This window comes from Xanthomonas hortorum (genome assembly GCF_040279205.1).
GTDB lineage: Bacteria > Pseudomonadota > Gammaproteobacteria > Xanthomonadales > Xanthomonadaceae > Xanthomonas > Xanthomonas hortorum_F.
Window position 1 is genome coordinate 1 of sequence record NZ_JBEOLS010000014.1, and the last position, 57,671, is coordinate 57,671.

General features: G+C 64.8%; 45 protein-coding genes (1 of these 45 running past the window's edge). 6 read left to right on the top strand and 39 right to left on the bottom strand.

Features of this window, described 5'->3' with window-relative positions:
• Positions 1-473 precede the first annotated feature (473 nt).
• Positions 474-887, bottom strand: coding sequence for a VanZ family protein (locus ABS769_RS08055; protein ID WP_317061225.1), 414 nt, complete (start codon positions 885-887; stop codon positions 474-476).
• Positions 875-2,128, bottom strand: coding sequence for a class I SAM-dependent methyltransferase (locus ABS769_RS08060; protein WP_023905133.1), 1,254 nt, complete (start codon positions 2,126-2,128; stop codon positions 875-877). Before ABS769_RS08060 ends, ABS769_RS08055 begins: the two co-directional genes overlap by 13 nt.
• On the opposite strand from ABS769_RS08060, the gene ABS769_RS08065 reads away from it, so the two are divergent.
• Entirely contained in the window at positions 2,127-2,864 is a 738-nt protein-coding gene (locus tag ABS769_RS08065; RefSeq protein ID WP_104549607.1) for a pteridine reductase, read from the top strand. The genes ABS769_RS08060 and ABS769_RS08065 overlap by 2 nt on opposite strands.
• A gap of 172 nt (positions 2,865-3,036) precedes the next feature.
• Here ABS769_RS08065 and folK read toward each other — a convergent pair whose 3' ends face one another.
• The 5 genes from folK to ABS769_RS08090 form a co-directional block, all read right to left on the bottom strand.
• Complete coding sequence (gene folK / locus ABS769_RS08070) at positions 3,037-3,552, bottom strand: 2-amino-4-hydroxy-6-hydroxymethyldihydropteridine diphosphokinase (protein WP_317061226.1); 516 nt, start codon at positions 3,550-3,552, stop codon at positions 3,037-3,039.
• Positions 3,553-3,645: 93 nt separating this feature from the next.
• Positions 3,646-5,148: an ATP-binding response regulator gene (locus tag ABS769_RS08075; RefSeq protein ID WP_317061227.1), complete on the bottom strand. Its 1,503-nt coding sequence runs from the start codon at positions 5,146-5,148 to the stop codon at positions 3,646-3,648.
• 3 nt (positions 5,149-5,151) lie between these two features.
• Entirely contained in the window at positions 5,152-5,592 is a 441-nt protein-coding gene (locus ABS769_RS08080) for a response regulator (RefSeq protein ID WP_006452631.1), read from the bottom strand.
• Positions 5,589-7,400, bottom strand: a complete 1,812-nt coding sequence (locus ABS769_RS08085) for a sensor histidine kinase (protein WP_350498137.1) — start codon at positions 7,398-7,400, stop codon at positions 5,589-5,591. Before ABS769_RS08085 ends, ABS769_RS08080 begins: the two co-directional genes overlap by 4 nt.
• A 277-nt stretch (positions 7,401-7,677) precedes the next feature.
• On the bottom strand, positions 7,678-8,049 hold the full coding sequence (locus ABS769_RS08090) for a BON domain-containing protein (protein ID WP_023905139.1): 372 nt from the start codon (positions 8,047-8,049) through the stop codon (positions 7,678-7,680).
• 150 nt (positions 8,050-8,199) lie between these two features.
• Here ABS769_RS08090 and ABS769_RS08095 point away from each other — a divergent pair, with 150 nt between their 5' ends.
• The gene (locus ABS769_RS08095; RefSeq protein ID WP_350498138.1) at positions 8,200-9,270 is read left to right on the top strand and encodes an oxidoreductase; all 1,071 of its coding nucleotides are present in this window, start codon (positions 8,200-8,202) and stop codon (positions 9,268-9,270) included.
• A 55-nt stretch (positions 9,271-9,325) separates the two neighbouring features.
• Here the strand turns inward: ABS769_RS08095 and gnd are convergent, their stop codons facing one another.
• From gnd to ABS769_RS08135, 8 genes are all read right to left on the bottom strand, one after another.
• The gene (gnd, locus tag ABS769_RS08100; protein WP_006452627.1) at positions 9,326-10,267 is read right to left on the bottom strand and encodes a phosphogluconate dehydrogenase (NAD(+)-dependent, decarboxylating); all 942 of its coding nucleotides are present in this window, start codon (positions 10,265-10,267) and stop codon (positions 9,326-9,328) included.
• Between the two features lie 20 nt (positions 10,268-10,287).
• Positions 10,288-11,661, bottom strand: a complete 1,374-nt coding sequence (locus tag ABS769_RS08105) for a hypothetical protein (protein WP_317061229.1) — start codon at positions 11,659-11,661, stop codon at positions 10,288-10,290.
• Positions 11,662-11,832: 171 nt separating this feature from the next.
• The gene (locus tag ABS769_RS08110) at positions 11,833-12,213 is read right to left on the bottom strand and encodes a glycine zipper 2TM domain-containing protein (protein WP_317061230.1); all 381 of its coding nucleotides are present in this window, start codon (positions 12,211-12,213) and stop codon (positions 11,833-11,835) included.
• Positions 12,214-12,337: 124 nt separating this feature from the next.
• Positions 12,338-13,138 (bottom strand): DUF2242 domain-containing protein, encoded by an 801-nt coding sequence (locus tag ABS769_RS08115; protein WP_317061231.1) that lies wholly within the window; start codon positions 13,136-13,138, stop codon positions 12,338-12,340.
• A 73-nt stretch (positions 13,139-13,211) separates the two neighbouring features.
• The gene (locus ABS769_RS08120) at positions 13,212-14,276 is read right to left on the bottom strand and encodes a DNA methyltransferase (protein ID WP_317061232.1); all 1,065 of its coding nucleotides are present in this window, start codon (positions 14,274-14,276) and stop codon (positions 13,212-13,214) included.
• Entirely contained in the window at positions 14,269-15,369 is a 1,101-nt protein-coding gene (locus ABS769_RS08125; protein WP_317061233.1) for a hypothetical protein, read from the bottom strand. Before ABS769_RS08125 ends, ABS769_RS08120 begins: the two co-directional genes overlap by 8 nt.
• Positions 15,370-15,391: 22 nt before the next feature.
• Positions 15,392-16,795 carry a nicotinate phosphoribosyltransferase gene (locus ABS769_RS08130; RefSeq protein WP_317061234.1) on the bottom strand — a complete coding sequence of 468 codons (1,404 nt, stop codon included), beginning with the start codon at positions 16,793-16,795 and terminating at the stop codon, positions 15,392-15,394.
• Positions 16,796-16,923: 128 nt separating this feature from the next.
• Positions 16,924-17,979 (bottom strand): bifunctional nicotinamide-nucleotide adenylyltransferase/Nudix hydroxylase, encoded by a 1,056-nt coding sequence (locus ABS769_RS08135; RefSeq protein WP_317061235.1) that lies wholly within the window; start codon positions 17,977-17,979, stop codon positions 16,924-16,926.
• Positions 17,980-18,149: 170 nt separating this feature from the next.
• On the opposite strand from ABS769_RS08135, the gene ABS769_RS08140 reads away from it, so the two are divergent.
• Positions 18,150-19,025, top strand: a complete 876-nt coding sequence (locus ABS769_RS08140) for an endonuclease/exonuclease/phosphatase family protein (protein ID WP_317061236.1) — start codon at positions 18,150-18,152, stop codon at positions 19,023-19,025.
• 541 nt (positions 19,026-19,566) lie between these two features.
• Here the strand turns inward: ABS769_RS08140 and ABS769_RS08145 are convergent.
• The 4 genes from ABS769_RS08145 to ABS769_RS08160 all read right to left on the bottom strand — a co-directional run bounded on the left by ABS769_RS08145 (position 19,567) and on the right by ABS769_RS08160 (position 23,976).
• Positions 19,567-21,726 (bottom strand): carboxy terminal-processing peptidase, encoded by a 2,160-nt coding sequence (locus ABS769_RS08145; protein WP_174556036.1) that lies wholly within the window; start codon positions 21,724-21,726, stop codon positions 19,567-19,569.
• Between the two features lie 256 nt (positions 21,727-21,982).
• Entirely contained in the window at positions 21,983-22,996 is a 1,014-nt protein-coding gene (gene lipA / locus ABS769_RS08150) for a lipoyl synthase (RefSeq protein ID WP_023905152.1), read from the bottom strand.
• 15 nt (positions 22,997-23,011) lie between these two features.
• On the bottom strand, positions 23,012-23,710 hold the full coding sequence (gene lipB / locus ABS769_RS08155; RefSeq protein ID WP_317061237.1) for a lipoyl(octanoyl) transferase LipB: 699 nt from the start codon (positions 23,708-23,710) through the stop codon (positions 23,012-23,014).
• Positions 23,698-23,976, bottom strand: coding sequence for a YbeD family protein (locus ABS769_RS08160; protein ID WP_006449336.1), 279 nt, complete (start codon positions 23,974-23,976; stop codon positions 23,698-23,700). The genes lipB and ABS769_RS08160 overlap by 13 nt, the downstream gene beginning before the upstream one ends.
• 273 nt (positions 23,977-24,249) lie before the next feature.
• Here ABS769_RS08160 and ABS769_RS08165 point away from each other — a divergent pair, with 273 nt between their 5' ends.
• Positions 24,250-25,311 (top strand): lipid A deacylase LpxR family protein, encoded by a 1,062-nt coding sequence (locus ABS769_RS08165; RefSeq protein WP_317061238.1) that lies wholly within the window; start codon positions 24,250-24,252, stop codon positions 25,309-25,311.
• Between the two features lie 123 nt (positions 25,312-25,434).
• Here the strand turns inward: ABS769_RS08165 and ABS769_RS08170 are convergent, their stop codons facing one another.
• From ABS769_RS08170 to ABS769_RS08210, 9 genes are all read right to left on the bottom strand, one after another.
• A complete protein-coding gene (locus tag ABS769_RS08170) occupies positions 25,435-26,640 on the bottom strand; it encodes a D-alanyl-D-alanine carboxypeptidase family protein (protein ID WP_317061239.1) in 1,206 nt (401 codons plus the stop codon).
• 286 nt (positions 26,641-26,926) lie between these two features.
• Entirely contained in the window at positions 26,927-28,327 is a 1,401-nt protein-coding gene (locus tag ABS769_RS08175) for a septal ring lytic transglycosylase RlpA family protein (RefSeq protein ID WP_317061240.1), read from the bottom strand.
• On the bottom strand, positions 28,324-29,463 hold the full coding sequence (mltB, locus tag ABS769_RS08180; RefSeq protein WP_317061241.1) for a lytic murein transglycosylase B: 1,140 nt from the start codon (positions 29,461-29,463) through the stop codon (positions 28,324-28,326). Before mltB ends, ABS769_RS08175 begins: the two co-directional genes overlap by 4 nt.
• Positions 29,464-29,755: 292 nt before the next feature.
• Positions 29,756-31,162: a glycoside hydrolase family 28 protein gene (locus ABS769_RS08185; RefSeq protein ID WP_350498139.1), complete on the bottom strand. Its 1,407-nt coding sequence runs from the start codon at positions 31,160-31,162 to the stop codon at positions 29,756-29,758.
• Between the two features lie 812 nt (positions 31,163-31,974).
• Positions 31,975-33,093, bottom strand: a complete 1,119-nt coding sequence (gene rodA / locus ABS769_RS08190; protein ID WP_023905164.1) for a rod shape-determining protein RodA — start codon at positions 33,091-33,093, stop codon at positions 31,975-31,977.
• Complete coding sequence (gene mrdA / locus ABS769_RS08195) at positions 33,090-35,150, bottom strand: penicillin-binding protein 2 (RefSeq protein ID WP_006451889.1); 2,061 nt, start codon at positions 35,148-35,150, stop codon at positions 33,090-33,092. The genes rodA and mrdA overlap by 4 nt, the downstream gene beginning before the upstream one ends.
• 3 nt (positions 35,151-35,153) lie before the next feature.
• Complete coding sequence (mreD, locus tag ABS769_RS08200) at positions 35,154-35,639, bottom strand: rod shape-determining protein MreD (protein ID WP_006451888.1); 486 nt, start codon at positions 35,637-35,639, stop codon at positions 35,154-35,156.
• Positions 35,636-36,931, bottom strand: coding sequence for a rod shape-determining protein MreC (gene mreC, locus ABS769_RS08205; RefSeq protein ID WP_317061243.1), 1,296 nt, complete (start codon positions 36,929-36,931; stop codon positions 35,636-35,638). The genes mreD and mreC overlap by 4 nt, the downstream gene beginning before the upstream one ends.
• A 165-nt stretch (positions 36,932-37,096) precedes the next feature.
• Entirely contained in the window at positions 37,097-38,143 is a 1,047-nt protein-coding gene (locus ABS769_RS08210; protein WP_006452025.1) for a rod shape-determining protein, read from the bottom strand.
• 276 nt (positions 38,144-38,419) lie between these two features.
• Between ABS769_RS08210 and ABS769_RS08215 the strand changes: the two genes are divergently transcribed.
• Positions 38,420-39,352: a carbohydrate kinase family protein gene (locus tag ABS769_RS08215; RefSeq protein ID WP_006452026.1), complete on the top strand. Its 933-nt coding sequence runs from the start codon at positions 38,420-38,422 to the stop codon at positions 39,350-39,352.
• Positions 39,353-39,713: 361 nt separating this feature from the next.
• Positions 39,714-41,687: a sigma-54-dependent Fis family transcriptional regulator gene (locus ABS769_RS08220; RefSeq protein WP_023905170.1), complete on the top strand. Its 1,974-nt coding sequence runs from the start codon at positions 39,714-39,716 to the stop codon at positions 41,685-41,687.
• Between the two features lie 637 nt (positions 41,688-42,324).
• Here ABS769_RS08220 and ABS769_RS08225 read toward each other — a convergent pair.
• From ABS769_RS08225 to ubiE, 11 genes are all read right to left on the bottom strand, one after another.
• Positions 42,325-44,616 (bottom strand): TonB-dependent receptor, encoded by a 2,292-nt coding sequence (locus ABS769_RS08225; protein ID WP_317061267.1) that lies wholly within the window; start codon positions 44,614-44,616, stop codon positions 42,325-42,327.
• Between the two features lie 151 nt (positions 44,617-44,767).
• Positions 44,768-45,874, bottom strand: coding sequence for an S-(hydroxymethyl)glutathione dehydrogenase/class III alcohol dehydrogenase (locus ABS769_RS08230; RefSeq protein ID WP_317061244.1), 1,107 nt, complete (start codon positions 45,872-45,874; stop codon positions 44,768-44,770).
• 35 nt (positions 45,875-45,909) lie between these two features.
• Positions 45,910-46,992 (bottom strand): beta-propeller fold lactonase family protein, encoded by a 1,083-nt coding sequence (locus ABS769_RS08235; protein ID WP_317061245.1) that lies wholly within the window; start codon positions 46,990-46,992, stop codon positions 45,910-45,912.
• Positions 46,989-47,642 carry a c-type cytochrome gene (locus ABS769_RS08240; protein WP_317061246.1) on the bottom strand — a complete coding sequence of 218 codons (654 nt, stop codon included), beginning with the start codon at positions 47,640-47,642 and terminating at the stop codon, positions 46,989-46,991. Before ABS769_RS08240 ends, ABS769_RS08235 begins: the two co-directional genes overlap by 4 nt.
• A gap of 37 nt (positions 47,643-47,679) precedes the next feature.
• Positions 47,680-49,455, bottom strand: a complete 1,776-nt coding sequence (locus ABS769_RS08245) for a quinoprotein dehydrogenase-associated putative ABC transporter substrate-binding protein (RefSeq protein ID WP_317061247.1) — start codon at positions 49,453-49,455, stop codon at positions 47,680-47,682.
• On the bottom strand, positions 49,452-51,470 hold the full coding sequence (locus tag ABS769_RS08250; protein WP_350498140.1) for a methanol/ethanol family PQQ-dependent dehydrogenase: 2,019 nt from the start codon (positions 51,468-51,470) through the stop codon (positions 49,452-49,454). Before ABS769_RS08250 ends, ABS769_RS08245 begins: the two co-directional genes overlap by 4 nt.
• A 642-nt stretch (positions 51,471-52,112) precedes the next feature.
• A complete protein-coding gene (locus ABS769_RS08255; protein ID WP_350498141.1) occupies positions 52,113-52,736 on the bottom strand; it encodes an HAD family hydrolase in 624 nt (207 codons plus the stop codon).
• 158 nt (positions 52,737-52,894) lie between these two features.
• The gene (locus ABS769_RS08260; RefSeq protein ID WP_023905179.1) at positions 52,895-53,614 is read right to left on the bottom strand and encodes a hypothetical protein; all 720 of its coding nucleotides are present in this window, start codon (positions 53,612-53,614) and stop codon (positions 52,895-52,897) included.
• A 255-nt stretch (positions 53,615-53,869) separates the two neighbouring features.
• Positions 53,870-55,819: a M1 family metallopeptidase gene (locus ABS769_RS08265; protein ID WP_317061250.1), complete on the bottom strand. Its 1,950-nt coding sequence runs from the start codon at positions 55,817-55,819 to the stop codon at positions 53,870-53,872.
• A 75-nt stretch (positions 55,820-55,894) separates the two neighbouring features.
• Positions 55,895-56,785: a GGDEF domain-containing protein gene (locus ABS769_RS08270; RefSeq protein ID WP_317061251.1), complete on the bottom strand. Its 891-nt coding sequence runs from the start codon at positions 56,783-56,785 to the stop codon at positions 55,895-55,897.
• A 216-nt stretch (positions 56,786-57,001) separates the two neighbouring features.
• On the bottom strand, positions 57,002-57,671 hold the 3' portion of the coding sequence (ubiE, locus tag ABS769_RS08275) for a bifunctional demethylmenaquinone methyltransferase/2-methoxy-6-polyprenyl-1,4-benzoquinol methylase UbiE (protein WP_317061252.1). 92 nt of this gene lie beyond the right edge of the window; only the last 670 of its 762 coding nucleotides appear in the window; the start codon falls outside the window, past its right edge; the stop codon is at positions 57,002-57,004.

Sequence of the window (57,671 nt, forward strand, 5' to 3'; positions counted from 1 at the left end):
TTTTGTTAGTCGCCCTTTTTAGATGCAGTCAAAAGCCTGGTTAGTCGAGGGCGCGGTGCCCTCACCGCTCGGGGGACACGCCGCAAGTACGTCCTTGTAGGCTCGGTGGCGGCATCCATGCCGCCACACGGTCCCGCAATCGGTGAGGGCACCGCGCCAGACAGTTGGTCGGTAGTCTGATGAAAGCCTGCCTGTTGATCGCGTTGCGCTTTGCGTTGCGAAGCTGATCGGCCGCAGCGTTATCCAAACAACACACCATGCCTTGCTTGCAACCATGCACACCGACCACCTCAACTGGTCCTTGCCCGCCCACCGGCGCGGGACCTTACGCGGCATGGATGCCGCGTAAGAGCCTACACGGACGTACTTGCGGCGTGTCCCGCGATGGTGGGCGAGCAAGGGCCCTGCAGCCAGACCGCAGCCCTGAGCACTACGTTTTGCCAGTCATTCCAAAACCGCAAAACACAGAAAAATCAGCGCGACCCAAACACCCGATGATCCACCCGCAACATCACCAATCGCAGCCGCGTCCACGCAAGACACAACCCGGCAAGGATGCCCAAGGTATCGGCCAGCGCATCGTAGGGATCAGCACTGCGATTGGTCGTCAACGCACCTTGCGCAATTTCGATACCGATCCCCAGCAACACCAACCCGAACGCCGCAAACAACAACGCCCGACGTGTGGCGAACAACTGCACCGCACCCCAGCACAACAACGCGAACGTCAAAAAGTGCTCGGCCTTGTCGCTGTTGGAGGGTAGCTCCGGAAACTCCGGCGGTGGCCCCAGGCACACCGCAATCACCACGAAAATTGCCGCGACCCACAAACCCACCCACAACCACGGCCGATGAAACGGACGCAGCGCAGACGTTACAGCCGCCATGTGAGATCGCCTGCCAGAAATGCAGGCGCAAAATCGACATCGCGCGCAAAGCCCATCACCTGGAATCGCTCGCCCATTTCGCTGGGCAAGGTCAAGCGTTTGATCTGCTCGCGCAAGCGCATGCGCCCCACTTCATCGGTGCGCGTATCGGCCTGCGCCAGCAACGCATCCAGACCGTTGCCGAGCAGAAAGCTCGATTGCGTGCAATAACCGGCCAACTCGAAACCGGCCCCGGTGCCGGCCTCGGCCAATGCCGTGAAGTCTACCGACGCGGTCAGATCCTGCAGACCCGGCCAGCGATACAGATCCTCATGCATGCGATGCCGGTAGAACGCACGCAAGGTGCCGTCTTCGCGTTGTGCACGATAGAACTCGCCACGCGGGTAACCGTAGTCGACAAACAACATCGCCCCGCGCTTCAGACCACCGGCCACCGCCTGAATCCAGTACGGCAACTGCGGCAGCAACTCCGAGCGATAGCCATCGGCAAACGGCTGCTGCAGATAGCGCTCCAGATGACGCACCGCTGCACCCAGCAACGCATCGGCCGGCTGCTCGCCACGTGCAAACTGCTGCTGCGCATCCAGCACCACGGTTTCCTCATACACCTCGCCATCGCGCAGCGCGAAGCGCGGCGTGGGCAATGCATCGATCACTTCGTTGGCGAACAGCACCCCGTCCCAATCGTCCGGAAACGGTGCATCCAGCCACTCGACCAGATCGAACACCGGCGGTATCAGCGTGCGCCCCAACCGCTCGCGCTGACGTTCGCGCAAGTCTGCACTGGGCTCCAGAATCGCGTAACGCTCGGGCAGCGCATCGAGCTCGAGCAGGCGCTTGAGCGTGACTTCGGCAAATGCGCCGCTGCCACCGCCTACTTCGAGCACACGGGCACTTGGGCCGAGCTGCTGCAACACCGGCGCCAACGCACCGGACACGGTCGCTGCGAACAACGGCCCAAGCTCGGGCGCGGTGACGAAATCGCCGGCCTCGCCAAATTTGCTGGAGCCGGCGCTGTAATAGCCAAGACCCGGCGCATACAGCGCCAGCTCCATGAAACGCGAGAACGGGATCGCACCGCCGGCAGCGGCGATTTCGGCGCGCACATGCGCAGCCAGGCGGTCGCTGTGCGCCAAGGCGTCCGAATCGGGAGTGGGAAGGTCGGCGTGCATGCGGGCACCGGTTGCGGGGACAATGCACAGGATAGCCGAGCCCTTCGCAACGCCGAGCGAGTACGCCATGACAGACAGTTCCAAGGTGGTCTTGATCACCGGCGCAGGCCGCCGTATCGGCGCGCAGATCGCCACCACCCTGCATGCGGCTGGCTACCGCGTGGCCTTGCATGCGCACCGCTCCGGTGAGGCGCTCAGCGCGCGCGTGGCCGCGTTGTGCGCGCAACGCGCAGGCAGCGCGCTGGCCTTGCACGCCGATCTACGCTTGCCGGAGGCACCAGCGCAACTGGTCGCCGACTGCATCGCCGCGTTCGGCCGCCTGGATGGCGTGGTCAACAACGCCTCGGCGTTCTATCCCACCGCGCTGGGCGAAGCGACCGCAGCGCAATGGGACGAGTTGTTTGCAGTCAACGCGCGCGCGCCGTTCTTCATCGCCCAGGCTGCGGCCGCACAACTGCGCCAGCACCACGGTGCCATCGTCAACCTCACCGACCTGCATGCCCAGCAGCCAATGCGCAATCACCCGCTGTACGGCGCGTCCAAGAGCGCGCTGGAAATGCTGACCCGCTCGCTCGCACTGGAACTGGCACCGCAAGTGCGCGTCAATGCGGTGGCCCCCGGCGCGATTCTGTGGCCGGAAGAAGGCAAGTCTTCCGACGCCAAGCAGGCCCTGCTCGCGCGCACGCCACTGGCACGCATCGGCACGCCCGAAGAGATCGCCGAGGCAGTGCGCTGGTTGCTCGATGAAGCCAGCTTCGTCACTGGCCATACCTTGCATGTGGACGGTGGCCGCCAGCTCAGTTGAGCAACTATCCAGCCGCCCAGGCGCGCTGCCGCGCACGCTCGCTCCATGTGCGCTGCGGATGACGCGCTGCCTGCAGACTCGACCATGACGGTTCCGGGCGGCACCTTCCACGCCTGCCTACGACGATCCGCAAGCGTTGTCAGTCACGCCTTGCCCGTACTGCAGCGCTGCGCTACTGCGCCAAAGCCGCCGCGACGGGGGCCGCATCCAGCTCCACCGTCGTAAACGCGGTGCCGTGTTGCGGATGCGCCTGCCATAGCGCCGCCAGCGTCTGCCCGCTCAACGGGTCGATGAAATCGGGTGCGATATCGGCCAGCGGCTTCAACACGAACGCATGCTTGAGCTCCGGCCGCGGAATACGCAGATGCCCGGGCCCTTCAATGATGCAATCACCGAAGAACACCACATCCACATCCAGCGTGCGGTCACTGAAACGCGGGCCGCTGCGGTCGCGGCCGTGCGCGTCTTCCAGCGCATGCAGCCAATGATCGAGCGCGTGCAGATCCAGATCGGTGTCCAGCACCACCGCGTTGTTGACGAAGTCCGGCCCATCGAAGCCCACCGCCGGCGTGCGGTACGCAGGCGACACGTCGAGCTGGCCAAAGCGCGCGCGCAAGGCGTCGACGGCCAAGCGCAGGTAGTGGGTCGGCTGGACATTGCTGCCGAGGCTGAGAAGCACGGTGGTCATGCGTTATTCGCGCATGCGGCCGGCGTGGGCGTCAACTGTTGCAATCGCGGCGCAAATGCACGAGGACGCATGCGGAGCCCGAAAAAGCCTGGATCAGGCCATTTCGAGCGCGTGCGACACCGCACGGAACACCCGGCGCATTTCCAGCGGCTTGCGCAGCACATGCACCGGGATATCCGCCGGAAAGTGCATCCGCTGCAGCGGCGCGCCGACATCTTCCAGCACGATCGCCGGGCCCTGATAGCCGAGCTCCTGCATGCTCAACAGCACGCTCACGGCCGAGAGCAGAATGATGTCGCTGTCGATGATCACCAGGTCGGGCATGGCGTGTGGCTGCACCAGTTGCAGCGCGGCCGCGCCATCGGTGGCCAGCTGCGGCTGATAGCCCTGGCTGGACAGTGCATTACCCAGCAGCGACAAGCGCGTGGCTTCGCCGTCCACCAGCAGGATGCGTTGCCCATGGCCCAGCGGCAGCGGCGGCTCGGTGTCGGCAATCGCCACCGCGTTCGAGCGCATCGGCACCAGCATGTCGAAACGCGTGCCCTCGCCCAGCCGGCTGTCGACCAGGATGCTGCCGCCATAGCTTTCGATGATGCGCTTGCACGAAATCAGCCCCAGCCCGGTGCCATCGGCCTTGGTGGTGAAGAAGGGGCTGAACAGGCGTGCGCGGGTTTCATCGCTCATGCCCACGCCGGTGTCGGCCACGCTCATGCGCACGCGCGCATCGTCATGGCGATCGGCCGACAGAATCAATGTGCCGCCACCCGGCATCGCCTGGATCGCGTTCAAGCCCAGGTTGAGCAGGCATTGCTGCAGTTCGGTGTAATTGGCCTCGATGGTCAGATCCAGGGCGATCGTCTCCATCTGCAGGCGCACGCCATCGGGCAGGCTGCTCCTGAGCAGCATCTGCACGCCCTGGAACAGACTGGCGACGGACACCTGCTCGCGCGGCTTGTTGGAGCCGCGCACGAACGAGAGCATCGACTCGGCCATCTCATGCCCGCGCCGGCCGCACTCGGCCACCACCTTGGCCAACTGACGCAGCTGCGGGTCGTCGGTGCGCCCGGCCAGCAGGTCGGGCACGATCAACAACGGCTGCAGGATATTGCGCAGGTCGTGACTCAACCCGGCCGCCAGCATCGCCAGGCTTTCCAGCCGCTGCGCGCGCATCAGCTCGCTCTCTACGCGCTGACGTTCCAGGTCGGCACGCGCTTCGCGGATCGCGCGGATCACCGCACTCGGCAAGCGGGTCGGGTTGTGCTTGATGATGTAGTCGTTGGCACCGTCCTGCAGCGCCTTGACCGCAGTCTCCTCGCCCATTGTGCCGGAGACGAAGATGAAGGGCGTGGCGCCGTTCTGGCGCACCAGACGCAATGCCTGGTGGCCGGAAAACCCGGGCATGCTCAGATCCGACAGCACGATGTCCGGCTGGAATTCATCCAGCGCGCTGCGCAGCGAGCGTTCGCTGTCCACGCGCTCGAACGCCGCGTCGATGCCGGCATCCAGCAGCTGATCGGACAACAGCTCGGCATCTTCCGGTGAATCTTCCACCAGAAGGATCTTCAGCTGCTCCAGTTTGCCACCCTCTTGCAGCATGGTTCAGTCCAGCTCCGGTGCCTGATTGATGACCGCCCAGAACGTGCCGAGCGTCTTGACTGCATTGAAGAACTGATCGACATCCACCGGCTTGACCACATAGGCATTCACGCCCAGGTCCCAGCTGCGGGCCAGGTCGCTCTCTTCGCGCGAGGACGACAGGATCACAATCGGCAAGCGCTTGAGCGTCTCGTCGCCGCGCACCTGCTTGAGCACTTCCAGGCCATCCAGCCGCGGCATCTTGATGTCCAGCAGCAACACCGCCGGCAAGCCTTCCTCGCGATCGGCGAACGCGCCACGACGCAGCAGGTAGTCCATGGTTTCCACACCGTCTTCGACGTGCACGATGGGGTTGGCCAGGCGGGCTTCGCGCAGGGCGTCAACCGCCATTTCTGCATCGGCCGGGCTGTCTTCTGCCAGAAGAATGGTACGGATGGCACTCATGCATTGAACTCTTGGTTGGGCGCTTCATGCGCAGGGGGAAGCACAAAATGGAACGTGGCGCCTTCGTCGACAACGCCCTCGGCCCAGACCCGGCCGCCGTGGCGCGTCAACACGCGCCTGACACTGGCCAGGCCAATGCCGGTACCGGCGTATTCGCTGGCCTTGTGCAGACGCTGGAACACACCGAACAACTTTGCGCTGTACTCCATATCGAAGCCGGCACCGTTGTCGCGCACGCTGAATTGATGGCCGCCGTCCGGCAACGGCCGGTAGCTGACCTCGATCTTGGCCACTTCGCGCTTGGCGCTGTACTTGACCGCATTGCCCAGCAAGTTCATCCACAGCTGGCGCATCATGTTTTCGTCGGCCACCAGCACCGGCAGCGGGGCGATGTGCCATTCCACACGGTGACCGGTGTTTTCGCTCTGCACGCTGGAATCCAGGATCGCGCGCGTCTCCGACACCAACGACTGCATGTCCACCGCCTGCAGGCGCAGCGCACTGCGACCCAGGCGCGAATACACCAGCAGATCGTCGATCAGCGACGCCATGCGCCGCGCCGAGCTGCTGATCACTTCCATGTAGTGACGCGATTTCTCGTCCGCCGCATCGCCCAGATGACGCGCCAGCTTGTCCGAAAAACCGGCCACATGCCGCAACGGTGCGCGCAGATCGTGCGAGACCGAATAGCTGAAGGCTTCCAGCTCGCGGTTGATCTCGGACACCTGATCGACCTTGCCTTCCATCTGCCGGTTGAGTTCCTGGATGCGCTGCTGCGAGGCTTTCTGCAGGCTGATGTCGCTCACCGTCATCAGCACCACATCTTCGTCGTTGGTATCGGGCAACGGCATGCGTCGCGCGTTGATCAACATGGTGCGCAGCACGCCATCGGCGCCGCGCTGCTCATGTTCGTAATCCCACAACTCGCGGTCGCGCAGCAGCACGTCGGCAAGCCGCTGATGAATCTGCGCATCGCGCCACACGCCCTCGCCCACGTCCTCCAGCGACATCGATTCGTTACCGCGCTCTTCCAGGCCATACAACTCGGCGAAGGCCGGGTTGTGCAGCATGATGCGCTGTTTGTCATCCAGCAGCACGATCGGCTCGCGCACGGTCTGCAGCACCGAACTGGCGCGGCCATTGGCACGCAGATATTCCTGCTCGGCCGCCAGGCGGCGGCGGATCTGCCGCTGCAGCAACCAGATCACCGTGGCCAACAGCAGCAACTGCACCGCCAGCGTCCCCCAGCTCAGTACCGCGTAATGCGTGCGTTCTTTGGTGGCGCGCGTATTGCGCAGTTCCAGCAACTTGCTTTCGGCGCTTTGCAACTCGTCGATCAACAACCGGATCGGGTTGTTCAAGGTCATGTCATCGATCAGCGCACGGATCAGCGTGGGATCGGTCGCCACGGCGATACGCTCGGCCAGCAGCAAGCGGCGCTCGATCGTGCTCTGGATGCGCCCCATCCGCACTTGCTGAGCCGGGTTGTCCTTGGTCAGCACGATGAGCTGATGCACCGCCGCCAGCGCTTCACGCCGGCCACGCCGCATGCGCTCCAGCAAGGCAGGGCGCACCACACCATGCGAGCGCATCAACGCCGCCGATTCGGTATCGCGCATCGCCGCTTCCAAGCGCTGCGCGGTCTCCTGCACGTCCTGGCTATGCGAGACCCACACCGCAGCCTGATTGGCGTTGTGCGCCATCTGCTGCAACAGCAACGAGGGCACCACCACAATCAGGAACACGGCAACTGCCAGCAAAGGCAGGCGCCAGCGATCCCATCTGTCTGCTTGGACCGTTGTCTGCATTACTCGATCTGTATCCGCTCGCTGCAAGGACCCGAAGGCGCGCCGGTATTATCCCCGACCAGACCCAAGGTGAGATTAATAATTCAGATTTGTCACGCCGATCTGTGACATAGCTGAATGGGCATATCATAAGTGCAGCAAACGTGAAAATGGTGAGAGCGGGCGCCACCTGTCGGCTGGCCTGCGACACACCAACAAAAAAGGCGCACTCCGTAGAGTGCGCCTTCGTGCTCAGGCCAACCGCCTCGTCGCGGCGGCCCGGCATCTATGACTGCGATTACTTCTTCGCAGCAACAACCTTCAGACCCACCGACTTGACGCTCTTGACGCCTTCGATGCCCTTGGCCACAGCCACGGCCTTGTCGTGCTCGGCCTTGGTCGCGACCGAACCGGTCAACGTCACGATGCCGTTCTTGGTCTCGACCTTGACGTCGGTACCCGACACGTTGTCGGTGGCCAGCAGATCGGCCTTCACCTTGGTGGTGATCCAGGTGTCGGTCACCGGCTTCTTGGACTCGTCCATGCTGGCAGCGTGGTCCTTGTGATCGGCATGTTCCTGCGGCGCCGCGAATGCCTGCGAGGCACCCAGCGTCAGGCCGAGCGACAGCGACAAAGCCAGCAACTTGCGTGCATGCGTCATGTTCTTCATCCGATACCCCTTCCAGTGAATGTGGCCGCAGTCTGCAGTGGCGCTCGTCGTGCAGGTGTGACTGCCGGATGCAGAGGTTGTGAACCTGGCGCACACGGGTGTGTGCAATACCATGGACGCTTCCTCAGTCGTTGCGATGAACCGTTTTCAATGCCTAAACCGTTCAATCTGGCCGTCGTCGGCTATGGCTATGTCGGCCGCACATTTCATGCCCCGCTGATTGCCAGCACACCGGGTTTGCAGTTGCACAGCGTGGTGTCGTCCAAGCCGCAACAAGCGCAGGCCGACTTCCCCGACGTGGCCGTGCTTGCCGATCTGGAAACCGCGTTGGCCGACCCCGCGCTCGATGCGGTGGTGCTTGCCACGCCCAACCAGACCCATGCGCCGTTCGCCTTGCAGGCACTGGCCGCCGGCAAGCACGTGCTGGTCGACAAACCCTTCGCACTGGATGCCGCGCAGGCGCGCGAGGTGGTGGACGCCGCTGCAGCGGCCGGGCGCATCGTCAGCGTGTTTCAGAACCGCCGCTGGGACGCAGACTTTCTCACCGTGCGCCGGCTGATCGACGAAGGCCAGCTGGGCGAGGTGGTGGAATTCCATTCGCACTTCGACCGTTACCGCCCGCAGGTGCGCGACCGTTGGCGCGAGAGCGACATCCCCGGCGCCGGGCTGTGGTACGACCTGGGGCCGCATCTGCTCGATCAGGCACTGCAATTGTTCGGCACCCCGCAGGCAATCAGCGCGGATCTGCAACGCCAACGCAGCCAGGCACGCAGCGACGATTATTTCCATGTGACCCTGCGTTACCCGCGCCTGCGCGTGATCCTGCATGCCGGCTCGTTGGTGGCCGACAGCAGCCTGCGCTTTGCCGTCCACGGCACTCGCGGCAGTTATCTCAAGCACGGGCTGGATACGCAGGAAGACCAACTACGCGCCGGGCGTCGCCCGGGCACCGCCGGTTGGGGTGTCGACCCGCTGCTCGGCACCGTCACCCGTGTCGATGAAGAAGGCCGCGTGCACACCCATCAACCCGACACCCTGCCCGGCGACTATCGCAACTGCTACGCCGCATTTCGCGATGCATTGGCCGGTACCGGCCCGGCACCGGTCAGTGGTGCAGACGCCGTGCAATTGATGGAGCTGCTGGAGCTGGCGCAACGCAGTGCTGCGTCGGGTCAGGTGCAGTGGTTGGATGGTGCCGGCGCCACGTCTGGGGACCGCTAAAACGACTGCGCGCCCGCAAGGCAGGCGCGCATGAACTGCTTCACTCGCTGACGCGTTACGCGTCCTTGCTGCCGATCGTCGGCGGTGTCGCGGTGGTGGTCATCACCGCATGCCCACCGAACTGGTTGCGCATCGCCGCCAGCAACTTGTCGGTGAACGAATCCTTGTCGCGCGAGCGCAAGCGCTCCATCAGCGACAGCGTGATGATCGGCGCTGACACTTCCAGATCGATTGCCTCGGCCACCGTCCAGCGGCCTTCGCCCGAATCGGCCACGAACGGTGCGATGCCGGCCATGCTCGGGTTGTGCGCCAGCGCATCGGCGGTGAGATCCAGCAACCACGAACGCACCACGCTGCCATCGCGCCAGATCTCGGCGACCTGGTGCAGATCCAGTGCGAAATCGGTCTTGTGCTGCATCAGCGCAAAGCCTTCGGCATAGGCCTGCATCATTCCGTACTCGATCCCGTTATGGACCATCTTGGTGAAGTGGCCGGCACCGCTCGGGCCAACGCGGCCCCAGCCCTTGTCCGCTGCCGGCGCCAACGTGGCCAGCACCGGATGCAGCGTGGTCACTGCCGCCTCGTCGCCGCCCACCATCAGGCTATAGCCTTCCTGCAGACCCCAGACGCCACCGCTGGTGCCGCAGTCGACAAACGAAATGCCGCTGGCCTGCAACAGCGCGGCGCGGCGTTGCGAATCCTTGTAATACGAATTGCCGCCATCGATGACGATGTCGCCGGCCTGCAACAACGGCAGCAGCTGCGCCAGGGTGTCATCGACGATCTTGCCTGCCGGCACCATCAACCACAGCACCCGCGGGCTCGGCAGCGCCGACACCAACGCTGCCAGCGCATCGGCAGTGACAATGCCCTTGGCCTGCGCACTGCTACGCGCGCCCTCGCCCGGATCGTAGCCATGCACGCGATGCCCGCCGTGCACCAGGCGCTCGGCCATGTTGGCGCCCATGCGGCCCAAACCCACCATACCCAGTTCCATAATCGCTCCTCATGATCTGATCAGTGCAGGGTGCCACGCCGGGCGTACGCTGGTGTGGCGGAATTCTCAATGGATCGTTCCGCCGCGGTGCCGGCGCTGCACTGTTGCAGCTGCCAATCGATCCAGCGCCAGTACAAGGTGCTGCGCAAATTGTGCAGGGTCAGGTCGATGGCATACGGCGTGCGCGGATTGCGGTCGAGCAGTCGCGCCACGTGGTAACCGATCGGCTTGACGCCCTTGGGATGCACGTAGACCAGAAAGCCCTGATAGAACGGATCGTCCAGCAACGCCTGTAGCGTTTGCAGCTGCGCGTGTTGTTGCGCATCGAGCGTGGCGCGCAGCTGCGCATCGCGCTCGTACAACAAACGCTCGAAGCGGCGCTTGCCCCGCCCGCGCAAGTCCTTGGCCAGTTCCCAGATCTGTCGATTGAGCGCGTCGTAATGCGCAAAGCCGCCGTGCTGCGCCAACGCCTGCGCCGCCGCATCGCTGACATCCACCACCACGAAGTTTTCGGCCTGGTTATGGATGTCGTCCAGATACGACTTGTCGAACACATGCGCGATAAACCCCGGCGCACCGACAAATCCCTGGCGCCCCAGTTGCGCGGTCTTGACTGCCTTGCCGTCGGCAAAGAATTCGCCGGCATGCGCACCCAGCAAGATGCTGTCGGTGTCGTGCAAGGTCAAAAAGGTACCGATCGACAACTCGCCGGGCGTAAACACCTGATCGAATCCGGCGTCGCCGTACAGCTCGCGCTGCGTGGCCAGCTGCGCCACCTGGCGCCCCACCCCGCATTCGGAGCGCACCTGGCCGCTGTAGAACGCATCCAGCGCCTGCGCATTGCTGCCACGCGGTTGATAGCCGCGCCCGAAACTCTTGAATCCACTCCAGCCCTGCGCAGCGGCGCCACGCCAGCCGAAGCCGATCCAGCCCAGTTGCACGGCCGAAAACCGATAGTGCGGGTTGTCTTGCAGCTGCGTCACCGCACGCCGCGTGGCCGCGCCGACTTCGAACGCGTAGGCGCACTGCGTGGCGGAATCGTCCAGCAAGGCCTTGAGCGATGCCCCGCGTTGCTGCGCATTCCAAGTGACCGGAAGCGTCAGCTGCAGGTCGCCGGCGGCGCGTGCCTGCGCGAGCGAGCCGCGCGTACACGGTTCTCCGCGTTGGATCACCGGCGCACTGACCGCAGCGCTGCGGATGTCCCAGCCCAGGCGCCGCAGCAATGCTTCGACGCAGTCCACCCCTGCGGCGTTTGCTGCCTCACTTGGCGCGGCAACGGCGACCTGCAGCAATTGCGCAGCCACCAGGGCGATTACGCAGACCAGTGCGGTAACGCGGTGCCGCGATGCAGGCGTTGCGGCGGTGGGCACGACGTCTTTACGCACAGATGTCATGGACAGTGCCACTGCACGCTGGGGCCGCGTCACTAACGCACACAGCCCGATGCAACAAGTGCGCAATCAACGCATCGATGCGATGTGGTGTGGATCGACAGCACGGCGCTGCACCCTCATACGTAGAAAAGCCCCGGCATGACCGGGGCTCGTCGATTCAATTCAGCAGATTCAGCGACGCTCGCAAACGCGCTCGACCTGACGATTGCCATTGGCTTGCTGGCGGTTGCCTTGAATCGTGCGACCTGCAGCGCCACCGGCCACTGCACCGAGTACGGTCGCGGCTTTCTTACCGTTACCGCCACCCACCTGATTACCCAACAGGCCACCGACCACGGCGCCGGCAACGGTGCCGCCGATGCGATTCGGGTCGGTTGCGTTCTTCTGCACTTCAACGTTCTTGCAGCGAACGCGCGTGCCGTCGTTAAACCTGCGGCCTTCGTCTGCTTCCGTATAACGGTGCTGGCGCGAATGGGTCTGGGCCTGCGCGAAGGTGCTCGTCGCCATCAGGCCGATCAAGGAAATACCCAGCAGGGAATTGCGCATCTTCATCGTGGTCTCCGTCGTTCTCGCCCACTCGGCGAGCCATGGCTGCACTCTCGCGGCTCGGTCGAGAACGCAACGTGAAGCGCGCAGCCGGCTATTCAGGTTCCGGAGCGGAGCGTGAACTCTGACGTCACGGCTGAGTTGCGGGCTCGGTCTGCGGCACGTTCGTCGGCGTGGGTGCCGGTGCAGGGGGCGGATCCTGGGCCTCGACCGGTAGCGGCGCAACCGGCGGCTGTTCGACTGTTGTGGAAGCAGACGTTGCGGCAGTGGCCGGCACTGCAGTCGCGGGCGTTGCAGCCGCTGCGGTCGGCACAGGTGCCGCCGCCGCAGGTGTGGCCGCTGCCGGATGCGGCGGTGCAACCGGTACGGGGGCCGCGCTCGCCGCGGCAGGCGCGGCCTGGGTCACATTGGGCAGATACGAGTTCAAGCGCTCGAAAAAGCGCTTGTAGAAGGCCGCGTCCTGCACCGTGGTGCTGGACACACGCACCAGCGAATCGCCCGTGCTGCCCACCGGCAGCGACAACGAGCCGAGCACGCCAACACCCACGCTGGCCGAGGTCGAGCTCTTCTTCAGTGCATAACGATCCTGCAGCGCGCTGACGAACACCTGCGCCTTGCCGCCCTCCTGCGTGGCGCAGGAAATGCGCAGATTGAGTTGCTCGCTCTGGTCGGCTTCCTTGAGCTGGAAGTTCTTGCTGCCTTCCACGCCTGCGGCATCGGCGCGCGTGACCGCGTAGCCCTGGCTCAACAACACGCGCCGCGCAGCCTCGCAAGCCTGCATCGAGGTGGCCGCCACACTGCGCGAATAGGTATCGTCGGAGTTGAACGACTCGCGCATCAGCATGCTGTCGCCCTTGCTGCCACCGCAGCCAGCCAGGGTTGCCAACGCGCCAAGCAGCGCGCCGCGCGCGATCAGGGAAGAACAAGACATAGACAACTCCGGCATCCAAAACCGGCCAAGAGCATAGCCGCAACCCATGTGCGCGTGGCGTGGCGTTGCCGGATCAGGGCAACGGCGGTTCATCCGCCGGCAATTGCAGGTCCAGCTGCAGGCGGCTACCGTCTGCGCCGATGCGCTCGGCGCGCAGATAGTGGTGCGCACGCACCGCGGCCAGCGCCACCGGCGCCCGGCACGGCTCGCCCCACAGGCTCAACGCGAATCCCAGTGCCTGCAGCCAACCGGTGAGGCGGTCCCACAGTGGCTGCTCGGCTTGCAGGATCAGGTCCAGATCGGCCGGAACCTGGGGCACCAAGTCCGGCGACTCCAACCAACGCGCGTAGCTCCCGTGCACCACTACCGGCAGGCCTTGTGCCCGCACCGCCTGCAGCAACTGCGCCGCCTGCTGCAGGTCCAGCCGCGGACGGCAATGCTGGAAAATCAGTGCGTATTCGTGGCTGCGATTGCTTTGCGTGCCGGCATGCGTCAGCGCTGCGCCCGGCCGCTGGTAGCACAGCACCCGTTCCTCGCGCAGCGTGAACAGGCTGGCGAGGATCCGCCCAAGATCCCACGCCTGCGGGATCACCCGCCCGCCGACAACGACGTTTTCCACCATCGCCACGCCGAAGCCATCCGGCCGCAGCCGCTTTCGCAATGCATGCAATACCCCGCGCATGCCGAACAGATAGCCCGCGTAGTCGGCACTGGCATACAGCTGCCCAGGCACTGCTTGGCCGCGCCAGTGGCAACCGAAATACGGCACGTTGGTCAGACACAGATCGATCGCCGCAGCAGGCGCGGTGTCGACCAGCGAGCCGACCACGACCGGCGCCTGTACGGCATGCCGTTGCAGGCGCGTGCGCGCCAGTTGCGCACGTGCAGGGTCGATCTCCATGCCATGCGCGTTGCGCCCTTCCAGCGCCGCAGCCAGCAGCGTGCTGCCGAAACCGCAGAACGGATCGAACACCTGCTCCCCCGGCGCACTGAAATGCCGTACGAACGGGCGCATCTGGTTGACCCAGCCACAGTCGCGCCCGCCAAACGGATCGACTGCGCACAGGTCATCGGGCAGTGCCCACGCGGGGTCGTCCGGCGTCGGCGTCCACCAGCTGTGCTGATCGAGTTCATCCATCGGCTGGGTCCCACAGCACATCGGCATCCGGATCCCAACCTGCGCACAAACGGCCGTTGGCGAAGAACACCAGCTTGTAGAGGTCGCCGCTCGCATGCCGCGCGTGCATGGCCGCGTAGTCGGCGCTTTCGAACACCACTTCCAGGCCGTCCTCACTGCGCATGCGCAGATTCCAGAAGTAATAGCCCTCGGTCATGCCGTCCGCTTGCCAACGCGACCACCACGGCTGCTGCATGCACTGCGCCAACAAGGTTTCCATGCCGATGCGATGCTGCGCGATATAATGCCAGGTGCCATTGCTGCGATACGCATCGTCCAGACGCGACAACTCGCGAAAGATCACCTGGCTGGCGCCACAGCTGCGCGCCCACGCGATGTACTGCGCCACGGCATCGGCACTGTCCACACCACCGCGTTGCACGATGCAGACCAGTCGCACCGGCACGCGCGCCGCAATGCCTCGTGCCGTATGCGCGAAAGTGGCCGTATCGGCAATCGGCTCGTCGGGGCGAAAGCGCATGATCGCGTCGTTGCCCGCCTGCAGCGGGTGGTGACGCGACAGCTCGATCCACGACAGGCCGAAGTCCACCAAGGCATCGATCAACTGCGCACCCTGCGCACGCGCAAACCCGGCACCATTGCTGTACAGCACGCGCTGCTCCACACGCGGGCCGTTGGGCGTTGTTGACAAGGTGTGCAGCAAGGCCTGCAACCAAGCCGGATCGTCGGTCATCTCCAACCCGGACAAGGAATACGACAACGGCACCTTGTGCAGCAGCTGCAACGCAGCGCTCAACTGTGCGAAATAGTCCCGCCCCGGACGCAACATAGCTGCGGCCAGGCCGCCGCCGTGCTGGCGCAGGTTTTCCGAACAGAAACCGCAGCGCGCCGAACACGGCCGCACCGACGCATACGGCGTAAAGGTGATCGGCAACGCCACCCGATACGCGCGCTCGCCGATGCGCAGCGCATGCCATCGGCTTGTCTCGCTCTGCTGCGGCACGCGCCGCCGCAGGCTGGGCGCCGCAGCACGCAGCCCGGCCAACAGTGGCGATGCAGACAGCAACGAAGCCTCGTCGATGGAAGCGTCCATGACGCTGCCTGCGCGCCGAACGTCAGCGACGCGCGGCGTCGGCACGCGCGCGCACCTGCTCCAAGGTCCACTCCTGCTGCATCACACCGTTTTCCCACACCGTCACCAACGCATCTTCGCTGTCCGCGCTGGCGGCCACTTCGTCTAGCAAGGCGCTGCGATAACTGCCATCGTCGCGATCGCGCAATAGCGTCAATCGACCACGCTTGCTCTGCTTGCCCTTGTCGGTGATCGGGTCCTTGTAGACATCGATCCATTGCCCGTCCACACGCACCGCCGAGCACTTCAACGCGAACTTCTGCGTGTCGCGGTCCACCTTCTGCAGCAACGCACCGCCCATGCCGAAGGCGACGTTGTCGGCGGCATACCCGGCGGCAGTGATGCGTTCGAGAATGGCGTGCAGCGATTGCGGATTGATGCCATCGCCCTGGATCACCCGCACATGGTTGAGCACCTTGTAGCCCTTGCCGTTGCGCTGATGGCCGAAGGCTTCGTCCAGCAGCAGCAGGCACTGTTCGACCACGTCCACCGGGTCGCCGGAATCGGGGCGGATCACCACCGTCGCGCCCGAGGCAATCACCTCATCGCGCAGCGTGGTCCCCCAATGCTCGCGAATCGCTTGGTAGATGTCGTAGCTGTCCGACACCACTGCGACCAGCGAGCCGGGGCGCGCGAACTGGGTCAGCATATTGCGATACGCATCCACCTCGCGCTCGCGGCCCCAGCTGGTGATGGTGCTGTGCTCGGCGGCGGGAATCGAAAACCCCGCCACCGGCGTGTGGTAATGCGCGCGTGCCAGCAACAACGCCGACAAGGTATCGGTGCCGAGGAAATTCACCAGATGCGCCGCGCCACCGAGGGCGGCCGAGCCAAGACTGGACACGCCACGCGCGCCAAAGTCATGCAGCTTGAAGGGCAGCTGTCCTTCCGGGTCGTCGCTGGTGCGCTCCAGGTAATCGCGCACGATCTGCTTCACCTGCCAGCTCACCGTGGCCACCGTCACCGGGTACCACACGCGCAGCAACAAGGTTTCCAGATACGACGGCACCCAGAACGCCTTGGCGTCGGTGGATTCGATGGTCATCAACACGTTGTGCGTGGGCACCACTACGCCTTCGGGCACGGCGCGGATGCGGATCGGCAACTGGCCGCCAAGACGGTCGACGATATCGCGCCAGCCGGCTTCGTTGAACGGCTCGCCATGCGCGGTCAATAGTTCCTTCGCATCCTCGATATCGGCGTGCGTCACCGGCCGGTTGATGGCTTCTTTCAGGATCGACTGCAGGCCGAAGAACACGGTCTGGTCGTACACGCCACCGCGCGATTCCACATAGAAAAACGCCGCATCGGTGCCGGGCGGGTATTGCAGCCAGTGGCTGGCCTTGTAGCTGTCGGTATTGAGCAGCAGGTTATCGAGGTAGTGCATGACGGAAGCTCCTTCGCGTCGAGTGAACCAGCGGTCTATCCGCCGGCGGGAGGTCATGGTTCAAGCCGACACACGGTGCGAGCGGCTGCTTGATCGTCAGCAGCAGCACGCAGCAGGTGGTGTCGCTCTCAGCCACGGCCCAGGAAAAATTCAAGAATATGCAGATGGTCTTCGTACAAGCGCGGCCCCATCGCCATCACTTCGGCGATCGGAATCCAGCGCGCCTTGTCGGCGTCGTCGCCGCCGCGTACCGCAGGCAACTCGCCGGCCGGAAATTCGAAATGGAACGCATGGGTGATGGTGCGTCCACGCAGGCTGCGCTCGGGATGATCGAACACCTGGCGCCCGCGCAATGACCCCTTGAGCACAGGCACCGGCACCTTGAGCCGGGTTTCCTCGCGCAGCTCGCGCATGCAGCCGTCCAGCAGACCTTCGTCCTGGCCGATGAAACCACCCGGCAACGCCCACAACCCCTTACCCGGCTCGGCGCGACGACGCACCAGCAACACATGGCCCGAATGCACGACCACCGCATCGGTGGTGACGAAGGTCGGCGCATACGGCGCGTCCTTCCACGCGGCGCGGTATTGCTCGATAAAACGGTACTCGGCCACCAACTGCGCATAGCTCGGGGAGTTACGTCGAAACGCTTCCAGCATGTCGTACACCGGCGCCGGCACATTGCCGCGCAACATCAGCAAGCCACCGTGGAAACCGATCTCGCCGGCTTCGAACAGATAACGACGCAACTCGGTGGCCGACAGCGTGGCGGTGTGTTGCACATCTTCCAGCGGCCACTGCGGAAACTCACGCAGGTAATAACTGCTGGCATCCTTGTCCATGCCGATCATACCGATGCGTGCATCGAGCGTGCCGCCATCGGCCTGCACGGCTTCCGCCACATGACGCTGCACGTCGGCGATCCACAGGCTTTCGTTATAGAGATGGTCGCGCAATGGCCGCACTATCAACCGGGCGCTCTCGCCCGGCAACGCGGACTCGATCATCACCGCGCGTTCGGCAACGGTCCACGGATTGCGAATGGTACGGGGCGTGTCGGCAGAGCCGATCAACACAATGAGCTTGTTCGCCTTGCCCAGCGCGTGGCGGGCGACGGCGGCGTGGCCGTTATGAAAGGGCTCGAAACGCCCGATAAACACGAGATAGTCGTACTGCGGTGCCATGAGAATCCCTCACGGTTGAGTGGTCAGCCAGCGGTCTATCCGTTGGCTTGCTGCAAATGCTACGCCGATGTGCGGCGGCGTCAAGCCTGCGATGCAGCGATGCATAGTGATCTATCGGTCATGCCAGCTGACTAGACTTGGCAGTCTGTCCTTATCAGGAATTCGCCTGTATGCCACGCCAATCCACACGCCAATCCCTTCGCGTTGTGCCACGTTGCTTGCTCGCTGCACTCGCAGTGCTGTGCATCGCAGTATCTGCATTGGCCGCGCCTGCGCCTGCACCACTGCGCGTGATGTCGTTCAACGTGCGTGTGCCGGTGGATACCGACGGCGACAAACGTTGGGAGGTACGACGCACGGCGATGGTCGCGCTGATCGAACAGCACCCCGATGTCTTCGGCACGCAAGAGTTGGTCAAAGAACAGGCGCAGTATCTGGCAGCACAATTACCCGATTACCGCTGGTTCGGTAAAGGCCGCCGCGCCGATGGCAGCGACGAACATATGGGGGTGTTCTACGACAGCCGTGTCCTGAGCGTGGTGGAATCAGGCGACTTCTGGCTGTCCGAAACGCCTGAAATTCCCGGCAGCAGCAGCTGGAACACCGACCTGCCGCGCATGGCCACCTGGGCGCTGTTCGAGCGCCGCAGCGACAAGCGCCGCTTCTATCTGTTCAACACCCACTTCGCTCACCGCGACCAGGACGAAGCAGCGCGCGAGCACAGCGCACGCGTGATCCTGTCACGCATCGCAGCGTTGCCTGCCGGCATTCCGGTGGTGGTGACCGGCGACTTCAACAGCGATCCCGACAACGGCACCTACCGCGCGCTCACCGCTGTACTTGGCGATGCACGCGCACATGCGACCAAGCGGCAAGGCCCGGAGAAAACCTTCCAGGATTTCACCACCCACCCGACCCGACGCATCGACTGGATCCTGTTCCGCGGCCTCACACCGACGCGTTTTTCCACATTGGATCAGCGCCCCGGCGGCGTGCTGCCGTCAGACCACTATCCGGTGCTGGCCGAACTTGCCTGGCCTCAGTAACATCGCGACAGCCCGTGTCCCGCGATGCTAGGTGGGCAAGGCCCTGCAGCCAAGCAACAGATCAACAATCAAAGCTCAGGTCGTCGAGGGCTCGGTGCCCTCACCGCTCGCGGGACACGCCGTGAACCCCTCCCTGGGGGCTCGGTGGCGGCATCCATGCCGCCACACGGTCCCGCAAGCAGCGACACCGCACCAGAGAGTTATTCGGCTGCTATGTTGAAAGCCGGCTGGTGATTTCCTTGCGTTGCGAAGCTGATCGGATGCGCAGTTATCCAGACAACGCGTCATGCCTTGCTTGCAACTCTGCACACCGAGCATCTCGACTGGTCCCTGCCCACCCACCGTCGCGGGACCTTACGCGGCATGGATGCCGCGTAAGAGCCTACATGGACGTACTTGCGGCGTGTCCCGCGACGGTGGGCGGGCAAGGGCCCTGCAGCAAAACCACAGGTCATCCGCTCTTAAAGCTGCTCTTAGTCGGCATCAAAAAAAAGCCACCGCATGCGGTGGCTTTTCTTGCACTACAAACAATCCACCAAGATCAATCAGCCCAACGTCCCGGCGCAGTCGACTGCGGCAACACCTGCGCCGATAACGGCTGGTCCTGCGACAGCAGACCCAGCGCGTCGGCAATGATCGCGGCCGATTCATGCAACAACGGATCCGGACGCTTTTCTGCGGCCTTTTCGCGTGCGGTGTCCTTGACGATGTCGCGCTCGTTGCCGGTCAGGCCGTCGTCGCTGTCTTCGGCAAGCGGGTCCAGCGGCAGGCCCAGCTGCTTGCGCACCTGCTGACGATCCTTGCGCTGCTGATCCTGCTTCTGACGCTCGGCAACGCGCTCGGCTTCGTTCAACGAGATGAACTTCTTGGCCTTCTCATCGCGGAACTGCTTGACGTCTTCTTCCCACCACTGGAATTCCTTGTCGGTGGCGATACGCGCGGTATGCAGGCCCTGCAACTTGGGCAACAGCGGCGCGAAGTTGCCGTACTGGGTATGCGGCGCGGCGGCGATGCGTGTCCACGGCAGCGCGTTGTCGTAGGTGCTCTCACCGAACTCGGTAGCATCCACACTGGCCGGGAATGCGATGTCCGGCACCACGCCCTTGTGCTGGGTGCTGGAACCACTGACGCGGAAGAACTGCGCAATCGTCAGCTTGACCTGACCATAGCGCTGACCTTCGGCAGCCGGCCAACGATCAAGATCAACGATGTTCTGCACCGTGCCCTTGCCGAAGCTGGTCTCGCCGATCACCAACCCGCGGCCGTAGTCCTGGATGGCGCCGGCAAAGATCTCCGATGCCGATGCCGAACCGCGATTGATCAACACGCCCAGCGGGCCGTCCCATGCCACCTTGGGATCGCTGTCGCCGTTGACGGTGACGCGGCCGCCGGATTCGCGCACCTGCACCACCGGGCCTTGCTGGATGAATAGGCCGGTGAGCTCGATGGCTTCGTCCAGCGAACCGCCGCCGTTATTGCGCAGGTCCAGCACCACGCCGTCGACCTTGTCGGTCTTGAAGCCGGCCAGCAGCTTGGCCACGTCGCGCGTTGCCGAGGCATAGTCGGCCGCATTACGACGACGGCCTTCGAAATCCTGATAGAAGCCCGGCAACTTGATGATGCCGATACGCCGTTCCGGCTCGCTGCCCTTGGCCGGCAACGTGATGGTCTCGCCCTTGGCGGCCTGCTCGGCCAGACGCACCTTCTGCCGGGTCAGCGTCACGGTGCGGTGCTTGCCGTCGATACCCGACTCGGCCGGGATGTACTCCAGGCGCACCTGGGTGTCCTTGCTGCCGCGGATCTTGGCGACCACATCGTCGATGCGCCAGCCGATCACATCTTCGATCGCGCCATTCTTGGCCTGGCCCACGCCAACGATACGATCGCCCGGCTTGAGCGTGCCATCCACTGCCGCCGGACCACCCGGGATCACCTCGCGGATCACCACCATGTCGTCCTGCTTCTGCAGCTGCGCGCCGATGCCTTCCAGCGACAACGACATCTGCTGATTGAAGGTCTCAGCGGTGCGCGGGGTGAAGTAATCGGTGTGCGGATCGACCGCATTGGTATAGGCGTTGACGAAGAACTGGAACACGTCCTCGCCCTTCAGCTGCTTGACCGAGTCGGCCAGCGAGACGTAACGCTTATCGAGCGTCTTACGAATGTCGTCAGGCTTCTTGCCGGCCAGCTTGAGGCGCAGCCAATCGTTCATCACCGACTGCCGCCACAGCACGTCCAGCTGCTTGTCGTCTGCCGCCCACGGCACGTCCTTGCGGTCGTACTCGAACTTGTCGGTGCCGGAGAAATCGAAGTCCTGCTTGAGCAAATCGCGCGCGTACTTGACGCGCTGATCGACGCGCTTCTTGTAGACCGAAAACACCTGGAACGCCGGTTCCAGATTGCCGCCACGCAGCGCATCGCCAACGCCCGTCTGCAACGGCGCAAAGCTATCGATGTCGGCCTGGGTGAAGAACTGTTTGCTGCCGTCCAGCGTTTCCAGATAGCGCTTGAAGACGTCCTTGGACATCGCCTCGTCCAGCGTGCGCGGACGGTAGGCATAGCGGCTGTCGGAGAGCAGACCGTAGACCAGCTTGGTCGCGGTGGCCTGGTCGGGCGTGGCTGCCGCCGGCAACGCCGTATCGGCGCGTGCGAGCAAGGCCATCGGAGTGGTCAACACCAGCGCCAGCAGGCCGGCCTTCATGGACGTAGAAACGTTGTAGGTCATCGAATGGCTCTCGGCACGGGGCCGATGAAAGGAAGGCGGTGAACGGATCAGACAGCATGACAGTGCCGAAAGTTGCTGGCCTTGTCATCCGCTGCTGAATCAGCCTAGCGCCGGGCCTGTAGCGGATTGTGAACGCGACCGTACCCTGCGCGCGCAGACGCATGGCCCGGATACGACACGGCCCCGCGCTGAGCGCAGGGCCGTGTGGCTTGCTCGACTGCCAGTGCTGACCTCAGGCCGCAACGCCAGCCCCGGCTGCCTGCCGGTCGGCGTGATACGATGAACGCACCATCGGCCCGGAGGCGACATGGCTGAAGCCCAGCGCATTGCCGTAGTCCTCCAGCGCCTTGTACTCCTCCGGCGTCCAGTAACGCATCACCGGGTGATGGTGCGGCGTCGGCTGCAGATACTGGCCGATGGTGATCATGTCCACATCGTGCGCACGCAGGTCGCGCAAGGTGGCCTGCACCTGCTCCATCGTCTCGCCCAGGCCAAGCATGATGCCGGACTTGGTGGCGATGGACGGGTGCTGCGCTTTGAAGCGCTGCAGCAAGGTCAGCGACCACTGGTAGTCAGCACCCGGACGCACGTTCGGATACAGGTCCGGCACGGTTTCGATGTTGTGGTTGAACACGTCCGGCGGGCTCAACGCCAGGATCTCCAGCGCGCGGTCCATGCGGCCCTTGCCACGGAAATCCGGGGTCAGGATCTCGATGCGGGTCTTGGGTGAGCTGACCCGGATGGCCGAAATGCAGTCGACGAAATGCTGGGCACCGCCGTCGCGCAGGTCATCGCGATCCACGCTTGTCACCACCACATACTTCAGGCCCATGTCGGCCACGGTGGTCGCCAGGCTGGCCGGCTCGCTGGCGTCCGGCGGCTTGGGCCGGCCGTGCGCCACATCGCAGAACGAGCAGCGCCGCGTGCACACCTCACCCAGAATCATGAAGGTCGCGGTGCCATGGCTGAAGCACTCGTGGATGTTCGGGCAGCTGGCTTCTTCGCAGACCGTGACCAGGCGGTTTTCGCGCAGCTTGGCCTTGAGGTTCTGCACCGCGTTGCCGGACGGAATCCGCACGCGAATCCAAGACGGCTTGCGCAGCACCGGCGCATCGACGAACTGCACCGGCGAGCGATTGATCTTGTCGCCACCGATCTGCTTGACGCCGGTCTGCAGCGGCGCAGGCGCGGCGGTGTCGCCGGAGACGACCTGCAAGGGGATGGAACGGGCGATAGGCTGGGTCATGGCAATAACGGGCGCTCAGGCCGGAAGCGAAAGGTCGGGCAATGCGGAAACAGGCTGCAACACGAGACCGAACTGGCGCGCCAGCTGATCGAGCAGCACCGCCTTGACGGCGTCCATCCCGGAAGGGCCGCCCAAGTCTAGCACCGAGGTCACTTGCAGGCCCTGGTAGCCACACGGGTTGATGCGGTGAAACGGCTCCAGATCCATCGCCACGTTGAACGACAAACCGTGGAAGGTGCAGCCGCGCCGCACCCGGATCCCGAGCGCGGCGATCTTGGCCCCGCCCACGTACACGCCGGGCGCGCCCTCGCGGCGCTCGGCGACGATGTTCCATTCGTCCAGGGTGTCGATCAGCGCCCGCTCGATCTTGCACACGTAATCGCGCACGCCGATCTTGAGCCGGCGCAGGTCCAGCAGCGGATAGACCACCAACTGGCCGGGGCCGTGATAGGTGACCTGGCCACCGCGATCGACCTGCAGCACCGGGATGTCGCCGGCTGCCAACACGTGCTCGGGTTTGCCGGCCTGGCCCAGCGTAAACACCGGCGCATGCTCGACCACCCACACCTCGTCGGCAGTGTGCTCATTGCGCGCATCGGTGAAACGCTGCATCGCACGCCATACCGGCGCGTAGTCCTGGCGGCCGAGATCGCGCAGTTGCGTCGGCAGGACCGGAACCGCTGCCAGCACAGGCTCGGCCGCTACAGCGTCCACTTCACTTCCGGGTGTTCGCGCAGCGCCTGATGGGCGGCATCGAACTGCGCCCGGTCCTCTGCGCGAAAGCCGATCCGGATGGACACGTATTTGCCGGTGGACGAATGCTTCCAGCTGATGCTTTCTTCCAACAACTCGACGCCAGTCGCGGCGAGCAGACGCGGAAGTTCGGTTTCCAGCCCGCGTTCGGCCGCACCCATGGCGGTGAGCTCGAAGGTGCCGGGAAACTGGAAGCCGTGATCGGGGTTGTCGGAGCTGATTTCCATCCGCCCATTATCGGGCCGCTGGCGGGCAAACCCAAGCCTTCAGCTGTCGAGCTGATGAGCTTGTTGCTGCCAACAGCCGGGTGAGGGGCCCCAACGTTTTAGCAAAACACTGCCATTACAGTCCCGGACCAAACACATCTACTTGCTGGTGATAGTTCTCTACAGGACAGCACAAGCAGAGAATGCTCCAGCTCCCGGCACATTCACGCGGCGCAGCAGCGGCCGCAGGCACCTTTGCCGAACACCGTCCTTTCCTACCTTTCCAGGCCCTCCATGCTTCGACCGCGCGCGTTGTCTGCTTCCCTGCTGCTTTCTCTTACCGGGCTGTCGATGCCGGCCCTGGCGGCTGATCAATGCGACTCCAGCAGGCTGGGACGGACCCCGCCGGCGGTGAATTTCCGGGTCGACAACGATTTGTTCGGCGGGGAGGATCAGGACCAGGGCTATTCCAATGGCGCGGTGCTGACGCTGGTGTCGCCCAACCTGGTCGACTACACCGACGACCCCTGCCTGCCGCGTACCGCGCGCTGGGTCAACGGTTATCTGGAACGTTTGCATCCGGGCGAGTTCGACCAGCAGAACATGGTGTTCTCGATTGGCCAGGGGATCTTCACCCCGACCGATTCCACCCGGCGCGATGTGATTCCCGACGATCGCCCGTATGCGGGCATCCTGCTGGCGAGCTTCGGCTACAACGCGCGCAACGATGCGCACCTGCGCACGACCCAGTTGCAGATCGGCGTGGTCGGCCCGTGGGCGTTTGCACAGGAAGCGCAGGATGCGATCCACGATGCGCTGGGCGATGAGAAATTCCAGGGCTGGGACAACCAGCTGCACAACGAGCCGCTGATCAATCTGGTGCACGAGCGCATGCACCGCTGGCCGGGCGATGCGGCGGCCAATGCAGACGGCTTCGGTTGGGATTTCATTTCGCACTGGGGCGGCGCGGTCGGCAACATGGCCACGCATTTGAATGCCGGCGGCGAAGCGCGCTTTGGCTGGAAGCTGCCGGACGATTTCGGCAGCACCCCGACCCGGCCGGCCGGCGAAAACACCGCGCCCAGCCGCCTGGGACGTGCCAGCGGCTGGTCCGGCCATCTGTTCGTGACCACCGATGCGCGCTGGGTGCTGCGCGACATCACCCTGGACGGCAACACCTTCCGCAGCAGCCACAGCGTGGACAAGCGCGCGTTCGTCGGCGACGTGGGTTACGGCCTGGCGGTGATGTACGGCCGCTGGAAATTCGCCATCGCCCGCTATCACCGCACCCGCGAATTCGATACCCAGCGCGAAACGCCGGTGTATGGCAGTTTCACGATCAGCCGGATGCTTTGAGGGCTGGGAATCGAGATTGGGGAATCGGGAATCGCAAGAGCAAACGCTGTGCTCCTGCATCTACCGATTCCCGATTCCCCATTCTCGATTCCAAAAAAAAAGCCGGCTTTCGCCGGCATTTTTTTACTCAGATTCCCACCACATCCAGAACGCATCCCAGAGGCGCTTGAAGAACCCGCCTTCATCGACGGCGTTGATCGCCACCAGCGGGGCCTGGGCGATGATCTTGCCGTCCAGGCTGACCTTGACGGTGCCGATCTGCTGCCCCTTCTTGATCGGGGCCTGCAGATTCTTGGCCACTTCCATGCTGGGCTTAAGGTCGTTGTAGCGACCGCGTTGCAGGCTGACCAGCAGCGGTTGAGCCACGCCCAGCTGCAATTCGTCCTGCTCACCCTTCCACACCTCCTGCTTGGTCACGACCTTGCCGGGTGCGTACAGGCTGTGGGTCTCGAAGAAGCGGAAGCCCCAGTTGAGCAGTGCCAGGCTGTCGTCGGCACGCTGGCGCTCGGACGAATCGCCCATCACCACCGCCACCAGGCGCTGATCGCCGCGCTTGGCCGAGCTCAGCAGGCAATAGCCGGCTTCAGAGGTGTGGCCGGTCTTGATGCCGTCCACCGCCGGGTCGCGCCACAACAGCAGATTGCGGTTGTTCTGCTTGATCGTGCCGACCTGGAATTCCTTGATCTTGTTGTAGGCGTAGGTCTCCGGATAATCGCGCACCATCGCGCGGCCCAGCATGGCCAGATCGTAGGCGGTGGAATGATGGCCTTCAGCGCTCAGACCGTGCGCGTTGACGAAGTACGAATCCTTCATGCCGATCTTGGCGGCGTAGCTGTTCATCAGCGAGGCAAAGGCTTCTTCGCTGCCGGCGACATGCTCGGCCAGGGCGATCGCGGCGTCGTTGCCGGACTGGATCGCCATGCCCTTTTCCATATCTTCCAGACGCGCGGCCTGGTTGACCGGGAAGCCGCTGTAGCTGCCGTCGGTGCCGGCGCCGCCCTCGCGCCAGGCGCGCTCGCTCATCATGACCTGGTCGTCGCGCTTGACCTTGCCGTTCTTGATCTCGGCAGCGACCACGTAGGAGGTCATCACCTTGGTGATGCTGGCCGGCGCCAGCTGCTGGTGGATGTTTTCACCGGCCAGCACCTGCCCGGTGGCGTAATCCATCAGGATCCAGGACTTGGACACCGCCGGCGCGGGTGCGGGCGGAACCGGGACGGCGGCCGGCGCAGCGGCAACGGCAGGCGTCGGCTGCGGCGCAGGGGTCTGCGCGCAGACCAGGCCGAAGGCGAACGTGGCCACGACAGCGGCGGCGAAGCGGAATTTCATTGAAGAACGACTCCTGACGGGCCCGAAGGCTGGGTAATGCGAAATTGTAAGGTGCGATGGCGATCAAGGCGACGCGCCGCAGGGCGTGCACGCTTGCAGAGTTCAGCGTTGTCGTAACCGTGGGGGCCGAGAATGCCTACAGCAGCGCGCGTCGGGATCGAGCGAGGCAGACGACGCTGCATCCAGAGTGAGCGAGTGGGCCAGCCGATTCCGTGCGCCAGCCCTGCCGGCCGCGCCAGTCGACGACTGTGCGGCTGCCTTGATCGCTGCACTTAAGACGCAACGCTTAATTGGCGACGATTTGCGGGCGCCCGAAACCCAGCCCGGCAATGCGCTGGGCGATTTCCGAGGCATTGGCGTGGTCGCGTGCGTTGACGCGCAGGCGCCACAGGGTGCGCCCGCCACTGACGATGTCGCTGACGCTGGCACCGGCGATGCCGGCCGAGGCCAGCTGCGACAGCGCGCGATTGGCGTTTTCGCGACTGGCGAAACTGGCGACCTGCAACAGGATGTCGCCGAGTGCGGTTTCGGCAACGCTGGGTGCCTTGGCAGGCACCGGTTCGGGCCTGGTCACACGTAGCGGCGCGCTGCCTGCAGGCTTGACCACCGCGACCGCAACCGGTGCGGCAGGCGCAGGCGTCGATACCGTGGCCGATGCCGGCCGCGGCGCAACCGCTGCCGGCTTGCCGGTCGCAACACGCACGCCCTGCGACTTCATCCACGCATCGAAATTGTCCGGATTGCCGGGCTGGCGCGAATCGGCCACGTGATAGCGCCAACGCTCACCTGCCGCAGTAACCGGCGCGGCGGCGATCGATGTGGCCACCGGCACGGCAGCCGAACTTGCAGCCACCGCGCGCGGAGCAACCGTGCCGTTGGGCAGACGCTGCACCAGACCATCGATCTGGCTGCCGCCCGAGGCCGGCCGCGCTGCGGCAACGCCGGTAGCGAAAGGTGCTACGCCATTGCGGCGCTTGGCCAGCAGATTGCCGTTGTCGGCTTCGGTCAGGCCGCGCACTTCGACATTGCCGGTGCCCTTGCCGGTGATGCCCAGCTTCACCGCAGCGGCGTAGCTCAGATCGATCACGCGGCCATCGTGGAACGGACCGCGGTCGTTGACGCGCACCACCACCGAGTCGCCGGTGTCGGTATTGGTCACCAGCGCGAAGCTGGGCAGCGGCAAGGTCTTGTGCGCGGCGGTGAAGGCGTACATGTCGTAGACCTCCTTGTTGGAGGTCAGCCGGCCGTGGAATTTGCTGCCGTAATACGAGGCGGTGCCGCGTTCGACATAGTCGCCGGGGTTGTCCATCACCACGTAGCGCTTGCCGAGCACTTCGTACGGCGAGCGATTGCCCACCGCCGAGCGCGGCTCGTTGCTGACCAGCGGCTCGGGAATGCAGGCCACGTTGGGCACGTGGTCCGGGGTGGTGTCCTTGACGCCGGGTTTGTACAGGCCGCCGGCGGTGTAATCGCCACGCGTGGACGGATCTTCCTTCGCTGCCGCATACGGCGAGCTCGACGGGCATCCGGTGGCGACATACGCCGGCCCCTTGCCTTCGACCTTGACGCCCTTGATCGCGCCGCTGCCTGCGCTGCCCGAACTCTTCTTCGGTGCACTGCTACAGGCCGCCAGGCCGAGCATCAGCGCCATCGGGATCAGCCACTTGGGGCCTGTCATGCTGTTCATGCCGGGGGTAACTCCTTGCCGGCGATGGCCTCGGACAGCTGGAACACGGCCATCGCGTACATCTTGGAAATGTTGTATCGGGTGATCGCGTAGAAATTCTGGAAGCCCAGCCAGTACTGCTTGCCGTTGGCATCGTCCAGGGTGATCGGGGTCGCCGTGCTGCCCGCCACTACGGGCGCATTCGGGTGGTAGCCACGCGCGGACAGATCGGACAGCGTGTACACCGGCGACCAATCGGTAGGATTGAACTCCTCGCGCCCGGCCGTCAGCGTGGCCGGTACCGCGACCTGACCGCCGCGCACCCAGCCGCCCTTCTTGACGAAGTAATTGGCGACCGAGGCGAACACGTCGTTGTGGTCGGTGAACAGATTGCGCTTGCCGTCGGCATCGCCATCCACCGCGAACTGGCGGTAGCTGGACGGCATGAACTGGCCCATGCCCATCGCGCCGGCATAACTGCCGATCAGCGTGGTGACATCGAGTTGCTCTTCCTTGCCGAGCGCGAACAGCTGGCCGAGTTCATCGCGGAAGAACAGCTCGCGACGCACTTCGCGTTCGAGCTTGGCCGGGTCGCCGCTGCGCGGATAGCGGAATGCCAGCGTGTATAGCGCATCCAGCACGCGGTACTTGCCGGCGTTGCTGCCATAGCTGGTTTCCACCCCGATGATGGCCACGATCACCTGTGCCGGCACGCCGGTGGCCGCTTCGACCTTGCTCAGTTCGGCGCGATGCTCGGCCAGGAACTTGCGGCCGCCATCGATGCGCGCCTGGGTGATGAACATCGGCCGGTATTCGTTCCACGGCTTGACCCGCTCGGCCGGGCGCGACATCGCAGTAACGATCGCGTCCTTGAATTGCGCCTGCGCCAGCACCGCTTCGATCTGGGCGGCGTCGATGCCGTACTTGGCGGCGGTGTCGCGCACGAAATTGGCACGTGCGATCTCGAACGGCACCGGGGTCAGGTCCACCGGCGGCAGCGCGGGCGCTTCGGCGGCGGCACTGGCGGGCGCGACCGGGGCGCTCGGCGGCTTGGCCGGGGGCGCGCTGGCGGCCGGCGGCGGGGTCGGAGGGCTGGGCTGGGTCGCGCAGGCGACAAGGCCGAGGGTGAGCAGGCAGGTCAGGGTGCGTCGAATCATCGGCCGAGAGTAACAGAGACCAGATGAACTTCTGGCAATAAGACCATGAAACGAAAGAGCTTTAGCCGAAGTCAAGGCATGCCGCAGCATTGGCACAAGCTTGCAAGACACCTCACGGGGGCGCAGCACGAAAAAAAACCTCCATGCAGGCCCGGATGTGTCCGCTGCGATGGAATCGGGGATTCCCTCAGTCCCCACGATGAAGCACCTCTCGGCGCTGCATCGTTTTTCGCAAACGGCATTCGAAAAAAATCAGGCGCAGCCGAAACGCCGGCCACGCCCGATCAATCGATCACAGTGCCGGGAAACGCGGTGCCGTCGAGCAGGTCTGGATTGCGCCACTCAGTTGCACGGGGGCGGTAGTGACGCCTGCGCCCAGCTTTTCGGCGGTCAGGTCGCTGTTGACCAGCCCGATCTGCGCATTGCTGGCAGTGACGGCAGTGTTGCCTGTCGCAAGATTGGCCAGCACCAGATCCAGCGGCGTCTGCGCATCGAAGCCCTTCAGGATCCAGCCCTTGCCCTTGAGGCCGACATCGCCAGTGGTACGCAAGCCGTTGACCACGATCTCCTTGAAACTGGGCTTGGTCCCGCTACCACCGGTCGAATAGAACGGGTTGATCACCAGCGGGCTGGTCGCCCCGAACAGGCAGATGTTGCGATAGGTGATCAGGCTGACCGGGCCGCCCTTGACGATGCTGGTCTTGATGCGCAGCCCGTTGTTGTTGGTACTGCGGTTGCCGGCATCGTCGGTGGAGGTGATGGCGTTGTTTTCGATCAGCACATTGTTGACCCCGGACATCACTTCGCTGCCGATCGAGATGCCGTGGGTGCCGTAACAGCGGTTGTCGCGCACGCTGATGTTGCCGGACTTGGAGGCAATGGTCTTGATCGCCACGCAGTCGTCGCCGCCCATCACATCGTTATCGACCAGGCTGGCGTTGACCACGCTGTCCAGGTCCAGACCATCGGTGTTGGGGCTGGTGGCCGGCGACTTCACCCGCACGCCCCAGATGGTCAGGCCATCGACGATATGCGCGAAGAAATGGAAGTACGCCGCATTGATCAGATTAACGTTGTAGAGGGTGAAGGTGTTGGAGTTCTGCACCTTGATCAGGTCCGGGCTGTTCTGCACCTGGCCTGCGTTCTTGGCGTTTTCGCCGAATTCCCACCAGGTGGTGTTCTTGCCGAGCATGGGCAGATCGCCGCGGCCGTCGATGGTGCCCTGGCGCCCGCCGGTACGCACACCCATCACGCCCGACTTGAGGCCCTTGACGCTGATCAACGGCAGACACCCACCGCTCTTGGCACCGGCAGTGCCGCAGCCGCTACCGTAGTCGGCCGGATTGCGCGAGCCGTACAGGGTGACGCCCTGATCGATGACCAAGGTGACGCCGGTGGGAATCGACAGCGGCCCGCTGAGAAACGCAGTGCCGGTGCCGGCCTTGAGCAGCACGCTGCCGTTTTTGCCGGTACAGGCGGTCAATGCGGCCTGGATGGTTTTGGTATCCGGCGGCGCACTTTCCGATGCAGCGTCGAACAGGCGCCCACTCGGCGTGTGGCTGGCACTCACCGGCTGGCAGGTGGCAGGAATCGCCGGCTCGGAGACAGCGCGCGGATCGCCGGTTGCAAGGTTGATGGCGCCGGCTTGTGCGGCGAGCGTAAGACAGACACCGCCGATGGCGGCGGTTAGCAATTTCATGAAGAAGATCACTTGAGAGAGGAATGGCGCGTGCCTGCTGAAGCAACGCGACCCGGCCGCGGCAAACTCAGCGGTGTGACGGACTCTACGGAGCAAGCTCCGCACATGCGCAATGCAAGCGAACCCGGCACCGCACGAACGAAGCGGCACCGCGACGGTGTTTCGTCATTGCAACGCAGCGCGCAGAACGCTGCGCGATTTGCGAAGCGTCAGCTGCATGACATGTGCGTGTCGCATGCGTGTGGCGCATGCAGCGCTCCGTGCTTAATGCGACCAACAAAATCACTCGAACGCTGTAGCGATGGCCGCAACGTGTTGACCACATGCACCTTCGTTGACGCGTGCGACGATGTCGGGACAGCAGTGGCTTGCTCGGATCGAAAGGAGCTGATCAGACCGCACCTCATCGAACAGCCGCGCAACTGCTCGCAACCACGCACCGACCATCTCGACTGGTCCTTGCCCGCTCACCGCCGTGGGACCTTATGCGGCATGGATGCCGCAGAAGAGCCTACATGGACGTACTTGCGGCGTGTCCCGCGGCGGTGGGCGGGCAAGGGCCCTGCAGCAAAGCCGCAGATCACCCGCTTTACAACTGATCCATCCGCACTGTCGAATCACTTCGACACACTGGTTAAGCAGTAGCGGTTTTAGATGCAGCTAGAAGCTCAGGTCAAAAGCTTTAGTCGGTCGAGGCCGCAATGCCCTCACCCACTTGGTTGCGTGCAGGTGGGAACCAGAACGCCAGCCGCACCCATCTGTGGTGAGCGCAGTAGTTTTGCCAGCTGCCGTTAGCCGCACGACACGCCGGCTCAATACCCATGCACAGGACGATGCGCCTTGACCGCCATCACCAGGCCCAATCCGGCCAGCAATGACACGGCCGAGGTGCCGCCGTAACTCATCAGCGGCATCGGCACGCCGACCACCGGCAGCAGGCCGGAAATCATGCCGCCGTTGACCAGCACGTAGACGAAGAACGCCAACCCGGTGGCACCGGCCATCAGCCGCGAATAGGTGTCGCGCGCTTGCGAGGCGATCCACAGGCAGCGGCCGATCACGATCAGATACAAGGTCAGCACGGTGGCCACGCCGATCCAGCCGAATTCTTCGCTAAGCACCGAAAACGCAAAGTCGGTGGTCTGCTCGGGAATGAAGTTCAGATGCGATTGCGAACCCAGTCCCCAGCCCTTGCCGTCGAAACCGCCGGAGCCAATCGCGATCTTGGATTGGATGATGTTCCAGCCCGCGCCGAGCGCATCGTTTTCCGGGTTGAGAAACATCATGATGCGGTCCTTCTGGTATGGCCGCAGCAGCCAGAACCAGGCCACCGGCGCGGCCGCCGAAACACCGCCCACGCCCACCGCCACCCACCACCACGGCAGCCCAGCCAACAGCAGCACGAATACGCCGCTGGCGGCGATCAGCACGCCGGTGCCGAAGTCCGGCTGCAGCATGATCAGGGCAGTGGGCACGCCGATGATCATGCAGGTGACCAACACGGTGGAGATGCGCGGTGGCAGCGGCATGCGATGCAGATACCAGGCCGCCATCATCGGCAGGCTGATCTTGAGCAACTCGGCCGGCTGCAGGTAGAACAGTTTCAGATCCAGCCACTGGCGGCCGTACTTGCCGGTGCCCAGTGCGAATACCGCCAGCAGCGGCAGCATCGACAAGCCGTACACCCACGGCGTCCAGGCGCGCAGGCGCAGCACCGACATCCGCGAAATGCCCCACATCGCGGCCAGCCCGATGACGAAGCGCACTCCTTGCGCCATCACCAGATGGTCGCCGTTGGCGGCGCCGCCGGCGCTCTTGAGCACCGACAGGCCGATCACCATCAGCGCGCCCAGCGCCAGGCACAGCACCCAGTCCAGGCTGCGCGTGAAGCGCGCAACCATGTCCACCAGCCAGCGCAGGATGTCACTCAATGGTCGGTCTCCTGCACCGCATCGGGCACATCCGGCACCACCGGCTGCGCCGGCGTGTTGGGGTCCAATGCCACGGCAGTCTGGCCGATCACCACCGGCAACTCGGCCAGCGTGGCCGCGGCCGCATCGCCGGCCGCACGCGCATCGGTGGCGCCGGCCTCGAACTGGTTGACGCCTACGGCGGTCATGCCGAGCTCGCTGTCCAGCGGCTCCAGGCCGGCGGGCATCTTGCCCAGCAGCCAGGCGTCGAAAATCTTGCGTGCGATCGGCGCCGCCGAGCTGGTACCGAAGCCGCCGCCCTCCACCGCCACCGCCACCGCGATCACCGGGTTGTCGGCCGGTGCGAAACCGACGAACAGGCCGCGGTGACGCAAATGCATCGGCAGGCTGCGCGGGTCCACCGCCGCCACGCCCCTGCGGCTGACCACCTGCGCGGTGCCGGTCTTGCCGGCCATCAGGTAAGGCGCGCCGGGGGTGATGGCATAACCGGTGCCGCCCGGGCGCATGGTGTCCATCATGCCCTCACGCACCACCTGCACATGCGCAGGATTCGGGCTGATCGGCTTGCCCGGCGGCTGGATCATCGGCTGCCACGGATGATCGAAGCCGGTGCGCTCTTCCAGCACCAGATGCGGGCGCTGCAGCAGGCCGCTGGCGATCCCCGAGATGCCGCGCACCAGCTGCAACGGGGTCACTTTCCAGTCGCCCTGACCGATGGCGATATTGACGGTATCGCCGGGGTACCAGCGCTCCTTGCGGGTTTTGTACTTGTAGGCCGGCGACGGCAGGATGCCGCCGATTTCGCCGAGCAAGTCCACCCCGGTGGGCGCACCGAAGCCGTACCCGCCCATGTAGTGGTCGAAGCGCTCGATGCCCATGTCCACCGCCAGGCGGTAGTAATAGGTATTGACCGACTGGGCGATCGACTTGCGCAGATCGGTCCAGCCATGGCCACCGCGGTGCGAGTCGCCCCAGCCGCGGCTGACGCCGGGCAGGTAGAACATGCCGGTGGACAACACCCGGTCTTCCGGCCGACGCAGGCCGCTATCCAGCCCGGCCAGCGCGATCAGCGGCTTGAGCGTGGAGCCCGGCGCCACGCCGCCTAGCACCAGCCGGTTGAACTGCGGCCGCGAGGGGTTGTCGTTGAGCATGCGGAAGTCGGTATGCGAGATGCCGTTGACGAACAGGTTGGGGTCGTAGCTGGGCAGGCTGACCATGCCTAGGATCTCGCCGGTGCGCGGGTCCATGGCGATCGCCGCGCCTTCGTGCTCGCCGAACGCGGCCACCATCGCGCGCTGCAGGTCGGCATCCACCGACAGCCGCAGGTCCGCGCCCGACTGCGGCGCGACCCGGCCGACGGTGCGGATCGCCCGTCCCTGCACATTGGTTTCGACCTGCTCGTAACCGACCTGCCCGCGCAGATCCTGCTCGTAATAGCGCTCCAGCCCGGACTTGCCCATGTGGGTGAGCGCGGCATTGCCCTCGCCCAGTACCGCCAGGTCTTTTTCGTCGATGCGGCCGACGTAGCCGATGATGTGCGCGAACAACGGGCCGAACGGATAGCGCCGTGTCAGATACGGCTCCAGCTCCACGCCGGGGAAGCGCCAGCGCTCCACTGCAAAGCGCGCCATTTCCTCATCGCTCATGCGCAGCTTGAGCGTCACCGGCAGGAAGCTGCGGCGCGCCTTGCGCTCACGATTGAAGCGTTCCAGATCCTCGGGCGCGATCGGGATCACCTTGCCCAGCGCGGCGAGCATGGCGGCCATGTCGGTGACCTTGTCGGGGGTCACATCTAGACGGAAGGCCGGCACGTTTTCGGCCAGCAGCCGGCCGGTGCGGTCGTAGATCATGCCGCGCCCGGGCACCACCGGTTTGGGCTTGATGCGGTTGGCTTCCGAGCGGGTGGCGTAGACCTCGTGGTCGAGCACCTGCAGCTTGAAATACCAGCCGCCCAGGCCGACCAGGCATACCACCACCATCACAAAGCCCAGCACCGCACGCCGGCGGAACTGCTCGGCCTCCGCATGCGGGTTCTTGGGGTGACGACGCCCGTGCATGGCTTACTTCTTGCTCCGCTTGCCCAGCCGCACCGCATCCAGCAACACGAACAGCGGCGGCCACAGCGCCATGCCCAGCAGCGGCGCCCACCAGTAACTCCACGGCAGGGTCGGCTCGCCGACGGCCAGGTGCACCGCCGAGGACACGATGCGGTCGTTCAACAGCAGCCCGCCGATCGCCAGCGCCTGCTGCGAGACCGGGAAGAAGCGCATCCGCGCGCGGAAGCGCTGCAGGATGAAGGTCATGATCACCAGCCGCAGCGCCTGCTCGCCGAGCAGCCCGCCGTACAGCAGATCGGCCAGCACGCCGGCCACGAAGGCGATGCCCAGCCCGACCCGGTCCGGCTCCTCGATCACCCAGTACGCCAGCACCAGCGCCAGCCAGTACGGCCGCAGCGGCTGCACCACGAGCGGCAGCGGCAGCAGGCCAAGCACCAGCGCGATGACGAAGCTCGCCGGCAGGATCCAGGTGTTGCGCATGCGGGTCATTGGTCCGTCTCCGGTGGAGACGGGCGGGATTGGGGATTGGGGATTGGGGATTCGCTAGAAGCGGGTGGCTGAGGGCGGGAGTCGGGCGCGGGGAGTCTGGAATCAGTCGGAGCGGGTTGCTGCGGCCTTGCACGTTGGCTGGCTGGGGCGCGTTGCGTGCCTGGAGCGGATGCTGGCGGCACGGGCGATGTCTGGGTCCGTTGCGCGGCACTGGAAGCCCCAGGCGGCGTGGTGCCTGGTTGGCGTGCAGCAGCACTGGCGCCCGTTGCGTTGGACTGAGCAGCGGCAGACTGGCCAGCGGCCGGAGTGCGCGGCGAAGACGTCACATTGCCACTGGTTGTCGGTGCAGGCGCTATGGCAGTTGCAGGAGCGGATGAAGGTGCCGGCGCGCCGGTCTGTTGTGCGGATCCGGCGGGATCGCTAGCGCTGGTGGATGGATTCAAGCCCACCCGCAGCGGTTTGCCGGCACGCAGCAACAACACGTCGCGGCCGCGATCGAGCTTGGCAGCGGGGGTGAGTTCGCCGACCAGGAAGGCGTGGGTGTCGTCGGGATGCAGCTCGGACACCTTGCCAACCGGGAAACCCGCCGGGAAGCGGCCACCCAGGCCGGAGGTGACGATCTCATCGCCCACCTGCACGCCGGCGCTCAGCGGGATGTCGCGCAGTTCGAGCCGGTCGCCACGGCCGTAGACGATCAGCCGCACGCCGTTGCGCGCGACGCTGACCGGGACTGCGTGGTCGGGGTCGGTGAGCAACAGCACCGTCGAATGCAGCGGCGTCACTTCGATCACCTGGCCCATCAGGCCGCCGGCATCGATCACCGCCTGGCCCATCAGCACGCCATCGCGGCTGCCGGCATCCAGCAACAGGCGCTGCCGGGTCGGGTCCAGGTCGATATCCAGGATCGGCGCCAGCTGCACGTCCAGGCCGCGCCGCTCGGCCACGTTGAGCAGTTCGCGCAGCTGCGCGTTGTCCAGCGCGGCGGTCTGCAGCCGGGTCAGGCGCGCATTGGCCACCAGCAGCTGATTGCGCAGCGAGCGGGTTTCTTCCACCAGCTGCGCGTGGGTGGCGGCGTTATCGCGCACCTGCGAACCGATCCGCCCCGGCAGCCCGGCCACCGCCCAGATTGGCTGGATCAGCAGATTGGCCTGCATGCGCAGCTGACTCAGCCAGCTACCGCGGCTATCGAGCGCGATCAGCACGATCGCCAGCACCAGATAGACCAGCAGGCGCAGCGTGGAGGTGACTTCGCCAGGACGGGAGGCGACGGGAGGACCGGCGTAGGAGGGCACTTTAAGGCCGGGATTTGAGAGTCGGGATTGGGGATTCGAGGAGCGGTCGGCTGCCCCCGATACGACTAAGCGTTAGACAAACAGGGCTGTACCGCAATCGGTCAAGGCCGAAGGCCGGGACACGCGTTGCGAATCCCCAATGCCGACTCCCGAATCCCGAAAGCTTCACTCCGGCGCGAAGAACTCGTTGCCGTGCATGTCCACCAGCTCCAGCGCGCGACCGCCACCGCGGGCCACGCAGGTGAGCGGGTCGTCGGCCACCTGCACGTGCAGGCCGGTTTCTTCGGAGATCAGGCGGTCCAGATCGCGCAACAGCGCGCCGCCACCGGTGAGCACGATGCCGCGCTCGGCGACGTCGGCACACAGTTCCGGCGGGGTCTGTTCCAGCGCCAGCTTGACCGCGGAGATGATGCCCGACAGCGGCTCGTGCAATGCCTCCAGCACTTCGTTGGAGTTGATCTTGATCATCTTCGGCACGCCTTCGGCAAGATTACGGCCGGAGATTTCCATCTCCTGCACCTCGTCCTGCGGGTAGGCGCAGCCGATCTGCAGCTTGATGCGCTCGGCGGTGGCTTCACCGATCAACATGCCGTGGTTGCGGCGCACGTAGTTGGTGATCGACTCATCGAAGCGGTCGCCGCCCACACGCACCGACTGCGAGTACACGATGCCGTTGAGCGAGATGACCGCCACTTCGGTGGTGCCGCCGCCGATGTCGATGACCATCGAACCGCGCGCCTCGGTCACCGGCATGCCGGCACCGATCGCTGCAGCCATGGGTTCTTCGATCAGATACACATCGCGCGCACCGGCCTCTTCCGCCGATTCCTTGATGGCGCGGCGCTCGACCTGGGTGGAGCCGGCCGGTACGCACACCAGCACGCGCGGGCTCGGGCGCAGGAAGCGCGACTTGTGCACCTTCTTGATGAAGTGCTTCAGCATCGCTTCGGTATAGGTGAAGTCGGCGATGACGCCGTCCTTCATCGGGCGGATCGTGGTGATGTGGCCAGGCGTGCGGCCGAGCATCTGCTTGGCTTCTGCGCCGACGGCGGCCACCGAGCGCGTGCCGCCGATCGCGCGGTCCTGACGTACCGCAACCACCGATGGTTCGTTCAGTACGATTCCCTGCCCGCGCACGTAGATCAGCGTATTGGCCGTGCCCAGGTCGATGGACAGGTCGTTGGAGAACATGCCGCGGAGTTTCTTGAACATCGGGGGAGCCGTTCCTGAGGAGTCGCGTGCCCTGCCGCCAGACTGGCGAAAAAATGGGCGAAAAACGAAGTCCACTAGCCTAGCAATCCCCCCCGGTGCGAGCAAGGAAAAATCAGGTATTTCGGCCGGGTTTTCATGTGCCGGTCACGCCGGGCATGGCATGCGGTTGTGGCCCTGATCGGTCGCAGCCGTTACCCTTTGCGCCGCGGCGTTCGCGCCGCCCCGCTGCCATGCCCGGCAACTGGCGGGTATTTCCCTACGCAAAGGCCTGACTCGATGTCCGCACTGATCTGTGGTTCCCTCGCCTACGACACCATCATGGTGTTCCCGGACCAGTTCAAGAATCACATCCTGCCGGACAAGGTGCACATCCTGAATGTGTCGTTCCTGGTACCGCGCATGCGCCGCGAGTTCGGCGGCTGCGCCGGCAACATCGCCTACAACCTACATCTGCTCGGCGGCGCGCCGATTCCGATGGGCACCGTTGGCCAGGACTTCGGCCCCTATCGCGAACACTTCGAAGCGCTGGGCATCGACCTGTCGCGGGTGAAGATCATCGATGATCTGTTCACCCCGCAGGCGTTCATCACCACCGACCACGACAACAACCAGATCACCGCGTTCCATCCGGGCGCGATGATGCGCAGTTACGAAAACCACGTGCGCGACGTGCCCGGCGTGACCCTGGGCCTGGTCGGCCCGGACGGGCGCGAAGGCATGATCCAGAACGCGGAAGAGTTCGCTGCTGCCGGTATCCCCTTCATCTTCGATCCCGGCCAGGCGATGCCGTTGTTCAACGGCCCGGAGCTGCGCCAGTTCATCGAGCAGGCCCAGTACGTGGTGGTCAACGACTACGAGTCCAACCTGTTGCAGGAACGCACCGGCTGGGACGAGAAGGACATCGTCTCGCGCGTGCAGGCCTACATCACCACGCAGGGCCCGAAGGGCGCGTTGGTGCACACACCGGAGAAGACCTACGACATCCCGCCGGCGCACGAGCGCCGCGTGGTCGACCCGACCGGCTGTGGCGACGCCTTCCGCGCCGGGCTGATCTACGGCATCCAGGGCGGCTACGACTGGCTAACGATCGGGCGGATGGGCAATTTGATGGGCGCGCTGAAGGTGGAACATCCGGGCACGCAGAATCAGCGCTTCGATTTCACCGAGTTCAACGACCAGTTCAAGCAGCAGTTTGGTTACGCGCTCTGACGCGCAGCGCCCTGATCAGCGCTTGACCCTTCTCCCATCGGGAGAAGGTGCCCCGCAGGGGCGGATGAGGGTACGAGCGAAGCCTCGCGCAGTTCCAACAGCACAAGGCTTCGCACCGTACCCTCACCCCAACCCCTCTCCCGCAGGAGAGGGGCTCGTTGGCCTCGCTCGGTATTGAGCGGACAACCACCACATCCGGCACCTGCCATCGCTGGCCGTGACATCCGCATCAGCAATGCAGTTGATGCAACGCAATTTGCTGCAATGCAGTTGCTGCAATGCAGTTGCTGCAATGCAGTTTGAGCATCAGCCCGATCTGTGCCTCTACTGACGCTTCGCGCTCACTGAGGAACGCTGGCCCATGTCCGAGCCAAGCGTTGTCGCCGCTACGTCCATCGCCCTGCCTGAGATCGAACCGGATGTGCTCCGGCAGATCCGCCGGCTGCGCGACATCGCCCCGTTGGCCGCGCCACTGTCGCGCTCGTGGCGACGCTGCCTGGACGAGCATTCGCTGTTGCCCGAGGCACCACCCGAAGCGCTGGTGCACGATGCCTTGCACGTGCGTGAGCGCCAGCAGCGCCTGGGCGAGGTGCTGCGCATCGCCAAGGTGGAAATGGAAAACCTCTACGAACAGATCGCCGGCAGCGGTTATGCGGTGATCTTTGCCGATGCCGAAGCGACCGTGCTGCACAGCGTGCACGACCCGACCCTGCTGCGCGAATTTCGCCAGGCCGGCCTGTTCTGCGGCGCCAGCTGGGCCGAATGTCATCAGGGCACCAACGGTCTGGGCACCTGCGCGGTGGAGCGCACGGCGGTGAGCGTGCACCGTGGCGAACACTATCTGACCCGCCATCTGCCATTGTCGTGCTGCGGCGCGCCGATCCTGGACCCGCACGGCGGCCTGCTGGCAGTGCTGGATGCCTCCACGCCCGATGCGCAGGACGGCAAGCAGATCCAGCGGCATACCGTGGCCCTGGTGAGCATGTCGGCGGCGCAGATCTCGCGCTCGCATTTTCTCAATCAGTTCGGCCATGCCTTCATCCTGCGCTTCCATAGCCGGCCGGAATTCGCAGGACTCTTGCACGAGGCATTGATCGCGATCGATACCGACGGCCGTGTGCTGGCGGTCAACGAGGCAGTGCTTGAGCAACTGGGCAAGATCGATCGCAGCCAGCTAGTGGGCCGCAACATCTCGCAGGTGATGCAACTGGATTTCGATACCCTCGAACACCGTGCCGGCAGCGACGCGGGCACCTTGTGGTCGATCCGCTGTGCCTGCCACGGACGGCGTTTCTACGCACTGGTGCGCCCGCCGCGTGCACGTCCTGCGCTGCCGGCGGTAGGCGGGCCGGCACAGCTGGCGCCGGATACCGAGCTGCAACCCGGCGAGCATGTGGGCTCGGATCCGCGCATGCGCCACAACCTGGCCAATGCGTTGAAACTGGCAGCGCACCGCGTGTCGATTTTGCTGCGTGGCGACACCGGTACCGGCAAGGAGGAGTTCGCCAAGGCAGTGCATCGGGGCTCGCCGTGGGCGAATGGTGCGTTCGTGGCGATCAATTGCGCGGCGATTCCAGAAGCGCTCATCGAAAGCGAATTATTTGGCTACGCACGCGGCGCGTTCACCGATGCGGCGCGCGAAGGCCGCCATGGCAAATTACTGCAGGCCAGCGGTGGCACGCTGTTTCTGGATGAAATCGGCGACATGCCGTTGCCGTTGCAGAGCCGCCTGCTGCGGGTGCTGGAAGAACAATCCGTCACGCCGTTAGGCAGCGAGCGCGCGGTGCCGTTGGAGCTGCACGTGATCAGCGCAAGCCACCGCGATCTGGCGCAGCGGGTGGCGGCCGGCGAGTTCCGCGAGGATCTGTATTACCGGCTCAATGGCGTGGTGCTGCACCTGCCGCCACTACGCGAGCGTAGCGACAAGGCCGAGCTGATCCGCACCTTGCTGCGCGAGGAAAACAGCGAGCACAGCGTGCGCATCAGCGAGGAAGCGATGCACAAACTGCTGAGCTACGCCTGGCCGGGCAATCTACGCCAGTTGCGCAATGTGCTGCGCACGGCGGCCGTGCTGTGCAGCGATGGGGTGATCCGGCTGCCGAATCTGCCGCAGGAAATCGTCGATGCCGGCAGCGCGCCGTGTCTGGTCGATGGCCGCGCGGTGGCGGCCGACGACATGCCCGGCCGCGTCGCACTCGATCAGGCCGAGCGCCTGGTGTTGCAACAGCAACTCGAACGCCACCGCTGGAATGTCAGCCGCACCGCCGATGCCTTGGGTATCAGCCGCAATACGCTGTATCGCAAGCTGCGCAAGCATGGGTTGGATACGGGCTGATTGGGGGGGCGCTGATTTGGGATTGGGAATTGGGGATTCGTAAAAGCCAAAGCAGTGTCTTGGTGCTGGTCCTTACAGCGATCAACAGAACTACTTCTTGGCCATCAGGCGGTGGCGAGTTTGCTCGGTGCGGCATGCACCACGTACATGACGTAATTGCGGAGCGGATGATCTGTTGCTTGGCTGCAGGGTCCTTGCCCGCCCACCATCGCGGGACACGCCGCAAGTACCTCCATGTAGGCTCTTACGCGGCATCCATGCCGCGTAAGGTCCCGCGATGGTGGGCGGGCAAGGACTAGTCGAGATGGTCGGTGCGCAGGGTTCCGAGCAGAGGCTGAGGTGTGTTGTTCGGATAGCATCGCTTCCGATCAGCATTCCCGATGCACACGAGCAACAAGCAGCTTTTGACACGACCACCGACTAACTCTCTGGTGCGGTGGCCTCGCCGATTGCGGGACCATGTGGCGGCATGGATGCCGCCACTGAGCCTCCAGGGATGGATTCACGGCGTGTCCCGCGAGCGGCGAGGACACCGCGCCCCCCGACCAGCGCGGCTTGGGATCATCCAGATGACGAGAAGGGCTTACGGCTTACGGCTTACGCCTCACGAATCCCCAATCCCCAATCACGGCCCCACTCATAACGCCCAGCGCACGCCGATCAAATACTGCCGTGGTACGCCCGGTGCGAGGAAACGGGCCGGGCCGGTTTCTACTGGTGCATCCTGCGGGCGCGCGAGTTCGCCGTCGGGGAACACATCTTCGGCCACGGCCGCATACGTCGCGTAGCGGCGGTTGAAGACGTTGTCGACACGCGCAAACAGCGACAGCCGGTCACTGAATTGCCAACGTGCCTGCAGGTCTACCAGCGCATAGCCGGCGGTACCGATATCGATGCGCTCGGGTGCGGGCTCGCCGTCTTCGGCGTTGTCGACCTGGCCATCTTCATTGCCGCTGGCCACGCGGCCGGAGACTGCACGCACACCGGCACCCAAAGTCAACGCATCGCGCTGCCATTCCACACCGAGCTTGAGGTTGTGGCGCGGCAACGCGGCGATACGCAAGCCGGGACGCAAGGTGATTACACGCTCGCCGGAAAGCAATTCGCCATCGCTGCGATAGGTCGCATCCAGAAAGCTGTAGCCGGCTGACCACTGCCAATCGCCGCTGCGCAGGCGTAGCGACAGATCTGCGCCTTGATACCGGGTGCGGCCGACGTTGTCGAAGTACCCCAGCTGCGTGTCCGGTGCGCGCAAGAACAAAATATCGTCGCGATTGTCAGCGCGGTACACCGACAAGCTGGCATTGGTGTTGGCCGACGGCGCCCAGCGTGCGCCGAGTTCATAGGTGCGCGAAATGATTTGCTCCAGGCGCGGGTCGGCCTGCAGGCCGGTCGGCAAGCGGCACGGCTGGGTGGGATCGGCGCAGCCCAGTTCGATCGCCGTTGGGGCGCGGCTGTTTTGTGCGACCGAGCCGTACACCGTCAGCCCCGAATCGAGCCGATGGGTCAGACCCAGGGACGGATTGGCCTTGGCATAGACGAAGCGCTCGCGCGGGCGGTCGCCGTCTTCGGCGGTGGAAAGAATGTTGTCCACCACCACATGGTTCCAGCGCACTGCGGCGGTGAGATGGGTGGCATCGTCCAGCGCCCAGGTGTCGGCGACGAACACGCCCAGCGTTTTGGTGCTGCCGCGCACGCCGGAAAAGAACGCGCGCTCGGCATCCGGATCGGCAGCGACCGAGCGGTCTGGCTGTACCCAACCCTCGCGGGCGAATTGCTGATAACGCACATGACCGCGATCGAAGGTGACGCCGGTGCTGAGCGCATGTGCACCCCATTGCTTGCTCAGGTTGAGCGCAAGCCCCTGCGCCTCCTGGCGCATCTGGGTGGTGTTGAGCGCGCCGGTGGGCAATGCATCGGCATCGGCGCGTGCCACATCGCAATCGGCATCCAGTGCGCTGCCATCGGTGGCATAACCCGATGCGCATTCTTCGACGAATTCTTCGTAGTCCTCGCCGATATCGCCATTAACGGTGTCGCGGCGGCCCACGCGCGAGTAGGCCAGTGCATTCAGTGCGGTGTCCGCATCGAAACGGTGGTCCAGCTGTGCGGTGAACAACGTATTGCGATTGCGCGTGAGATCGGGCGAGGTGTACACCGAGCGGCGGTCGGCGCGATACAAGCCGGGCTCGGGGCCATCGTCGGTGTAGCGCGTATCGGGCAACAAGCCATTGCCGATCAAGCGGCTGCGCCCGTGCAGCACCGACAGGCTCCAATCGGTCTGCTCGCCTTGCTTACCGACCTTGCCGAACAGCGTGCCAAGGCGACCTTCGGAGGCATCGCGCCAGCCGTTCTCGTCGAAGCCGGTGAGCGCGACAAAGCCATGCCACCCGTCCTGACTGGCGAGGCCGTAACTGGCATCCAGCCGCTTGCGTGCGCCGCTGCCGATGCTCACTTCGCCCTGTAATCCAGGTGCGGTCAAACCGGAGGCGGTGGACAGTACCACCGCGCCCCCGAGCGTGTTCGGCCCGAACAAGGGATTGGAGCCGGGCATCAGGGTCACCGCGTTGATTGCCGACTCGGGCAGCATGTCCCAGCTGACGATATCGGCGAACGGTTCGTTGAAGCGCACGCCATCCAGATACACCGATACCCCTTGCGAGGCGCCCGGCAAGGCAGACGCGCGAAAGCCGTGGAAGGTGAGATCGTTCTGGAACGGACTGCCTTGCACATCGTTGCCATCCACACCGACAAAGCGCCGCTGCAGCAGATCGCTGAGGTTGTTGCTGCGCCCGCGCGACAGCTCGCCATTTGTGGCCGATTGCACCATGTACGGCAACTGCGCCGCGTCGATGGTAGTGCCGGGAATCGGTGTGGCGGTGACCTCGATGCGGTCCAGCCAGGTGACCTGCGGCGCGTCTTCGGCCATTGCAGTGCCGATCGTACCAGCGCACAGCAGCGCGGCGCAGGCGCAGGCAAGCCGATGTCGTTGCAATGCATCGCGACCGTGGCGTGCGGCGCGATGCGGCGATGTGCTGCGATACCCCAGTAAGTGATGCGTCGACCTCATGTCGTCTCCCTCAATAAAGCACGATCGATTTGATGCCGCGCGCTGCACGCAGATCCGCCAGCGCCTGATTGATGTCGTCCAACGCCAGGGTGCGCGTGATCAACGGCGCCAGCTGGATGTCGCCTTGCAGATAGCGCTCGACGTAGCCGGGCAGCTCGCTGCGCCCCTTTACTCCGCCGAATGCGCTGCCGCGCCACACCCGCCCGGTTACCAGTTGAAACGGGCGCGTGCTGATTTCCTGCGCGTCGTCGGCCACGCCGAGAATGACGCTCTCGCCCCAGCCCTTGTGGCAGCACTCCAGGGCCGCGCGCATTGCACCGACATCGCCCACGCATTCGAAACTGTGGTCGGCGCCGCCGTCGGTGAGGTCCACAATCACCTGCTGGATCGGTGCGCCGTAATCGCGCGGATCCAGGCAATCGGTGGCGCCCAACGCACGCGCCAGCGCGAACTTGGCCGGATCGATATCCACTGCGATGATGCGCCCGGCCTGCGCCAGTACCGCGCCCTGCACCACCGACAAGCCGATCCCGCCCAGCCCGAACACCGCCACGCAATCGCCGGGCCGCACATGCGCGCTGTTGAGCACCGCGCCAACACCGGTGGTGACCGTGCAGCCGAGCAGGCAGACCTGATCCAGTGGCGCGTCTGGATGGATGCGCGCCACCGCGATCTCGGGCAACACCGTGTATTCGGAAAACGTGCTGGTGCCCATGTGGTGCAGGATCGGCCGCCCATTCAACGAAAACCGGCTGCTGCCATCGGGCATCAGCCCACGCTCCTGGCTGCTGCGAATCGCCTGGCACAGGTTGGTGCGACCGGAGCGACAGAACTTGCACACGCCGCATTCGGGCATGTACAGCGGGATGACGTGATCGCCGGCACGTACGCTGGTGACGCCGATGCCCACGGCTTCGACAATGCCGGCGCCCTCCTGCCCCAGGATCACCGGAAAGCTGCCCGCGTGCCCGTGCGCCAATGCATGCGCATCGCCATGGCAGATACCGGTGGCGACCAGGCGCACCAGCACCTCGCCGGGCCGCGGCGGCTGCAGGTCCACCTCTTCGATGGTCAGCGGCTGGTGCGGACCCCATGCCACCGCAGCGCGTGTCTTCATCCGGCCTCCCTGGCGCGCGTCGGCATGGCCGCCACTCAGCGCGCGATCACCACGCCCCACGGCAATTCGCCGACGGGGATCTGTTTGATCTGTTGCAACGTCGCGGTGTCGATCACGCTCACCGTGTTCGAGCGCCCGTTGGCGACATACAGCTTGTCGCCGGCCGGTGTCAGCGCCGGATTCCACGGCCGCAGCCCCACTGCAATTTCGGCCAGACTGCGTGCGCTTTTGGTGTCGATCACGCTGACCGTGCCGGCACCGCCATTGGATGCGTACAACCGCGAGCCATCGGCCGACAACGCCACCCCCGCCGTGCGCACGCCGGCCGGCAGACTGGCGCGGCGTTGCCGCGTTTTCAGGTCGATCACGTCCACCACGTTGGCGGTTTCCTGCGCGATGTACACGCTGTGCCCATCCGGTGCGAATGCCATGCCGCGCGGATGGCCGCTGGTGGCGACCACACCGCGCGATTGACGAGTGGCCAGCTCAATCATGTCCATGTCGTTGGAGCCCTCGTTGCTGGTGAGCAGCCACTGCCCGTCCGGCGTATAGGCGCAATGCTCCGGCGCCTGCCCGCGCGTGGCGATCACCTGCTGCAGCTTGAACTGCGCGGCATCGATCAACATCACCTGGTTCTGCCCTTCCACACACACCGCGAACTGTTTGCCGTCCGGCGACAACGCGATGCCTTCGGCGTTCTCACCGATCTCCACACTGCGCAGCACCGCATCTTTTTCGGTATCGAGTTCGATCAAGCGATGATGCTCGGCATCGATCAGATACAGATGCCCCTGCGGGCCCGGCAATACCTGCTGCAAGCGCTTGCCGAGCTGGCCTTGCGCACTGAGCGTGCGCACCACCGTATCGGTGTGCGTATCGATCACCGACACCGTCCCGCTACGTTGATTGGACACATACGCAAACACCGGCGGCGTTGATGGCGCCGGTGTTGCTGCAGGGGCTGCCGGATCTGCAGGACTCGCAGCAGCCGTGGCCGCCGCCTGTGCAGCGCGCGACGCAGGCGCGGCAGCGTCGCGCTGGCAGCCCGCCAGTGCCAGGAGTGCGCCCAGCACGCCTGTTGCACAGACGCGCTGCCAACGGATTGCCGCTGACCTCATTGCGCCTTGCCTGCGGTCTTGTTGATCGAATGGATGAAGGCGAGCAATTTTTCGGTGTCGCCCGGCTTGAGCACCGGCGCGAACGGCGGCATCTGCCCGACCACTTTTTCATGCCCGATGCGGGTCTTGCCGTGGGTGATCATCGCTGCGGTGCCTTCGCTGATCAACGCACGCAAGGTGTCGTCGTCGCTGCCATACACCCAGATGTCGTTGGTCAACGGCGGGCACATGCCACCGCCACCGGTGCCGCCGTGACAGGCGTTGCAACCGGCCGAGAAATAGATCTTCTTGCCTTCGGCAATCAGCTCGGGCGTGACCTTGACCTCGGGTCCTTTCGGAATCGGCACGACCGCAGCCGGCGGCGCCGGTGGCGTGGCCGGATCCGGCGCAGGCCCGGCGGCCGGGTTGGGCACCCCGGCGGTTGCCGCTGCAGGCGCAGGCGCGGCGGTACCGGTGGCCGGCGCAGGCGTATTGGCAGCCGGCGGAGCAGCCGCCTCAGATGCGGGAGCTGGCGGTGCTTCCTTGCCGCACGCGGCCAGCACAACGCTGAGCATCACCGCGCACAGCGGTGCGCGCATGGAACGATCGAAACAACCAACAGTGGACTTGCGCATGGACGAACCTTTCTGATCGGAGGGAACACCGCGCACCCCGTGCACGCGGCAGGTGACACAGTCATTGCCGAAGTCATTGCCGAGACGGACGCCTGGCCTGCGTGAGCAGCGTGGCCAGCGCGGTATCGCCGCTCGCCTGCGCCAGTGCGGCGGCGGTCTTGCCATCGCGATTACGTGCGGCAGGATCGGCACCGGCCGCCAACAAACGCTTGGCCACTGATTCGCGCCCAGCAGCGGCAGCCAACATCAATGCAGTGACGCCAGCCTGGTTTGCGTGGCCGACGTCGGCGCCACGTGCCAGCACCGCATCGAGAATCGCCGGGTCGTCACGCGCTACCGCAAACATCACCGGCGTGAACCCGGTGGGATTGGCACGCCGCACGTTCGCACCCGCTGCCAGCAATGCCTGCACCACGCCGACATCGGCGTAGGACACCGCCAGCTCCAGCGCGCTCCAGCCATCGCTGGAGATCGTGTCCACCGGTGCACGCTTGCCCAGCAACTTGGCCACACTGTCGGCATCGTTGGTCCAGGCCGCCTTCATCAATGCGGTCCAGCCGCTGCTATCGCGCGCATCCAGGCGTGCACCGGCATCGAGCAACAGGCTGACCAGATCCGGTTCCTGATTGCGGATCGCCTGATGCAGCGGCGGCTCGCCGAGCAGGTTGGGACGATTGGCATCGGCGCCATGCCGCAACAGCCACGCCGCACGCACGCCATCGCCGGCATCCAGCGCATGCGCCAGTTCCTGGTTCGGATCGGCACCGTCGGCGATGCGCAGTTGCAGCTGCGCCAGTTCCTGCGACGACGCGGCCGGGCTCGGCGCTTTCGACGCTGGCGTCGGCGTCGCATACGGCCCGTGCGATGCCAGATCGCCTGCCACCACGCAGTCGCTACACCGCACCAGCGGCACGTGGTAACTGCGCAGAATTTCGGCGATCTTTGCCGCGCTCTGTTGCATGGCCGTGTTCAAGGCATCGCGCAGGTCCGCGTTCTTGCGCGACACTGCCCACGCCATCGAGTACTCCAATACCGAATCGTCGATAGTGTTGAGCGGCACCACGCCCAGCCCGCTGCGTTGCGCGTAATAACCGGCCACCGGGCCCCAGGATTCGGCCGCATCCAGTTCATTGGCGGCGACGCGTTCAACCAACTTGCCGGGATGTTCTTCCGGCGCGGTGGCAGAGTCGTAAAACAGATACTGCACATCGCCGCTGATGCCGTGCTCGTATAACGCCTGGCGTGCGGGCGAGCTTTGGAACACGCCGAGCCGCAGCTGTTTCAGCCCCGGGTCGTCCAACGATGTCGGTACGAGATTCAAGCCCTTGCGCGTCACCAGCACATAGGCCGAGCGATACAGCGGGCGCGTGGTCAGGCCCTGCTCGAAATCGCTGTTGAGATCCATCAACACATCGCAGCGGCCGGCATTGATGGTGCTGCGTGCCAGCCCGCGTTGGTAGTAGGTGCGCCACTCGTATTCCAGGCGCCGGCCCATGGCATCGGCCACGACCTGCGCGATCTTGTTCTGAAAGCCCTCGCCGGCCTTGTTGGACAACGGCATGTTGCCCGGGTCGGCGCAGACGCGCAGCACCGTGGGATCGGGCGCAGGTGGCGGCGTGTTGGCCGGCGTTTGCGCGGAGGCTGGCGCTGCAGTGGATGCAGGCGCCGCTGTGGGCGCCGCACCGGAATCAGAAGCGCGAGCCGTCGGTGAGGACGGCTCGCGTGTGCAGCCTGCGGCGACGAGTCCGAGGCTGCAAACCACCAGCAGCTGACGCAGCTGCCGGCTCATGCCACGCGTACCGGCAGCCAGCTGCCGGTGCGCGCGTACAACGCCTTGCCTGGATCTCATCGTGCGGTCTTCGCTGCGGCGTTGGCGGTGCCGCCACCTGCGGCCGCAGTGGCGGTGGCACTGGCGGTCACGGTCTTGCCGGCGCCATCAATGCGGAAGGTGTGCACCATGCCGCCGAGCGGGATCTTGTCGAAGCCGGCACCGAATGCCAGACCGGCTGCGCCCAGCGCGCCATACGGATCGGACGGATCCAGACCTGCGGCCACCGGCAAGCCAATCCAGCCACCGATGCCGGAGAACACCGCCACGTACTGGTGCCCATTGGCCTTGTAGGCGATCGGGTTGCCGATGATGCCGGAGGGCAGTTTCATCTCCCACAGCTTCTTGCCGGTGTCCTTGTCCACCGCACGGAACCAGCCATCCAGCGTGCCGTAGAACACCAGCCCGCCATCGGTGACCAAAGTGCCGCTCCACACCGGGAACTTCTCCTTGATCTCCCACTCGGACTTGCCTTCCACCACATCGAACGCCTTGACGATGCCCAGTGCACCCGGCTCGTTGGGCTTCATCATCACGTTGGCGAACACGTAGGGCAGACCCATCATGGTGTTGCCGCGTTCCTGCGGTTCCAGCTCCATATGCCAGTTGTTGGTGCCGCAGAAGAACACCGCTGAATTGGCCGGGTCCACCGAGCACGGCTGCTGGTCCTTGCCACCCATTGCCGAGGGGAACGCCTGCACTTTCTTGCCGCGTTCCAGTGGCGAATGTGCGGCCACTTTGACCGGACGGCCGGTCTTCATGTCGATGCGTTCGGCCCAGTTGGCCGGCACGAACTTGTGCGCGCGCAGCAAGGTGCCGTCGCGACGATCAAGCACGTAGGCAAAGCCGTTGCGATCGAACTGCACCACGGACGGAACTTCCTTGCCGTCGATGGTCAGATCGACCAGGATCGGCTCGTTGATGCCGTCGTAATCCCACTGGTCGAACGGGGTCTTCTGATAGCCCCACACCGCTTCGCCGGTATCGATCTTGCGTGCGAACAAGGTCATCGACCACTTGTTGTCATGCTCGCCGTTGTTGCATTCCTCCTGCGAGGTCTTGCCGCAGCGATACGACGGGCTCCACAGGCCGGGATTGCCGGTGCCGTAATAGAGCAGCTTCAACTTCGGGTCGTAGCTGTACCAGCCCCAGGCCGCACCGCCGCCACGCTTCCATTCGTCGTTGGGAAAGGTCTTGACGCCCAGATCGCCGAGCTGACCATGCTGCGGGTTGGCCTTGTTGAAATCCGCACCCAGGCAGATCGATTTGTCGGTACCGGCCGCATCGCAGGACCACACCTGCTTGCCATCGGCCAGGCTGTAGGCCGCCACGCGCCCGAGCACGCCAAACTCGTTGCCGCTGATGCCGGCGATCACTTTGCCGTCGGCAATGATCGGCGCCATGGTGATGGTTTCGCCCTTGTCCGGATGCCCGAGTTTCTGCTTCCACACTTCCTTGCCGGTCTTGGCATCGAGTGCGATCACATCGCCGCTCAGGCTGCCGAACACCAGCTTGCCATCGGCATACGAAGCGCCGCGGTTGACCGTATCGCAGCACGCCACCGCCACCGAGCGTTCGTCCTGTTGCGGGGTGTATTTCCACAACACCTTGCCGCCGTCGTCCTGCGCCGCCAGGTCGATGGCGAACACGTTGTTCGGATACGCACTAACCATGTACATGATGCTGCCGATCACCAGCGGCTGGCCTTCGTGGCCGCGCGTGGCATCGGTCTTCATCTCCCACGACATTTTCAGATTCTTGACGTTGTCGCGATTGATTTCGGCCAGCGGGCTATGCCGGGTGAGTGCGAAGTCGCGCCCGATGCCGCCCCAGTTATCCGGGTTGCTGGCATTGGTGGTGAATTCGCCATCGGTGTCGACCACGGCGGCGGCCGGCGGCGCAGCGGCGGGCGCAGCGGCCGGTGCGGGCGCTGCAGTTTCAGTGGCGGCGTCCTTTTTACAGCCGGACAGCGCGGCGCTCAGCGCAAGCATGAGCAGCGCACCGCTGCGAATGCTGCGACAGGAAGATTGATGCATATGCGTCTACCCCTTCGATTGAACAACCAGTCGGTTGAAACATCCGCAGCGCAGGCACTGTTGCAGCCAGTTGCGTCGCAGACGTCGGAAACGTCGAGGGAGAAGAGAGCAAACGCCATGCCAGTGCACTGGTGCGATGCACCATGTCGGGGCAGCGGGGCTTTGCTGTGATGGCAGTCGCTTGAGCGAGGTGCACTGTCACGGTTTTGGCACAGTTTGCACCGGGCGTGCTGTTACATCGGTGGTGCAGATGGTTCGGTTTTGCCAGTCAGCAAGTGCCATGGCAATGACTGCGGGGCTTTGCTCGCTGCTGGCTGCATCAGGCCGCGTCCGCAGCTTTTGCTGGCACGCCTTGTTCCAACACACCGCATGTACATCAGGCCCCGTTTTTCCGTCAAACATCGACCGAAATCGGTAGCGCTTGCGCGCGTACCGGCGTGGGACCTTACGCGGCATGGATGCCGCGTAAGAGCCTACACGGACGTACTTGCGGCGTGTCCCACGCCGGTACGCGTGCAAGCGCCCTCCATGAGCCGAAGCATTCGCACAAGACTGACAGACGTTGCGTGTGTGGGTTGGTCTGCGCGCGGCGCCGCATCCGGCGTCGGAATCCGCGTTTCCGCCTACTTGCCGGACAGCGCGCTAGCCTCTCCACCGCGCAAGCAACTGCCTGCAATCCTGCAGACGCCAGTCGGCAAAGCCAGGCCAGGGGTCACCCGGCGTGTTGACCAGCACCGTGCAGGCGCCAACGGCACGACCGCAGGCCAGGTCGTTGTGGTGGTCGCCGACCATCACCAATGCCGCACCGTCGACCGACCAGCGTCGTTCGAAATACTGCAGGCCATCGGGCGCGGGTTTGGGCGCGGCCTCGTCACGGCCGACGATGGAGTCCCAGGCAAATGCATCGTGCAGGCCGATCGCCTGCAACGTCACCTGCGCCAGTTCGCGTGCGTTGCGGGTAAGCATGCCGAGTTGGCATCCGGCCGCCTGCAATGCACGCACCAATTCCACTGCACCGGGCGCGGCGCGTGCGGTCCGTGCGAGCTCACGCTCGTGCTCAAGTAACCAGGCGTGTTTGGCAGCAGCCTGGTCGGCAGGTAGCGATGCCAGGTGATGCAGGATGTCGGCCTCGGGCGGGATGTCCAGCGCGCGTCGAATCAACGCGAAATCATGCACGGCTTCGGTCAGCGTGCCATCCATGTCGAACACCCAGTGGCGGTAGTCGGACAACGCGGGAGATGTCTGTGTGATGGTCATGCAGTCCATACGTGCATACGTGCGAAGACGTGAGAGTGGTGAACGCAACACGGCAGGCCATCGTCAGGCGAAAGCACACCTTGCGCAATCACCAGGATAGACGCGCGGCACACGCCGATGCAGTGCACCGACCGCGCGTCTATGTGCCGCGCGGTCTGCAGTGGCGTCTACTTCCAGCCCGGCATCTGCGTGTTATCCAGCCCACCCACTTCGAACTCGGCGGTGCGCGTGCCGCCGGCTTTCACCGGGAACGCGATGCTGATGCGCTTGGCATTGCGCACCAATTTCCACAGCGCCTTGTCGTCGTCGATGAACATTGCGATCGCTTCGTCGGTGTCGGGGCGATGCGCGGCCATCGGGCGCGCTGCGCCGCCGTCGGCCGAGACCTGCACCTTGCAGCCGCTGTAGCAGTTGAAGTCGCCGGCCTTGAGCACCAGATAGCTGTGGCGCTTCCACTGCGGGTGATCGCGGAACACCAGGCTCACCGGCTTCGGGCCGCTGCCGTCCACATCCACACGGTCCTTGGCATCGATCATCGCCGAGCGTTGCGTGCCGCCCTTGGCTGGCACCTGCGAGTACTGCCATAACGCCTGCATGCGGCGCAGTTCGCGCGCCTGCTCGCCCTTGGCCTTGATGTCGGCGTAACCGGGCTCGATGCGCGTGGCCGCAGCGGTGCCGGCGTAGCCTTCCAGCAACGCGGCGCCATGCGCGCGTGCCATATCCCAGTTTTCAGCCTTCACTGCCTCGTCGTATTGCTTGGCGAGCGCATCGGCTTGCTGTTCCTTGGCTTGTGCCTGCGCGGTCTCTTGCGCCTGACGTTGTGCCTCGCGGTCAGTACAGCCACTCAATGCAGCGACGCACAGGGCCGCGCTCAGCAGATACTTCATCGTCGACTCCGGGGCGAATTCAATGGCAACGATACCAGCCTGCCCCGATGGAATTGATCAACGGCTTACGCAGACAGCCTGCCCACAGTACCCGCTATCAGACGGCCGGACACTGTAGGAGCGCACCTGGGCGCGATGGGGCATTCCTGGTGGAGGCCCATCGCGCCCAGGTGCGCTCCTACAGCGGCGATTGCAGCGCTGCACGATGCAGCAATGGAAGCGGCGGGAGGGCGTCTGCAACGCCCTCCCCTGCCATTACGGCTGCTTGGGCGGTGCTGCCTTGGCCTTGGCGATCATCTCGGCCACCGAGGCGGTGGTGATCGGGTGATAGCTGGGCTTGGCCTTTTCGAAGGCCTGTTCGGCGAAGGCGATGCCGTCCGGGGTCTTCAACAATTCGGTATAGATCGGCAGCACCAGCTTGCGGCGACCGACGCGTTCGATGAACTCGCCGGCTGCGGCCTGTGCGTCGGTGTAGCCGCTGCGGATCGCCAGCGGGTACCAGCGCATGGCGATTTCGCCGTTCGGGGTGCCGGTGAAGTGGTAGGCATCATCCAGTTGCTTGAGCTGTTCCGGCTTCAAGGTCGCGCCCATGCCGCTGAGGAAATGCACCCACTCCTGCGTGCCCCACTCGCCGGTGACCTGCTTGTTGGGCAGCGTGCCGCTGCCGCTCCAGGCGATGCGTGCGGTGTCCACGATCGAGAAGCTGCGCGAGCGGGCCTTGGTGGCGAAGGCCGGGATGCCCGGCTGCTTCAACCACGCATCCACTTCGGCCGCGCTCACGGTATTGGGATGCTTGGCCAGCAGGTTCTTGTTGAGGTAATCGACGAACTGGTCGGTGGTGGCGCTCTGGAACGCATGATCGTCGAACCAGCCACGCAGGAACGGGTCGAACACCTCGCGCCCGAAACGCTGCTCCAGGAACTGCAGGAACCACGCACCCTTGACGTAGGCCACCTGGCTCAAGGCTTCGTCGGGGTCGCGTTCGGCCAATGGCGGCAATGCCAATGCCTGGTCGGCCGGCGCCATGTCCTTCACTTCGGCCAGCAGATCGCCCTGGTCGATCTCGCGCTCCATTTCGGCCATCTCCGCGCCGTACAACGCCTCGGTGATGCGCGCCTGCACGTAGGTGGTGAAGCCTTCGTTGAGCCAGATGTCCTTCCAGCTGGCATTGGTCACCAGGTTGCCCGACCAGCTATGCGCCAGTTCGTGCGCGACCAGCGACACCAGCGACTTGTCGCCGACGATCACGGTGGGCGTGGCGAAGGTCAGGCGCGGATTTTCCATGCCGCCGAACGGGAACGACGGCGGCAGCACCAGCATGTCGTAACGGCCCCAGCGATACGGGCCATAGAGTTTTTCGGCGGCACCGATCATCTTTTCGGTGTCTTCGAATTCCTTGGCAGCCTTGTCGGCCATGGCCGGCTCGGCCCACACGCCCGAGCGCGCCGAAATCGGCTTGAACACCACATCGCCGGCAGCGATCGCCAGCAGATAGGACGGAATCGGCTCGGGCATCTTGAAGCTGTAATCGCCATCGCGCGCGGCCTTGGGGTCGTTGTCGGCGCTCATCAGCACCATCACGTCCGGGCGCGAGGTCACATGCGCGCTATAGGTGAAGCGCACGCTCGGGGTGTCCTGCAACGGCACCCAGCTGCGCGCGTGGATCGCCTGCGACTGGCTGAACATGAAAGGCAGCTGCTTGCCTTCGGTCATCGACGGCTCCAGCCACTGCAGGCCCGAGGCGGTCGGTGCGGTGTGATACGTGATCACGATCTTGGACGGCTGAGTCGGCGTCTCGATGGTGAGCTTGCTGCCGAAGGTCTTGTCGGCCGGCGCCAGCGCGAACTGCAGCGGTGCCAACGCGCCCTTGCCGTCGTCGGCCTGCACCTGCGCGATGCTCAGCTCGCGCGTGTCCAGCACCAGCTGCTTGGCGGCCTTGTCCTTCCAGTCCAGCGTGTAGGTCGCGGTGCCGCCGATCTGCTTGGCGTCGAAATCCAGCTTCAGGTCCAGCGCCAGATCCTTGATGACCACCAGCTGCGGCTGGGCGTAGGAGCTTTCGTCGTGGTTGCGGGCGTCTGCTTTCACGGGGGCCTTGGCGGTGGCGGCCGGTGCCGCGTTGGTCGCGGCCGGCGGTGTGGACTCGTTGGAACAGCCGGCCAGCGCGATGGAGACGGCCAGGGACAGCGACAGGAACGGGAAGCGCATCGACGGCACCGCAGCAAGGGGAATCGGGCATTTTAGCGCTCTGGGCCGTTGCCTGCCCGTGCCATCGCTGGCGGCTCAGGTCACCGGATGACTGCGCGGGGTGTCGTGCCCGTCGCGCACCAGGCGCCGGCCGCCGGAGAACTTGGCGCGGTACATCGCCGCATCGGCGCGCCGATACAACTCGGTGGCATCCAGACCCTGCTCGCAGACCGCGCTGCCGGCGCTGACATGCAGCGGCGCTTCGTCGGCATCGTCGCGTTCGAGCATCGACAGCCATTGATTGAGTTTGAGCGTGGCCTCGTCTTCGCCGGCATGCACGCCGATCAAAAATTCATCACCACCCCAACGCCCGATCCAGTCCTGCGCGCCGAGCCAGCCGTACGCCGATTCCACCAGCCGCACCAACACGCGGTCACCGGCCAGATGGCCGAAACGGTCGTTGATCGTCTTGAGGTTGTCCATGTCCAGCACGAACAATACGAACGGCCAGCCTTCGCGCTGCGCGGCGGTGACCGAATCCAGCATCGCCTGCTCGCACCCGCGCCGGTTCAACGCCTCGGTCAGCGAATCGAACAAGGCGTGCTTCTTGAGATCGCGCATGCCGGCATCGATACCGCGCAGGCTGCGATTGATGCCGCGCAGCAAACGCCCCAACTCGTCGTCGCCATGTTCGGGCAGCGTGGGCAGGCGTTGATCGGCGTAGTACGCATCCAGCGCGTCGGCGGCGATGCGCAGTGGCGCGAGCAGGCGATACAGTGCAGACAGCGTCAGCGCGGTGCCCGCCAGCGTGGCCAGCAATGCCACGATCACCACCGACCACAGCGGGCGTCCACCCAACTCGCTTTGCAATACCAGCCAGACGATCAGCAACAGCAGCGGCAAATGGATGCCGACAAAGGTCACCGCCAGCAGCTTGGCGCTGAAGGAGCGAGGAAACACGCGCGACAGCCCTGCGTACAAGCGCATGCATGTCTCCAGCGAAAGGTGGCCTAGTGTCGCCGACCATTGGTGGAGCCAACGCGACGGGAGTCTCAAAAGTTTGTCGGCAAACGCACCTGCGCACAGTGCAATCGTGCGGCAAGCGAACACGAGCATGGCGTGCTCGTGCGATGCCGACGCGCGATGTCCGGCGCAAGCTGCGCGCCGGACCGGACGCTCAGATCACGCTGCGTCGGATCCGGTTCAGATCTTGTAGCCGGAGTGGATCGCCACGATGCCGCCGGTCAGGTTCTTGTAGTGGCAACGCGCAAATCCGGCCTCGCCCATCATGCCCTTGAGCGATTCCTGCGGCGGGTGCTTGCGGATGCTTTCTGCCAGGTACTGGTAGCTGTCGGCATCGCTTGCGAACAGCTGGCCCAGCCTGGGCAGGATCTTGAACGAGTGGAAGTCGTAGATCGGCTTGAACCAGTCGGCGGTGACTTCGGAAAATTCCAGCACGCGCGCCTGCCCGCCCACCTTCAACACGCGGTACATCTCGCGCAGCGCGGCGTCCTTGTCGGTGACATTGCGCAAGCCGAAGGAAATGGTCACCAGATCGAAGCTCTGATCCGGGAACGGCAGCGCCTCGGCATTGCATTGCACGTAGTCGAAGCCAGCCACCAGGCCACGGTTGGTCAGCCGGTCGCGGCCCACCGAGAGCATGCCGGCGTTGATGTCGCCCAACACCACCGCGCCCTCGTTACCCACACGCTCCTTGAGCAGCACGGCGATATCGCCGGTACCGCCAGCCAGATCCAGCACGCGGTCGCCCGGCTTCACCTGCGCGGTCGCCACGAAGTAGCGTTTCCATGCGCGGTGCACGCCCAGACTCATCAGATCGTTCATCAGGTCGTAGTTGCGCGCGACCGAGGTG

Excerpts from the sequence above, each read along its gene's own strand:
- mrdA (WP_006451889.1), bottom strand. The coding sequence starts at position 35,150 with ATGCACGGGCGTCGTCACCCCAAGAACCCGCATGCGGAGGCCGAGCAG.
- ABS769_RS08260 (WP_023905179.1), bottom strand. The coding sequence starts at position 53,614 with ATGAAGTATCTGCTGAGCGCGGCCCTGTGCGTCGCTGCATTGAGTGGC.
- ABS769_RS08095 (WP_350498138.1), top strand. The coding sequence starts at position 8,200 with ATGCCTAAACCGTTCAATCTGGCCGTCGTCGGCTATGGCTATGTCGGC.
- ABS769_RS08245 (WP_317061247.1), bottom strand. The coding sequence starts at position 49,455 with ATGAGATCCAGGCAAGGCGTTGTACGCGCGCACCGGCAGCTGGCTGCC.
- ABS769_RS08115 (WP_317061231.1), bottom strand. The coding sequence starts at position 13,138 with ATGTCTTGTTCTTCCCTGATCGCGCGCGGCGCGCTGCTTGGCGCGTTG.
- ABS769_RS08085 (WP_350498137.1), bottom strand. The coding sequence starts at position 7,400 with ATGCAGACAACGGTCCAAGCAGACAGATGGGATCGCTGGCGCCTGCCT.
- ABS769_RS08185 (WP_350498139.1), bottom strand. The coding sequence starts at position 31,162 with ATGAAATTGCTAACCGCCGCCATCGGCGGTGTCTGTCTTACGCTCGCC.
- ABS769_RS08225 (WP_317061267.1), bottom strand. The coding sequence starts at position 44,616 with ATGGCCGAAGACGCGCCGCAGGTCACCTGGCTGGACCGCATCGAGGTC.
- ABS769_RS08090 (WP_023905139.1), bottom strand. The coding sequence starts at position 8,049 with ATGAAGAACATGACGCATGCACGCAAGTTGCTGGCTTTGTCGCTGTCG.
- lipA (WP_023905152.1), bottom strand. The coding sequence starts at position 22,996 with ATGACCCAGCCTATCGCCCGTTCCATCCCCTTGCAGGTCGTCTCCGGC.
- ABS769_RS08250 (WP_350498140.1), bottom strand. The coding sequence starts at position 51,470 with ATGCATCAATCTTCCTGTCGCAGCATTCGCAGCGGTGCGCTGCTCATG.
- ABS769_RS08230 (WP_317061244.1), bottom strand. The coding sequence starts at position 45,874 with ATGAAGACACGCGCTGCGGTGGCATGGGGTCCGCACCAGCCGCTGACC.
- ABS769_RS08080 (WP_006452631.1), bottom strand. The coding sequence starts at position 5,592 with ATGAGTGCCATCCGTACCATTCTTCTGGCAGAAGACAGCCCGGCCGAT.
- ABS769_RS08160 (WP_006449336.1), bottom strand. The coding sequence starts at position 23,976 with ATGGAAATCAGCTCCGACAACCCCGATCACGGCTTCCAGTTTCCCGGC.
- ABS769_RS08170 (WP_317061239.1), bottom strand. The coding sequence starts at position 26,640 with ATGAAATTCCGCTTCGCCGCCGCTGTCGTGGCCACGTTCGCCTTCGGC.
- ABS769_RS08255 (WP_350498141.1), bottom strand. The coding sequence starts at position 52,736 with ATGGACTGCATGACCATCACACAGACATCTCCCGCGTTGTCCGACTAC.
- ABS769_RS08270 (WP_317061251.1), bottom strand. The coding sequence starts at position 56,785 with ATGCGCTTGTACGCAGGGCTGTCGCGCGTGTTTCCTCGCTCCTTCAGC.
- ABS769_RS08060 (WP_023905133.1), bottom strand. The coding sequence starts at position 2,128 with ATGGCGTACTCGCTCGGCGTTGCGAAGGGCTCGGCTATCCTGTGCATT.
- ABS769_RS08130 (WP_317061234.1), bottom strand. The coding sequence starts at position 16,795 with ATGCACTACCTCGATAACCTGCTGCTCAATACCGACAGCTACAAGGCC.
- ABS769_RS08110 (WP_317061230.1), bottom strand. The coding sequence starts at position 12,213 with ATGAAGATGCGCAATTCCCTGCTGGGTATTTCCTTGATCGGCCTGATG.
- ABS769_RS08220 (WP_023905170.1), top strand. The coding sequence starts at position 39,714 with ATGTCCGAGCCAAGCGTTGTCGCCGCTACGTCCATCGCCCTGCCTGAG.
- ABS769_RS08215 (WP_006452026.1), top strand. The coding sequence starts at position 38,420 with ATGTCCGCACTGATCTGTGGTTCCCTCGCCTACGACACCATCATGGTG.
- ABS769_RS08265 (WP_317061250.1), bottom strand. The coding sequence starts at position 55,819 with ATGCGCTTCCCGTTCCTGTCGCTGTCCCTGGCCGTCTCCATCGCGCTG.
- ABS769_RS08105 (WP_317061229.1), bottom strand. The coding sequence starts at position 11,661 with ATGACATCTGTGCGTAAAGACGTCGTGCCCACCGCCGCAACGCCTGCA.
- ABS769_RS08235 (WP_317061245.1), bottom strand. The coding sequence starts at position 46,992 with ATGAGGTCAGCGGCAATCCGTTGGCAGCGCGTCTGTGCAACAGGCGTG.
- ABS769_RS08075 (WP_317061227.1), bottom strand. The coding sequence starts at position 5,148 with ATGCTGCAAGAGGGTGGCAAACTGGAGCAGCTGAAGATCCTTCTGGTG.
- mreD (WP_006451888.1), bottom strand. The coding sequence starts at position 35,639 with ATGACCCGCATGCGCAACACCTGGATCCTGCCGGCGAGCTTCGTCATC.
- ABS769_RS08055 (WP_317061225.1), bottom strand. The coding sequence starts at position 887 with ATGGCGGCTGTAACGTCTGCGCTGCGTCCGTTTCATCGGCCGTGGTTG.
- gnd (WP_006452627.1), bottom strand. The coding sequence starts at position 10,267 with ATGGAACTGGGTATGGTGGGTTTGGGCCGCATGGGCGCCAACATGGCC.
- ABS769_RS08125 (WP_317061233.1), bottom strand. The coding sequence starts at position 15,369 with ATGGACGCTTCCATCGACGAGGCTTCGTTGCTGTCTGCATCGCCACTG.
- ABS769_RS08175 (WP_317061240.1), bottom strand. The coding sequence starts at position 28,327 with ATGAACAGCATGACAGGCCCCAAGTGGCTGATCCCGATGGCGCTGATG.
- ABS769_RS08140 (WP_317061236.1), top strand. The coding sequence starts at position 18,150 with ATGCCACGCCAATCCACACGCCAATCCCTTCGCGTTGTGCCACGTTGC.
- ABS769_RS08145 (WP_174556036.1), bottom strand. The coding sequence starts at position 21,726 with ATGAAGGCCGGCCTGCTGGCGCTGGTGTTGACCACTCCGATGGCCTTG.
- ABS769_RS08135 (WP_317061235.1), bottom strand. The coding sequence starts at position 17,979 with ATGGCACCGCAGTACGACTATCTCGTGTTTATCGGGCGTTTCGAGCCC.
- ABS769_RS08165 (WP_317061238.1), top strand. The coding sequence starts at position 24,250 with ATGCTTCGACCGCGCGCGTTGTCTGCTTCCCTGCTGCTTTCTCTTACC.
- mltB (WP_317061241.1), bottom strand. The coding sequence starts at position 29,463 with ATGATTCGACGCACCCTGACCTGCCTGCTCACCCTCGGCCTTGTCGCC.
- folK (WP_317061226.1), bottom strand. The coding sequence starts at position 3,552 with ATGACCACCGTGCTTCTCAGCCTCGGCAGCAATGTCCAGCCGACCCAC.
- ABS769_RS08210 (WP_006452025.1), bottom strand. The coding sequence starts at position 38,143 with ATGTTCAAGAAACTCCGCGGCATGTTCTCCAACGACCTGTCCATCGAC.
- ABS769_RS08065 (WP_104549607.1), top strand. The coding sequence starts at position 2,127 with ATGACAGACAGTTCCAAGGTGGTCTTGATCACCGGCGCAGGCCGCCGT.
- ABS769_RS08120 (WP_317061232.1), bottom strand. The coding sequence starts at position 14,276 with ATGGATGAACTCGATCAGCACAGCTGGTGGACGCCGACGCCGGACGAC.